Raw genomic sequence first — 57,471 nt, forward strand, 5'->3', positions numbered from 1 at the left:
GCGACCTGATGGACCTGCCCCTCAAGGTGCTCTGCGAGCTCGGAGGCTGGAAGGCGGCCAAGACGGTGCTGCGCTGTTACCAGCAGCCCGACGAGGCCCAACTCAGGCAGGCGATCCGGAGCCGCCGGAGGGCGCGGGGCTGAAATCGACTCGGCGGGAACCGAACGGCGGGAAACCGCCCGCAGAATCCCGTAAGTTCAACAACCACAACAGTTCCGAATGGGATCACGAATGCTGGTCCAGCACCTTGTAGGCGTGAAGTTCCTGCCCCGCCACCCCGGGCCGGATATCGATGTCGCTTCCGTTGCCGAGGCCGAAGACGCTCCGCCGGTACTTCGGCTCGTAGTCCTCCGGATGGAAGCGGAAGCCGATCTCGAGGTGGGCGCGCGTGTCGCGGCCGTTGGAATGGAGGTGGACGGAGTTCGACACCACCGAGGAGCCCGCCCGGAGCAGGCGGCCCGCGTCTTCGTCGAAGAGGTCGGGCTCGCGGCCGACTTCGTGCACCGGCCAGCCCGTGTCCGTAGAGGCGCGGCGCGAGCCGGGACCCGTCTCCTGGCCCTCGAGCACGCGTGTGCTCCAGATCATGTGGTGCACGACGAAGCGGCCGCCGACCGTGTGGCGACCGCCGTGCTCCCCGTCCCTGCGCTGGGGCACGTCGTTCACCTCGCGGATCTCGACGGACTTCACGTAGCGGTCCTCGGTGAGACCCGTGGGCACGCTCTCGATGTCCCCCCACCAGTCGGGCGCGTCGCCCTTCACGACGACCTCGGGGAGCTTGACGATCAGGTCCGGCTCGCCCGCGGCCCACACGACGTCGTCGTCGAACTCGAGCGGCGGCGGCAGGTCGGCGGGATCGCCCTCGGGCGTGCCGGCGCGGCGCCAGGCGTCGAGCGCCTCGATCTCCCGCTCGTCGAGCGACATGTCGTCCTTGAAGTGCTGGATGCCGATGTCCTTCTCGACGTACCAGGGGGGCATGGCGCCGGCCCGGTCCCGGATCTGGGTCCGCCGCGCAATCATGCTCGCGTAGGGCTGGACGTCCTCATAGGTGACGAGCGGCATCGGGGCGACGCCGTTGTCGCGGTGGCAGCGGACGCAGGCCCGCTGCAGGATCGGCGCGATGTCGCGGCTGAAGGTCACGTCGTCCGCCTCGACGCCCGACGCCCCTGTCGCAGCGTGGCGCGCCGTCGCGGCGGGCCCGCCGTCCTGCGCCGCCATTCCGGTGGCGCAGAGCAACATGAGGACCGGCAGAACGGAAGATCTCCGGGCGAAAGACACGATCCGCGTCGCGTGCGGCATCACATCGCTCCTTGCGGGAGGACTCTTTGGCAAAAGGGTACGCAACGGGCGAAGACCGGGTCAAACGCCACGCTAACGATCCCCGCCCGCGGCGCCCGAAGCCGGCGACCCCAACTCCAGGGGGATGGTCGGCGGCAGCCGCTTCAGGATGATCGTCGGGACGTCGAATTCGTCCGTCTCCACGAAGGCGACGACGCCGCCGGGCCCGAACGCGTCGGGCATGGGCGTCTCCTCCAGCGACAGGGTGCCCATGTACCCGCCCTCCGGCGAGAAGACATCGATCCAGCCGGCCGGCGCCTCCTCCCCCTCGGAGCCTCCGCCCGAGGGTGCGACCTGCGCATCGATCTGCGCCAGTGGGTCGCTCCCCCAGCGCTGAACCCAGACCCCCCCCTCCCAGGTCGTTCGCAGATCCCGCACGATGGGCACCTCCGGCATGAAGCCCGCGTTCGCCACCGCGTCGCGCATTCCGTCCACCATCTCCTCCACCATGGCCGCCACCTGGGCGCGAAGCTCCGGCGGAAGATCGTCCAACGACTGGCCGTTGACCTGTCCCGTAGCCGAGGCTTCCAGAGCTTCCATCATTCGGGTCCGGGCGCGCTCCCTAAGGGACTCGGTGACGGGTTCGGGGTGGAGGGGGCGGCCGACGACACGGAGGGGAGCCCCGGGGGCCGGCTGGATCTTGATCGCGTAGGCGGAGGAATCCGAATACGCCACGCCACCACCCGGGAGGACATCGAACACGAGGTCCGGCACGAACCCCATGAACGCGTCGCCGAAAGCGTCGAACATGTCCGACGGGTCCGCCGCCTCCATCGTGATGTCTTGCTCCGGCTGCGCCTCCCACCCTTCCGCGAACGGCACCGCGGCGGCCTCTTCCGCATCGGCCTCTCCCGCCTCGGCGAGTGACATGCGGTAGATGGTGCGGTCGCCGGCCTGGACGGACATTTGCCCGTTGCTGATGCGCGCGTCCGAGCTTCGGGTCAGGAACAGCGTTTCCCCCTCCCGGGCGGCGCGCACGGCCTCCGCCGAAGCGGTCTCGGAGGCGCCCTCGATCGCGAAGCGTATCGCATGCTCGAACGACCCGTCCGGGCCGAACAGGAGATAGGCGCGGTGACCGTTGTCGACGATCACGACCCCTCCCCCGGGCCGGGCCACCATGTGCCCCACGTCGCGAAGCTCGCCCGGCCCGTCGCCCCGGCGCCCGAACTCCGCCACTAGGCCTCCGGCTCCGTCCACGACCACGATGCGTGTGGAAGACGCGGCTTCGTCGCGGATGTAGAGCCGGCCGGCCGCATCGAAGTCCAGGTCCGCGATCTCCGTGAACGCGTCCCACCCCTCCGCCGCGATCCCTCCGATCCGGTACACGTCCTCGAAATCGGCCGCCAGCGGCCGGTCTTCGTCGGGAGGCGGAGCGGCCGACCCCCCGGTCTCGCCCCCACAACCCGCCAGCAACGCGATCAATGCCGCACAGCAGAATCTCATCTCGTCTCCTCCGACGACGCGCCGGTTCAAATCAATTGCCGAGGTTCGTCAGCCTCAGGTTGCGCCAGCGGACCTTGATGCCCCCGCCGTCGTGGATCTGGAGCGCGATAGAACCCTCGGCCTCTCCGATCTGCTCGTCCTCCAGGTCCACCATCTTCATGCCGTTCAACCACGTCTCAACACGGTCGCCGTCGGCCCGGATTCGCATCGTGTTCCAGTCCCCCATGCGGAGCGCGGCGTCGAGTTCCGGGTCGGGCTGCACGAGCCAGCCGCGGCCGTACGACTCGTAGATGCCGCCGGTGAAGAGGCCCGGGGGCGCGACTTCGGCCTGCCAGCCGCTCACGGTCGTCCCCTCCACGCTGGAGCGCAGGAAGACGCCGCTGTTGCCGTCCGCCTCCTGCTTGAACTCGACGGTGAGGTCGAAGTCGCGGTACGTCGCCTCGGTCACGAGGTAGCCGTACTCGGCGTCCGGGCCGCTCTCGCACACGATTTCCCCGCCCTGCTCTCCGTCCGCCACGTACCAGCGTTCGGTCCCGTGCACGCGCCAGCCGTCGAGGTTCTCGCCGTTGAACAGGGAGACGGGTTCGAGGGGACGGATACGGATGTTGCGGTACCAGACGTGGCGCCCGTGGTCCTGGAGGCCGAGCGGCCCCGACGCGGCACGCCCGTAGCGGGGATACGGCGCGAACTTGCTCGCGGCGACGAGCGCCTCCCACTCGGGGGAGCCCAGTTCGTATTCGACCGTCTTCGTCCCGTTCAGCCAGTGCTCGACGAGGTCGTTCTGGATGCGGATCCGGCCCTCGTTCCACTCACCCGGCCCGCGGAGCGTCTTCTCGCCGGAGGCGTGCAGGTCGTAGTTGTCGCCGGTCAGGTGCGTGTGCATGTCCATCGTGCCCATCTCGATGTACGCCGGGTCGTCGAGCACCTGGTATTCGGGCGCGTTGAACCAGATCGCCGCGCCCTCCTCCTCGATCACGCGGTAGAGGACGCCGCTGTTCGCGACCTCCGACAGCATGAACTCGAACTTCAGATCGAAGTCGGAGAACGATTCAGTGGTGACGATGTCGCCGCCGATCGCCACGTCGGGGTCGGTCGCGGTCGCGCCCACGACGAGCGCGCCGTCGATCACCGCCCACCCGGTGTCCGGGAAGGTCTCCAGGTTGTAGCCACGCCAGCCGGCTGTCGTCTCGCCATCGAAGAGGAGGCGCCAGCCGGCCTCGCGTTCGGCCGCGGTCAGCGTGTTCGGCGCCGACTCGGCCGCGTCGGTCTCCCCCGTGTCCGCGGGGGTCTCGGGGGGCTGCTCGCAGCCGAGCGCCAGCCCCGCCGCCAGCGCGGTGAGGAGGGGGGCGCGGGGTGCGAGCGGCGCGCGGACCCGTAGTCGCGCGCGGAGCCGACGGCGCGGCGCGGGCATCAGACGAGCCTCATGGCGTCGGGGTCCCAGTGCACGATGCGGTCCTCGAAATAGGAGAGGTTGCAGGCAAGCGCGGGGGCGGCCGCGCGCAGCCCGAAGGTCGCGTCCTCGCGCACGGCCGGGCCGCCGCGAACCGCCTCGAACCAGTTGAAGAAATGGTCGACGTGTGCGCCGCGATATCCTCGCTCCACCTCGTACCGGACTTCGGCCGGGGGAAGCATCCGGACCCGTGGCGGGAGCCCGTCCGCCGACGCCGCGGCCTCGGCCATCTTCTCCTGGGAGAAGGCGTCCATCGGGTCGACCGCGACATTCTTTCGGAGGATCACCTCGGTCCACGTCACGTCCATCGCCCCTTCGCTTCCCACCAATCGCAGGAAGGTGGTGCCCGAGGTCCCATCCACGAAGTTCACGCGCAGCGAGAGGTTGAAGCCCGGGTGCGTCTCGGTCTCCGGGTAGTCGAACACGCCCAGGAGCACGTCCGGCACCTCGCGCCCGTCCTTCCAGTAGCGGAGCCCCCCCGCGGCCTGGATCCGGGTCGGGCCACGCGAACTCACGACGAAGTGGAGGCTGGAGAAGAGGTGGACGAAGAGGTCGCCCGCCACGCCGGTCCCGTAGTCGCGGTAGTTGCGCCAGCGGAAGATCCGCAGCGGGTCGTACGGCAGGTCCGGCGCGGGTCCGAGGAAGCCCTTCCAGTCGACGGTCTGCTCGGAGGCCCCGGCCGGGATCGGGTACTGCCACGCCCCGATGGGGTCGTTGCGCGCCCAGAATCCCTCCGCGTAGTTGAGTTCGCCGATCGCCCCTTCCTCGTAGAGTTCCTTCGCCTTTTCGTTGCCGAGCGAACTCATCCCCTGGCTGCCCACCTGGAAGACCGACCCGGATTCCTGCTCGGCCGCGATCAGATCGTGCCCCTCCTCGATCCGGTGGACCATCGGCTTCTCGCAGTAGACGGCTTTGCCGGCGCGGAGCGCATCGACGGAGATCGGCTGGTGCCAGTGGTCGGGCGTGCCCACGATGACCGCATCCACGTCGTCACGGGCGAGCACCTCCCGGTAGTCGCGCGTCGTGAAGATGTCCCCGTGCCGCTCGCGCGCGGCTTCGAGCCGGCCGTCGAATACATCGCAGGCGGCCACAAGGCTCACGCCGGGAATACGCAACGCGGTGGAGACGTCCGCCATGCCCATCCCGCCGGCGCCGATCACGGCCAGGCCGATGTCGTCGGACGGCGGCACGCGACGGGTTTCCGGCTCCCGCGTGAGCGTGCGGCGGACGGCGGGTCCGCTCCGAGGGCCGGGCTCCGCTCCGGCCAGGAGCGACGGCGCGCCCGCGGCCAGCACGGTGCCGGCGGCCACGGATTTGACGAAGCTCCGGCGGTCTCTCTTTTCTTCGCTCATGTCGGATACACATTCATCCCGTGGGTTCGAGGGCGAGGTTCGCCCGGGGCTGGCTCGAAAACGTAAGGTTGTGTCGATCCCGTCAGCAAAAGGAGGGCAGGCGTGCGAACACGTTGGGCTCGATGGATGATTGTGGCCACCATCGTGGCGCTCAGTGCGGGAGTTGCGGGCGTCGCTTCCGTCCCGGCCGCGTCCGGGGACCCCGTCCTCGTCGCCGTCGAGACGGAGATGGGCGGCTTCGAACTCGAAGTGGACATCGACCGCGCGCCGGTCACCGGGGCCAACTTCCTCCGCTACGTCGACGGCGGGTTCTACGACGGCGGCACCTTCTTCCGGACCGTGCACGCGGACAACCAGCCCAACGACTCCATCCGGATCGCCGTCGTCCAGGGCGGGCGGAACCCGGAGATGGACGCCGAGTCCTTCCCGCCCATCCCGCTGGAACGCACCTCCGAGACCGGGCTCCGGCACGAGGACGGGACGGTCTCGATGGCGCGCGGCGGCCCCGACACCGCGACGCAGAGCTTCTTCATCTGCATCGGCGACCAGCCGTCGCTCGACTTCGGCGGTATGCGCAACCCCGACGGCCAGGGCTTCGCCGCCTTCGGACGCGTGGTGGCCGGCATGGACGTGGTGCGCGCAATCCACCAGGCCCCCTACGACGCGCAACAACTCACCCCACCCGTCCGAATCACGAGAGCATACCGGAAGGAGTGAGGATCTTCCGGGCAACCATTTGGGAAGGGAGGACCCCGATGCCGATCGCCCACCACACCGGGAATCGCCCCTTGGACCGTGTACGCCGGAGGCGGAGGGGCCGCCGGCTTCTCGCCGCCACGACGGTCGTAGCGGCCGCGACCGTCCTTGCCGCCGCCGGACCCGTCTCGGCGCAGAGCGAGCCGCCCGCGAAACCGCCGGCCGACTGGGAGGCGACGGCGATCGACTACAGCAACGTCCCCTATCCGCACCCGGTGTCGTACCTCGACGTCGAGGTCTATGGGAAGGACTATCGGCTCGCGTACATGGATGTGGCTCCGGCGGGCGCCCCGAACGGACAGACGGTCGTCCTCTTTCACGGGATGAACTTCTTCGCGGCCGGGTTCCGGCCCACGATCGAGGCGCTGCGGAACGCGGGGTTCCGGGTGATCGCGATCGACCGGCTGGGCTTCGGCCGCTCCTCGAAACCCATCATCCACTACAACCTCCACATCCCCGCGCGGAACGCGAAGCGGCTGCTCGACGCGCTCGGAGTCGAGCGCGCCGCGATCGTCGGACACTCGATGGGCGGAATGGTGGCGACGCGGTTCGCCTCGACGTATCCCGAGGCGACGACGCACGTCGCCATGGTGAACCAGATCGGCCTCACCGACTCCCGTCCCGGCCGGGGGTGGACCGACGCGGATGAGAACTACGCTTCGGTGCTCAACGGGACGACGTATCAGTCGGTCCTGCGCGGGCACATGCGGTACTACCCGAACGGCTGGCGCCCGGAGTACCTCGAGTGGGTGAAGGTCCAGTACGGCCTCACGCTGAGCGGAGACTGGCCGCGCATGGCGCGGGTGCGGGCGGCGCAGCGCGCGATTCTCTACGAGGATCCCGTCGTCTACGAGTGGCAGCACATCGCGACGAAAGCGCTCGTCATCGGCGGCGCCGATGACCGCCTCGTGGCCGACTACCCGGCGCTCGCCCGAAATGTCGCCGAGCAGTTGCAGAACGCCGAACTCGTGATCTTCCCCGAGGTCGGGCACTCGCCGCAGTTCGAGATTCCGGAGCGCTTCCACGCGGAGTTGGTCCGGTTCCTGCGCTCCGACCCGGACGAGCCCGCCGATCCGTCGTGGCGGGAAACGGACGTCGGGCGGCGGCGGGGTTCGTAGCGCGGGCGCCGACGGCGCGAATAGGTTCCTCCGCCATGGAGAACTCCAGGCTGCCTCCCTTCACGCTGCCGCTCCTCGCCCTCTCGGTCGCCGCCGGCTGTACCGGGGAGGCGCCGGAGCGCCCGGTCCCCGTCGCGGACATGCAGGAACTGATGGTCTCCGTAATGGAGCCGGCGGCGGAGGCCTACTGGGACGGCGTGGGCGAGGTCCTCACCGAAGCGGGCGTCCACCAGTTCCGGCCCCTGACCGAGGAGGACTGGACCTCGCTCCGCAACGCCGCGTTCGTCCTCGCCGAGTCGGGCAACCTGATGATGATGGACGGCCGCGCGCGCGACCGCGGCGACTGGATGGCCCACTCGCGGACGATGGTCGAGGCGGGCCGCCTGGCGCTGGACGCCGTGGACCGCCGCAACCCGGACGCCGTGTTCGACGCCGGCGCGGAGGTCTACTACGCCTGTCGCGACTGCCACGCCCGCTACGCGGCGGAAACGCTCAGGCCGAGCGATCCCCACAGCGCTCCGGGACCCGAAGGAGCTCCGGCGCGTGAAGAAGCTCCGGATCCCGATCCCGGCGCGCCCGCGACGCACGCGACGGACCGCGGGGACGGACGCTAGGCTCTCCGGCCCATGGAACGATTCCTCGAGTGGTTGGGGAACACCCCCTGGAGCGTGGCCCTGCTGGAATCCACCCTCGCGTGGCCGCTCATCGAATCCTCCCACGTCCTGGCCGTGGCCCTCTTCTTCGGCACCGTGATGATGAACGACCTCCGGCTCCTGGGCTGGACGATGCGGCGCGTGCCGGTGTCGGAGGTCACGGGCCGGCTGCTCCCGTGGACCCGGCTCGGATTCACGGTCATGGTGGTCACCGGGCTTCTCATCTTCTACTCGAACCCGGTCCGCTACTACCACAACATCTTCTTTCGACTGAAGGTGCTCCTGTTCGTGGTTGCGGGACTCAACGCCTTCGTCTTTCACCGGGGGATCCACCGCCGCGTGATGGAGTGGGAACGCCTGCCCGTTCTTCCGGGACGGGCGCGGGCGGCGGGCGCCATCTCGCTCGCGGCGTGGGCGCTCATCATCGTGGCGGGCCGTCTCATCGCCTACAACTGGTTCGACTGTGACATTCCGGGACAGCCGGGCTGGGTGAACTGGGCGGCGGGCTGCCCCGTGGCGGGGGACTGATGGGCGGGCGTCAGTTCGCGCCGGAAGCGTGGCTCCCCTTCTTCGAGCGGCTGGAGAACACGGCCATCGGGACGGCCGTGCGTGAATCGATCTGGGCCTTCCCCATCATCGAGGCCGTCCACCTGCTGGGGCTCGGGCTCCTGGGCGGGGCGGTGCTGCTCGCCGATCTCCGGCTCCTGGGGAAGGGGCTCACGCGGCAGCCGATCGCGAACGTCGTGCGGCACGCGCGCCCCTGGCTGCTCGCGGGGGTGGGACTGATGTTCCTGACCGGTATTCCGCTGTTCCTGTCGGAAGCCGTGAAGTGCTACTACAACACGTCCTTCTGGGTGAAGATGATCTCGCTCCCGTTCGCGCTCGCGTTCACCTTCGGAACCCGGAAGTGGGTGGTCGCCGCGGCCCCGGGTCGCGCGAACTGGCGCACGCGGCTCATCGCCGCGATCTCGCTGGGGTTGTGGTTCACGGTGGCCGCCGCGGGACGCTGGATCGGCTTCTCCGCCTGAAGCCCTTCCCCGGATCCCGCTCCGGATCCCGCGTGCGGACGCCGACCGGGAGCGCTAGTTGTGCTCCTCGAGGATGCTGTGGCTGGTGACCTCGACGATCTCGCCTTCCCAGCCGGGGGGCGGCTGGCAGGGGTTGGCGTCGTAGGCGGGATCGTTGGGTCGCGGCGCGCCGCCGGGAGGGGCGCCGGCGCCGGATGAACCCATGAAGAACTTGCTGCCGTCGGTGAAGGTGACGTCGCGGCCGTTGGCCCGCTTGAGCGAGTGGTCCTTGGCCTGGTAGCCGTCCACGATGAGTTCGGTGCCGGGCGCGAGACAGTCCCGCTGGAGGCCCCGGCGCAGGAGCGTGTTCGGCGTGCCGCCCTCGACCATCCAGACCTCGGATCCGGCATCGGTCTCGACCTCGAGGTGAATCCACGTGTGCGGGTTCACCCATTCGAGCCGCACGACGGCGCCCCGGAGGCGGATGGGGGCGTTCCGGTCGAACTCCGCCCCGAAGGCGTGGTGCGCGATCAGCGGCGCCGCGGCGGCCAGCGCGACCCCGCCCGCCAGGAGGTACAGAGGCAGCTTCCTCATCGATCTCACCCGTGTCTCAACCCACAATCCGGCGCCACGACGACGCTCTTGCATCCTCGCTCCAAAGTAACAGCCGCCGGGGAGTTCCCGCGACGGCTAGCGCTCCTGGGCGCGGGCGCCGCTGAGGACGTTGGAGAGGGCGTAGTTGCCCTCGTGGCAGGCGTACTCGTAGAGCTGGCCGTCGAGGCGCGTGAAGGGAACTTCCCCGCCCCAGCTCTCGACGAAGGTGTCCGGGTCCTCGACGGTGAACTCGTAGTGGATCGTGTGTTCGTCCGCGCGCGTGATGCGCTCCGTCACGGTCATCCGCTCCGAGCCGGGGCCGAACAGGTACACGTAGGCAGCCATCTGGTCCGGATTCAGGTTCGTCGTGCGGACGACGAGCGTGTCTCCCTCCCAGCGCCCCCACGATTCGCCGAACCACGGGCGCACGCCATCGCCGGTCGGCTTCGGCTCGCCCATGCGGACGATGCGCACGTCGTGCACCATCTCCGTCAGGATCATGATGTGATCGGACGTCTGCACGATGGTGTAGTTGTTGTTGTAGAAGTAGTTCGGCAGCATCGGCGGGCCGGCGTTGGAGCCGAAGGAGAGGATGCAGCGCTCGCCGACGGGGCGGTTCTCGGGATTGTCGAACGCGCCAGCCAGCCGCCCGTAGGCCTGGAGTCGCCGCCGCCGGCCTTCGGGAGTGAGAGCCGGGATGCGACCGTCCTCCGGGTACGTGAGGAGCGAGCTTCGGGGCTCGCCGTTGAACACCGCGACCCGGTCGCCCGCATCGATCCAGAAGTAGTTATAGCCGCCGACGCCGCCGGCCGCGCCCGTGGAACCGTCTCCTCCCACCGGCGGGGCCTCGCGGTCCGGGTCGCTGGGCGCGTTTCGGTCGTCGATGTACTCCTGGCGCCGCCCCTCGCGGACCGCGACCTCCTCCGCCGTGAGCACGAGTGCCTCGCCCTCCGGGCGCTGCAGCGGCGTCATCGTCCCGTTCGTCCAGTCACCCTGCAGATCGGGATGCCCGTCCGCGGTCCGCGGAACGACCCATCCATCCCCGCCTTCCCCCGGACGGCCGCCGGCCCCGTCGCACGCGGAGAACGCGGCGGCGCCGAGCAGGGCCGCGAGCGCCAGCACGCCGGGGCGTCCCCGCGGGCACGGTCGACGACTCGCGGACCTCATCGGCGCTGACGCGGGGCTTGCCACGGGCCGCCCGGCTACCGGATCGGGTTCTTTCGGAGGTGTCCGTACATCAACTCCTCCACGAAGGGGACGCACTTGAACTGCCCCAGCCTCGCGTCGGGATCCACGTTTCGGTACAGCGGCAGGCGGATCGTCCACGGCTCGGAGAACGTCTCGGGGTCCTCCATCGTGGCCTCGTACATCAGGTGGTCGGGCCCGAGCATCGTCCACCGTTCCGTGACCGTGAGCCGGTAGCTGTGGTGGTTCCCGGCCCGGTCGAACCAGGTCTGGCCGTTGAACCCGTTCACGGTGACGACGAAGGTGTCCTCCTCCCAGCGCCCCACCGACTGCCCCATCCAGGCATCCACCTGGGGGGGACCGGGATCCTCGAGATAGATGTCGCGGACCGCTCCGGCGTACTCGTAGGCGATGAAGAACTTCGACTCGCTCTGGAAGATCTGGAACGGGAGGTGCATGTAGTTCGCGCGCGGGACGCCGGGCAGGTAGCAGCGGATCTCGGGGTCGCGCTCGAGCCAGCGTTCGCGGTTTTCGTCGCGCCGCTCCAGGGCTTCCGGGAGGTAGGGGATGCTCCCGCCGACCACGATCCCCTGCCCGGACGGCACGGATCCCACAGCGCCGAGCGCCACGACCTCGTTGGCGGGGACGGGCACGACGGGGCCTTCCTGCATGGCGAGCGCGGGACGCGCCATGTGCGGCTCCACGTCCCAGTACGCATTTCCGAGCGCCGCCCAGATGCCGTTGAAGTCGGGATGTCCCGAGGCCGTTCGCGGGATGCCGTCGTCCGGCGTGCAGGCGGCGACCGTTCCGAGCCCCAGGACGAGGAGGGCGCACAGGACACGCCTCCCGCGACAGCGGTTTCGCTCCACGCGACGTAGCTCGCGCCTCCTCGGGAAGTTCGCCATCGGCACCGACCTCCGGTTTGACCGTTCCGCGTGCGTCGGGTCGAAACTGCGACCCGGCCCATTCTCTGGCCAGATCGGCGGGGCGGAGGCACATTTTGAGAGGCGGGTCGACGCAGGGCGGGGTACGGGTTGCGCAACACTGAACGACCGGGAGGAGACATGAAGAACCTGCGCGTAACCGGACTGGCACACTTGACCGCACTGGGGGCCGCGTTCCTCGGCATCGCGGCCTGCGGCGCGGAGGACGCGGCGGAGGATGAGATGATGGATCCGGCCGAGGAGGTCACGGATCCGGCGGCGGCGGGTCTCCCGAACCCCACGCCCAACGTGATCAAGGACTGGGCGCCGCTCCCGGATGGCCGGACGTGGGGCTCCACGGCGGGCATCGATATCGACCCCATCGACGGCCACATTTGGGCCTACGACCGTTGTGGCGGGATCGCGCTCTCCGGCGGGTGTGCGGAGAACATCGTCGACCCCGTGTTCAAGTTCCACCGCGAGACGGGCGAGGTCCTGGCCAGCTTCGGTGCTGGCCTCTTCGTGCTTCCGCACGGGCTCCACGTGGACGAGGACGGGAACGTTTGGGTTACGGACTCCCAGGGGACAGAAGACAAGGGGCATACCGTCGTGAAGTTCTCGCCGGAAGGCGAGGTGCTCATGATGCTCGGGGAGATGGGCGTTCGGAGCAGCGAGCCCGGCACCTTCTTCAACGAGCCGTGCGACGTGATCACGGCTCCGGACGGGTCGATCTTCGTCTCCGACGGCCACAGCGGACAGAACGCGAACCCTCCGGAGGGGTCCACCGGCCGTATCATCAAGTTCTCGCCCGAAGGCGAATACCTCATGGAGTGGGGCGTGATCGGCGACGCGCCGGGCGAGTTTCGGACCCCGCACGCGCTCGAGATGGACTCGCGGGGGCGCCTCTTCGTCGCGGACCGGGGCAACCACCGCATCCAGGTCTTCGACCAGGAAGGGAACCTGCTCGACATCTTTTACGAGTTCGGCCGCGTCAGCGGACTCTTCATCGACGACGCGGACAACGTCTATGCCATCGACTCGGAGTCGAACCCCAACCAGCACTCGGACTGGCTGACCGGCGTTCGGATCGGCCACGCCTCCCAGGACCGGGTCACGGCCTTCATCCCGCCGCACGAATCCGACGATCCGCAGGGCGAGGCCGGCGAGGGCGTCGCGGTCGATGCGGACGGGAACGTTTATGCTGCGGAAGGACCGAACTCGCGGGCCGCCGCCGAGGGCGGAGTCACGAAGTACACTGGCAACCGATGAGCAATCGACGCAGGGCTGCTGAAGGAGGGAAGAGAAGATGACGATGAGAAGATTCGCTTCGGGGATGGCGGTGGGTGCGTTGGCGCTCGCCTTCGCGGGATCCGCCGCCGTCGCCCAGGAACTCAGCGAAGTGTGTCCGGATTCGCCGGACATGACGGGCGCCATGTGGGGACTGGTCTCGGACGGGGACACGCAGATGGGTTTGCCCAGCGCCACCGTCGTCGCGAGCTGGGAAAGGGACGGCGAGTCGGGACAGATGGAAGGGCAGACCGCGCTGGACGGCGGCTATACGCTGTGCTACGTGCCGCTCGGCGTCGAGATCTCGGTTCAGCCGGTGTTCATGGGCACGGGAGGGGCCGCCATCACGGCCAGTCTCACGGAACAGATCACCCGCCTGGACCTCACGTTTTCCCTCTCCGCCGTCGGTAGCGGCGGCAACGACGACCGGATCTGGGCCTGCTTCGGTGGGGTTACGGACAACCAGGTCAACGTCCAGAATACGCGACTCATCCGGTGCGACCCGGGCTGGGCGGGGATCGACCGCTGTCCGAAGGAAGCGGAGTACGGTCAGGTGCAGGCGACGATGACGGGCGGCGGCCTGTCAGCGGACGATGAGGACCGCGTGGACGAAATAGCCGGAAGTTCGGACTTTCGCGAAGCCCTCGAGAAGCTGGTCGCCGACGCCGCGCGGCTCGGGGCGAACGCCATGATCAATGTCCGGATGAACCGGAATTCGCTCACCGCCGAGGCGGTCACGATCTCCGTCGATCCTACCAGCTGCCGCTGATGGGAAGGATCGCCGCGGGAGCGGCGGCGCTCGCTTTCGCGGGACCTGCGGCGGTTGCTCAGGAAGTCAACGAGGTATGCCCGGACTCGCCGGAGATGACGGGCGCGCTGTGGGGACTGGTCTCGGACGGAGCCACGCAGATGGGACTCCCCGGCGCGACCGTCATCGCCAGTTGGGTGCACGACGGCCAGGAGGGGCGGAGGGAGGGACAGACGGCGCTGGACGGCAGCTACACGCTGTGCTATGTGCCGCTCGGCGTCGAGATCTCGCTGCAACCGGCGCTCCTGGGGACTGGAGGCGCTGCCGTCGCCGTGAGTCTCACGGAGGAGATCACACGGCTGGACCTTGGCTTTTCTCTCACTGGCGTCGGCGCGGGCGACGACCGGATCTGGGCCTGTTTCGTCGGCACCACGGATAACCAGATCAACCTCCAGCATTCGCGGCTCATTCGGTGCGACCCGGGGTGGGGCGGGATCGACCGCTGTCCGAAGGAAGAGGAACACGGCCAGGTGCAGGCGACAGTTTCCATGTACTCCGTCACGTCGGATACGATGGCCGTGGAAGGAGGCAGGCGGGCCGGGAGCCTTGAACTCCGCGGAGCCCTCGAGAAAGTCATCGCCGACGCCAGACGGCTGGGGGCGAACGCGTTGATCAATTGGCGGATGAACCGAAACTCGGTGACCGCCGAAGCCGTCACCATCTCGGTCGATCCCGCCACCTGCCGTTGACGCTGGGCGCGCCGGCGCGGGCCCACGGTGAGTGGCCCGCGCCGGCGGCCTCGGTCAGGGTCGCCGCACGCGGATCGGGAAGGGCGGCCGTTCGGGTGTCGCCACCGGTGACGCCTCGAGTTGCTGCAGCACGACCTCGATCGCCTTCTCCAGCTGCGGGTCGACGCCCGCGATCACCTCGGCCGGCCACTGTTCCACTTCGATGTCCGGCGGCACACCCACGTTCTCGACGATGAACCCGTCCTCCGTCCATATCGCGAGGTTCGGCGCCGTGATCGACCCGCCGTCCATCAGAATCGGGAACCCCAGGACGCCGACGAGCCCGCCCCAGGTGCGGCGCCCGATGAGCGTGCCCATCTCGAGCTTGCGGAACATCCACGGCAGCATGTCCCCGCCGGAACCGGCGTTCTCGTCGATGAGCATCACCTTGGGGCCCGGGATCGCGCCCTGCGGCGTGACGAGGTCGGCCCCGTAGCGCATCGCCCAGTGCGACATGTAGGGCCGCCGGAGGATGTTGATGTAGTAGTCCGCGATCTGGCCGCCCCCATTGTGCCGCTCGTCGATGATCACGGCCTCCCGGTTCGTCTGCGGGAAGAAGTAGCGCTTGAAGTACTCGTGTCCCGCGCCGGCCGTGTTGGGCACGTATACGTATGCGACGCGCCCGCCGGTGGCTTCGTCGACCCGCGCGAGGTTGCCCTCCACCCAGTCGCGGTTCCGCAGCGCGCCCTCGTTCGCCACCGGCACGACGTCGACGGTGCGTGACCCCGTCCCGTCCGGCGACGGGCCGACGGTGATCGAAACGATCCGGCCGGCCGTGTTCTCGAACCGGCTGTAGAGGTTCTCCGGCGCGGAGAGCGCGACCCCTTCGACCGCCAGCAGGTATTCGCCCGCCTCGACCTCGACCCCCGGCTCCGTGAGCGGGGATCGGAGTCCGGGATTCCAGTTGAGACCGCCGTACACCTTCTCGAACCGGTACCGCCCCTCTTCGACGACGAAGTCCGCGCCCAGGAGGCCGCCCGGCACGTCGTCCGTCTCGTGCAGGAAGTCGCCGCCGCCGCCACGGTGGTGCCCCACCGCAATCTCGGAATGGAGCCACGTCATGAGCCGGTTGAGGTCGGCCCGCGAGGTGAGGTGGGGGAGGAAAGCGGCGTACTTCTCCTTCATGGCGGGCCAGTCCGCGCCGTGCATGTTCGGGTCGTAGAAGTAGTCGCGGTTGATCCGCCAGGCCTCATCGTAGATCTGACGCCATTCCGCGCGCGGGGCGATCCTCACCTGCACGTCGGCGACGCGGAGCCGGTCCGCGCCGGATCCGATGTCCGTCCCGCCGGCGTTGCCGATGAACCAGCCGCCGGACGTCGCGTACAGCACGCTCCTGCGGTCTGCGGACAGGTCGTAGAAGCGCGTGCCGCCGACCACCGTCGCCGCCTCGCGCTCGGCGAGCGAGAAGCGGTGGAGGCTGGGGCCGGCACCGGGGCTTCCGAACCCGCTGGCCGTCTCGCTTCGGACGTAGAAGAGCTGGCCCGGGTCGCCGGGTTGCAGGTTCGCGTAGCCGGCTTCGGGCAACGGCAGGGCGAGGATCCGCTGGTCGAGCCCGTCGAAGTCGATGCGGACGGTGACCTCGTCCGCATCGCCGGCTGCCTCCGCATCGCCGGCTCCCCCCGCCTCCGGTTCGGCCTCGTCCCCGGCCTCTTCGTCGCTTTCCCTCGCCAGCGGGGACGGCGTTCCCTTCTCGAGGACCGCGAGATAGATCGCGTTCGTCATGTCGAAGTCGTTGTTCGACTGGGCGAACCACTGGACGACGGGGCCCGCGTCCGTGGAGGACGTGAGATAGAGGTACTTGCCGCCGGCGTCGAAGACGGCTTCGGAGACGTCGCTGAGCCCGTCCGTGACGGCTCTCGTCTCTCCCGTTTCGAGGAGGTGCACGTAGGCGGTGCGGATGTTGGTCTCGTTGTTGCGCGTGTAGACGAGCCAGCGGGAGTCCGGCGACCAGGCGTGCGAGGGCGGGGGCAGCGGCCCGTACATCGCGTCGGCATCCACGCGGTGCGTGTCCCCGGAGGCGAGGTCGATCCAGTACACGGCCCGCGAGTTGTCCGTGTAGCTGATCTTCGTGCCGTCGGGCGACCACACCGCGTCCGCGTAGAACCCGGCGCCGTCGAGCGGGTAGGCGCGCGCTTCTCCCGCGCCCGATGCACCCGATTGCGGAGCCACGTACAGCCGGTATTCGCCCGAGGCGTCGGAGAACCAGGCGATCGACTCTCCGTCGGGCGACCAGGCGGGGCTCCGCTCATGGGCCGCGGTCGACTGCGTGAGGTTGCGGTCGTCCCCCTTGTCGCGCGGCAACGTGACGATCTCGCCCCGGAACTCGAAGGCGGCGCGGGCGCCGGAGGGCGAGAGGCTCGCGTTGCGGACGAAGTTCTCGCCGCCGGCGTAGCGGGGCCGCACCTCCAGGAGATCCGTCGCGACCCGCACCGGCACGGGGTCGCTCGCGCCCGAGCGGGGATCGAGCAGGTGCAACCGCCCCGCCTGCTCGTAGGCGATCCGGCCGCCGCCCGCCGACGCGTTCAGCACCGGGAAGTCCTCGTGCGCGGTGATCCGCGAGACGTGCCCCGTCCCCGTGTCATAGGCATGGACGTTGAACTCCCCGTCGCGGTCCGAGCGGAAGTAGACGCGGTCCCCGATCCACATGGGGTCCGTGTCGTTCGAGCGGCCTTCGGGCTGCGGAATCTGCACGACGGAATGGTCCGCCACGTCGTAGATCCAGATCCGCGTCGTCGTCCCGCCCCGGTAGTTCTTCCACTGCGTGAAGGCTTCGTACAGCGGCGTGTAGGCGATCTTCGCGCCGTCCGGCGAATAGGTCGCCTTGAACGCGTGCGGAATGGGCAGCTGTTCGGGGTGTCCGCCGCTCGTCGCGACCGTGAACAACTGGCGGTGGCGGCCCGTGTAGGCGTTGCGTCCCGACGAAAAGAGCACCGCCGACCCGTCGGGCGTGAAACTCTGGACGACATCGGCTCCCGGGTGCCAGGTGAGCCGGGCGGGCACGCCCCCTTCCGCGGGCACGAGAAAGACATCGGTGTTGCCGTCGTATTCGCCGCTGAACGCGATCCATTCGCCGTCCGGCGAGAAGCGCGGGTTGAACTCGAAACCCGCGTGCGAGGTCAGCCTGCGCGGCGAACTCCCATCGATGCCCGCGGTCCACAGGTCCCCGGCGTACGTGAACGCGATCCGGTCCGCGCTGACCGCGGGCTGCGCGAGCATGAGCGTGCCGGCGGCATCCTGTGCCCAGGCGGGACGGAACGAGGCCGCGAGGAGCATGGCCGGGAGGAGGAGTGAATGTGCCTTCGAACTTGCCTTCATTGGAGCCTTCGCAATCCGGGATGGTTTTCGAGTCGAGCCGTGAACGCCGCCTGATTGTACGTGCGGAGACGCCGAAACCGGTACCGGCGGCCAGCCGTATCGACTCCGTGTCGACACCGTATCGACCTTGGTCGCGTGGTTGCCCGCCCGCGTCGGGCCTCCTTACCGTCTCTCGCGCGAGTGTCGCTACCCGCTTCGAACCCGCCGCGGAGTTATCCATGAATATGCGTCTTGTTCGCCGTCCCCGTCGCCCGCTCGGCTCCGCCGCTTCCGCGCTCTGCGCCGGACTTCTCGCCCTTTTTTCGGCCGCCGAGCTCGCGGCCCAAAGCACGGCGCTCGAGGTCGGCCGGACGTTGCCGGGCACGCTCGCCGCGGGCGACACCGCGCGCTACACGATCGAGACGGATGAGAACGACTTCGTCCTCGGCGAGGTGGACCAGATCTCCGTCGACGTGACGGCGCGCGTCCTGGACCCCGGGGGGACGCAGGTCGGCCGCTTCGGCGGGCTGGGGGTCGGCGTCGAGCGCTTCGGCGGGCGAACGTCCGGCGCGGGCGTGCACACGCTGGAACTGTTCGTCGCGGGGGACGATGCCGAGGCCGGTGGGCGCTACGAGATCACGCTGCTGCGGCTCGAACCCGTCGCGACGGATCCGGAGGAGCTCGCCGACCAGATCATGTCCCGCTTCGATGGGCCGCATTCTCCGGGAGGCGCGGTGCGGGTGTGGCGCGACGGCCGCACGCTCTTTTCGAAGACCTACGGGATGGCAAACCTCGCCTACGACCTCCCATTCGAGGAAGACACCCGGACGAACATCGGCTCGACCTCGAAGCAGTTCACCGCCTTCGCGGTCATGCTTCAGGCGGAGCGCGGGCTCCTCTCCCTCGACGACGACATTCGAAAGCACATCGCCGAACTCCCGGAGTTCGATCAAACGATCCGGGTTAAGCACCTGATCACGCACACGTCGGGCCTGCGCGAATTCCTGAACCTGTTGCGGATGACGGGACGCCGCCTCGACCACGGAGACTGGATCGACCGCTCGGAACTCATCGACATCGTGCTGCGGCAGCCCGCGCTCCAGAACGAGCCAGGCGCCGAGTGGAACTACAACAACACGGCGTTCGGCCTCGCGGCCGTCATCGTCGAGCGCACCTCCGGGCAGGACTTCCACGTCTTCATGCAGGAAAACGTGTTCGGACCGCTGGGGATGACCGGGACCATGGTGCGCCCGTCCACGCGCCACATCGTCCCCAACATGTCCGAGGGCTACACGCCGGGGCCGGACGGATACCGCCAGATCGGAGACCTCGGCGGGGCGGTCGGCGCCGGGTCGATCTACAGCACGGTCCCGGACCTCCAGACGTGGGCCGAGAACTACGCGAACCCGCGCGTCGGCACGCGCGAGAGCATCGACGAGATGATGACCTCGTTCGTCCTCAACGACGGGGACGAGACGGGGTACGGGTACGGCCTTTCGGTCGGCGAGCAGGGCGGACTCAAGCGGATCAGCCACGGGGGCGCGGATGTCGCCCACCGCTCGATGTTCGTCTACTTCCCCGAGATCAACGCCGGCCTCACGACCCAGAGCAACCACGCGCAGTTCGACAGCGGCGTCGCGTACGAGCTGGCCGCGGCGTTCTTCAAGGACGCGATGGAGGAGGAAGAAGAGGATGATGCGGCGGATGCGGGCGAGTTCGATCCCGCCGACTACGACCCCGAAGCGTTCGACGAGTTCGCCGGCCGCTACTCGCTGGACGCGTCACCGAACTTCATCCTCACCTTCACGCGCGAGGACGACACGTTCTACGCGCAGGCGACGGGCCAGCAGCGACTCGAGATCGTCCCCACCTCAGACTCGACCTTCCGGCTGCTCGCGGTCGAGGCCTCGGTCACTTTCCTGCGGGATCCGGAGGGCGATGTCGAGGGGCTCACGCTGCACCAGAACGGGGACAACCACGCCACGCGCCTCGAGGGTGACGAGGCCGAGGAATGGGAACCGACGGCGGACGACCTCGCCGACTTCGCCGGCCGCTTCTTCAGCGAGGAACTGGAGACGTTCTACACCCTGTCCGTGGAGGATGGCACGCTCGTCCTGCAGCAGCGCCGGCTCGACCGGGCGGAACTCGAACCCGGCGAAGAGGATCAATTCTCGGGCGGAGGCCTGTCGTTCGCCTTCGAGCGCGACCGCAACGGACAGGTGATCGGTTTCTACCTTTCCAACGTCCGCACGCGCGACGTCCGCTTCGGCCGCGTGCGCTGACAGAATCCGGGGTTCCGCTTAGCTTGTGACAGAGGGATGCCGGCAGTTTCAACCGAAGGCGGGAGGCGTTCGCGATGACGGGATTCGGAGTTCGGTTCGGTCGTAATGCTGGGCGGGGAACCCTGCTTCTGGCGGCGGTCATCGCGTTCGGGGCTCTCCCCGGCGCCGCGTGGGCGCAGGGTCGAATCGCGGGCTCGGTCACGGATGACGCCACGGGCGCTCCCCTGGCGGCCGTGCTGGTTGAGGTCGTGGGCGCACAGGGCGCGGTGGCGGCGCAAGCCACCACGGGCCCGGGCGGCACCTATGCCATCGACGGTGTGTCCGCCGGCTCGTATTCGGTTCGGTTCACCGCGCCGGGCTGGGTGACCGTCGTCATGGAATCGCAGACTGTCGCGGCGGGCCAGTCGACGTCCGTATCGACGACGATGGAGGAGCGGGCCTACGAACTGAACCCGCTCACGGTGACGACCTCCCGCACGTACGAGAAGGCGCTGGAGGCGCCGGCGGCGGTGGAGGTCGTCTCGACCCGCGATCTCGAAGAACGCCAAGTGACGTCTCCGATCGAACACGTGGAGCACCAGCCCGGCGTGGACGTGGCCCGCACGGGGATCCGCGGCCGCACCGCCGTATTGCGCGGATTCAACAACGTCTTCTCCAGCCGCACGCTGTTCATGACGGACAACCGGATCGCGCGCGTGCCTTCGCTGCGGGTGAACATCTTCTACCTCAACCCGACGTCGGAACTGGACATGGAGCGGGTGGAGACCGTCCTCGGGCCCGGATCGGCGCTCTACGGACCGAACGCGGCGGGCGGCGTCGTCCACTACATGACGAAATCCCCGATTCGCTCGCCGGGAGCCAGCTTCTCCGTGGGCGGCGGCCTCCGTCAGCAGGGCAACGATGCGGGGCTTGGCAGCGGCCCCATCCAGGGCGAAGACGCCGGGCTGTTCCAGTTCGATGGGCGCATCGCGGTGGCCCCGAGCGACAAGTTCGGGTTCAAGATCTCGGGCCAGTACTTCGACGCCACCGAATACGTCTTCAACGACCTCGTCGAGGCGCAGGTGCAGGGCGCGGGCCAGGCCTGTATCGCAGCCGGCTTCGACCTCACCTCGCCGGCCTGCCAGCCGTTCGCGTCGGGACTCGACCTGACGAATCCGGCGGATCAGGGCGTCGTGGCGCAGTCGGCCCGGAACGTGGCGATGGGGCGTGACGACGGGCACAGGAACTGGGGCGTGGACGCGCGCATGGACTTCGAGCCGTCTCCGGGGACGTCGCTCATTCTCGCCGCGGGGCGCAACGTCGCCGCGCAGGCGACGGAACTCACGGGTCTGGGCGCGTCCAACGTCACCAACTGGGGCGTCACCTACGGGCAGGCCCGTCTCCGGCACAGGGATCTCTTCGCGCAGCTCTTCTACAACTACAACACGAACGACGAAGCCTTCCTCCTCCGCTCCGGCCGTCCGATCTACGACAACTCGTCCCTGCTCGTGGGACAGCTCCAGTACCAGTCCCGGATCGGATCGGCGCACCGGCTCATCTACGGGGTCGACTACCTGGGGACGAACCCGGCCAGCGAGGGGACGATCAACGGAAAGTTCGAGGACGACGACCAGACGACGGAGGTCGGCGGCTACCTCCAGTGGGAGTGGGCGCTGAGCCCGAAGGTCGATCTCACGGGCGCCTTCCGGTACGACTACAACAGCAACCTTGCGGATCCCGTCTTCTCGCCGCGCGCCGCGCTGGTCTTCAAGCCGGATGCTTCGAACTCGTTCCGCCTGACGTTCAACCGGGCGTTCTCGACGCCCACGTCCACAAACCAGTTCCTGGACATCTCGGGAGGAACGATCCCCATCACGGGCACGCCATTCTTCTACGATCTGCGCGCGACCGGCTCCGCCGGCAACGGACACATGTACATGAGGGATTCGAACGGCATCCCGATGCACATGTCGCCCTTCAGCGTACTGGCGGGCGGGAGCCCGCGGCAGTTCATGCCCTCCACCACGGCGCAACTGTGGAGCACGGCGGTGAATCTTCTCGGCGTCGCCTATCCGCAACTGGCTCCGCTGGCGCCCCTGATCCCCGTTCCGTCGGCGGATCAGGTGGGCGTGCTCGCGCTGCTGCTCGATACGGAGGTCGCGGGGGGTGGAGCGCCGCCGCCGGGCTGCGTGGCACCCCCGTTCTGCGAGGCCGTCGACCTCGCCGCTCTCCAGGACATCGAGGCGCTGGGGCCGACCGTGCGCAACACGTTCGAGTTCGGGTACAAGGGGGTGTTCGGAGATAACGTGTCCGTCGGAGCCAACGCCTGGTTCACCCGCTTCGACAGCTACATCGCGCCCCTCCGGATCATCTCCCCGCACGTCTTCCTCAACGGCCCACAGTTGGGGACGTACCTGGCGGGCGTGTTCCGACAGTGGGTCGGCGTGGCGTTCCCGGACGAGGCCACAGCCTTGGGGACGGCGCAGCTTATTGCGACCGAGGCAGCGAAGATTCCCTTGGGGGCCGTGACTCCCACCAGCGCCGGTGGCACCGCCGCGGCGGTGGCGCTCGGATACCAGGATGCCGGCGGGTTCGACGTGATGGGGGGCGAGTTGGGCGCCGGCTTCCTCCTGAGCGACCAGTTGGAGATGGCTACATCCCTGTCCTTCATCAGTCGAAACACCTTCGAGACCGCGGGCGAACTCCTGAGCGAGGTGTCCCTTAACTCGCCGACGGTGCGCGGGACGGCGTCGCTCACCTACCGGAACGACGAGTCGGGGGTCAACGGCGGCCTGCGCTTCCGGGCGCAGAACGGCTATCCGTTCAACTCAGGGCCGTGGGTGGGCGATCTCGAGGCGGTCACCACGCTGGACGCGAATTTCGGCTTCCGTATTCCGGGGTACGACGACCTCTGGTTCCAGGTGGACGTGTCGAACGTCTTCGACCAGGCGTACCAGAGCATGGTGGGGGCGCCCGCCATCGGCCGCGTCCTGCTTGCCCGGATGCGCTGGGACTTCAACCCGTTCTAGCCGACCCGTGATCCGGCTGGCCAGTCGCGATCCGGCTGGTCGGCCGCAGACCGGGGTGAGGGAGCGCGATCGACCCCCTCACTCCGGTTCGGGAGAATGCCGGGGGTGGGGCTCGAACCCACACGGGGATGGACCCCTTCGGATTTTAAGTCCGATGCGTCTGCCAATTCCGCCACCCCGGCGCGCGCGGCGGGCCTGAAGCTAGCGTCGTCTCGTCTTGCGAACCACGCGGCGGCGGGCCCAGCATGGGTCAGGGACTTCCAGGGACTTCGCCGGGAGGCCAAGATGATCCGATTCCCGAAGCGGCGCGCCGGTTCAGCCGCCGTCGCGCTACCGATCCTGCTCTTCACCGCCGGCGCCGCGTTCGCGCAGGCGCACCCGAACCCGGCCACGCCCGACTCGCTGCGCCAGATCCAGACGATGGAGCCACGCATCGGGCCGCCGGGCACCGAGGTCAGCCTCTACACCGAGAACATCCCGCTCCAGGCGCGGGTGGTCGTCGGCCTGGGAGCCATCGGCACGGGCTTCGAGGAACTCGGGACCGGCGATCAGGGCGAGTTCGGCGAGATCGGAGCCACCGTGAGCGTGCCGGAGACCGCGACGTGGGACCGCGCGGTCGTCTTCATCATCTTCAACGGGAACTTCGCGCCCACGGGGCTCTCCGACCCGTTCCACGTGACGGATGAGGCGGGCCGGATTCAGCGCACCGGCTCGATCGCCGGGCAGGAGAACGGTTGTGTGACGTTCGAGGATCGGGACGGGTACTTCTACACGCTGGCCGGCGACGTCGGAGATGCCGCGGCCGGGGACTACCTCATCGTCGAGGGGTCCGCGTCGCGTTCGGTCGCCTGCCCGCACGCAGACACGATCGAGGTCGACCGCATGGAGGAAACGGAACCGTTCGAGCGCCCCCGCGCCGAGCCGTTCCGCTAGCTGCCAGCTGGTGTCGCGGTAGCTTCCTCGCCGGCGCCGGGCGCTTCAGCGCCTGGACGATCCGGTGACTTCGACGAGGAAGATGACGACGAGCGTGATCAGGACGGGGATGGCGAGGAGCCATTCCTGCAGTTCGGGCATCGCGTCTTCTCCTTATCGTTTTCCGGTGCTGCCGAGCCCGCCGGCGCGGTCCGTCGAGATCGCCACCGGCCCCTCCTCCCAGCGCGCGACCCGGTATCTGTGCAGGACGACCTGGGCGATCCGTTCGCCGTGTTCGATCCGAATGGGGTGCGGCGCCGAGTTGAGGACGAGGACGAACCACTCGTCCGGATAGTCGGCGTCCACGGTACCGGGCGCATTGGGCACCGTGAGCCCGCGCTTCCACGCGAGCGAGGACCGCATGCGGATCTGCGCCTCGTAGCCGTCGGGCAGACGGGCGCGAAAGCCGGTGGGCACGAGCGCCCGGTCGCCGGGTTCGAGGACGATCGAAGGCGTGCCGTTCCCGGTGGAGGTCGCGGTCTCGGAGATGGTCTCGCGGCTGGCTCCCCGATGAACCCGGACCGGCCCACACGTGAGATGCGCCCGGATGTCGTAACCGGCCGACTGCTCCGTGGCTCGCGTCGGAACGCGAACATCATCCGCCAGCTTCTCGAAGATGACGCACGCACCGTCGGCGTCGGACAAGACCCCTCCTCCACCTGTCTGATCGTTCAGCGGAACCGACGTGCCCATTCTGCGGCGGCGGACATGAATCTGTCGAGATGTTTCCCGGTCGCTTCGTCCGCCAACTCGAGATCGTCGTCGAACACGCCGCCCGCCCCCGAGAGCAGGACCCGCGGCTGCGGCATCACGTGGGCGTTCAGCCCCGCGAGCGACTCGCGCAGGGAACGCTGGGCCAGCGCCGTCCCGAGGCGGCCCGGCGTCGCCCCCATGATCGCGACGGGCTTCCCGTCCCACGCCTGCGGACGCGGGGGCCGCGACCCCCAGTCCACAGCGTTCTTGAGCACGGCCGGCAGGCCTCCGTTGTACTCCGGCGTCACGAGCAGCACCAGGTCCGCTGAGTGAACGGCGGCCTTGAATTCCGCGACCTCGTCCGGATCGCCCGCAGCCTCCACGTCTCCGTCGTAGAACGGCAGCCGCGAAGGATCGAAATCCCGGGTCTCGACGTCTTGCGGCGCCCGCGAGATGGCGGCCCGCAGAAGCGCCCGATTGAACGACCGCCGCCGGCAACTGCCCGCGATGGCGAGCATGGAGACATGATTCATGGGACGGCAGAGTGCATGGCAGCGGCACGCCGCGCAAACGGGTGGGACGGCAGGCCACCGACGTTCCCGCGGGAACGCGGCGGGACTCCCGACCCGCGCCGTTACTCCCGGATGGCCCCCGACACCCGTCTCACGACGACGGTCGGCACGTCAAAGGCGTCCAGTTCCACGTAGGCGGCGAGCCCCCCCGGCCCGAAGGCAGCCGGCATCCGAGCTTCCGCAAGGGTCCCGATATACCGCCCCTCGGCGGTGATCAGATCGACCGGACCGGGGCGAGTCGGCGGCAGCGTATTCGGTCGCCCCCCGACGGCGGACTGAAAGGCCCCCACGATATCCAGGTCGGGAAACCCGTCTGCCGGTGTACGGAGCACCCATATCCTGCCTTCCCAATCCGCATCGAGGGCATCGATGATCTCGACTTCGCCGGGAAGGTCCAGGTCGTTCAGGCGTGCTACAAACGCTTCGACTCCCCCGAACAAACCAAGCATCTCGGCCCTGTCTCGGCTCTCGGCAGACTCCTGCTCCAGGCGAGTCCGCAGGGAGTTGGCGAAGGCCCTCCGATTGCGCTCGTCCCAGGGTCGTGCCGGAAACGGGCGGGTGAGAATCCGACCGACGTTGCCGGCGGGCTCGACGATCCGAACTGCATATGCGGTGGAATCCGAAAACGCTACGCGTCCGTTCGGAAGTGGGGCGAAATGGAACTTCACCCGGTCGTCCGGACTGCCGGAGGCCCGGATGAGGGGCACCTCGCGGGCCTCCTCTCCCTCAAACTCCACTCGGGCCACCTCCCGGGGTCCGGGTTCGATGGAGACCCGGCCCTCCGTCGTATTGTCTTGCCGCTGCACGTCCCACACGAAAGTGACGCGCGAGAGGAGGGTTCCTTCTCGGTCCGCCTTGCGGACTCGGGGGTTCGCCGCTGGCGTCAGGCCGGCCGGCAGATCGTGGCGCGGGCCCACGCCGGGGAAGCGGACCATGCGTTCGAACTCCCCATCCGGACCGAAGACGTGGTACGCAAAATGTCCCTTGTCCGGGACGACCGTACGTCCGTCGGCGAGAGCGAAGGCCTGATTCGCCTCGCGGAACTCGCCTGGGCCGTCACCCCTGCGCCCGAACGCCGCGACGAGGCTTCCGGAGGGGTCGACGACCACGACGCGAAGCTCGTCACCGACCAGATCCGAGATGTGCAGGTTGCCGCGCGCGTCAAAGCTCACCGCGGAGACGTAAGAAAAAAGCTCCCACTCCCTGTCTCCGTTTCCGACGCGGTAGACCTCCGTGAAATCGGCGGTCAGGAGGCGATCTTCGAGCGGCAACTCGACGACCGGCTGCGCTGTGGCGTTCCCGGCGCCGCTCGCGAATCCGGCCCAAAGGCAGACCGCAGCAGCCATCGCGGAGGTCCGGCGGCGGGCGCGGGGTCTTTCGTGCCTTGATGTATGCCGTGTATGCATCGATGCAGAACTGTCCGTTTCCGGTCCGGTACAGCCAGCCACCACGAGGTCACGAGGAGGCCGACCGATGAACGAGCGTCCTATCCTGCTACACGCCGCTCGCGGGGTCTACTCCCTGCCCCTCTGTCTCGGGCTCATGCTCGCCACGGCGGGCGGGGCCGTCTCTCAGAGGTGGTGGGATGACGAACCGGAGGGCCTCCCCGGCGTGACGGCCCGCTGAGACGAAGGCGGCTCGGTGCGGAGCGGCTACGACTTCGCGATCGCGGGCGGGGGCGTCATCGGCGCCTCCATCGCCTTCCACCTGGCGGAGCTGTCGGGCGCCTCCGTGGCCCTCTTCGACCGGGGAGAGATCTGCAGCGGGGGCACCCGCCGGTCGTGCGCGATCATCCGCAGCCACTACTCGGTAGCGAGCAACACCGCACTCACGCTCCGGAGTCTCGACGTGTTCCGCGGTTTCCGGGAGGCGCTCGGCGAAGACGACGTGGCGTGCGGCTTCGTGAACTCGGGCTATCTCATCCTCGCGGGGCCCGGGGCGTTCGCCGACCGGCTGGCCGACAATCTGGCCCGCCAGCGGAAGCTGGGCGCGGACACGTGGCCCATCGACCGGGCGGAGGCGCGCGAGCTGCACCCGCGGCTCGAAGTGGAGGACGTGGCAGCGATCGGCTGGGAACCCGCGTCCGGCTACGCGGATCCGGTCGCCACAACCCGCGGGTATGTCACGGCCGCCCGGCGGCGCGGGGTCGCGGTGTTCGAGCACACGCCGGTGGAGCGGCTGCGCGTCGCGCCGGAGGGCGGCCATCCCGCGGCCGGTCGCGTGACGGGCGTGGCCACGCCCGACGGGACGGTGGAGGCCGGGTGTGTCGTGAGTGCGGTGGGGCCCTGGACTCGCGGTCTCTACAGTGACTCCGGTCTATCGGACGATGCCGTCGAAGCCCTCCGATTAGAGGTGTCGCGACACGTCGTGCTGACGTTCGGCGGCCCGTCGTCGTATGGTCCTGAAATTCCTGTTGTAAAGGATCTTACCGTCGATAACAAGATGTATTTTCGACCCTCCGATGGCGGTGTCGTGCTCGTGGGGACCGGAGATTTCGGAGACCCGCTGGGAGATCCCGACCGCATGCCCCCCGCCGCTCCGCGCGACCTCGTCTCCCTGCAGCGGGCGCAGATCGGAGCCCGCATGCCGGCCTTCGAGGGGGCGCGTCTCACGGATTCGTGGGTGGGGCCCTACGACATTACGCCGGACTGGAATCCCGTGTTGGGTCCCGCGCCCGGCCTGCCCGGTCTGTACCTCGCGTACGGCTTCTCGGGGCACGGGTTCAAGCTAGCCCCGGCCATCGGGCGCTGCGTGGCGCAATCCCTGTTGGGGCAGACGCCCGACGTCGACCTCGCCCCGTACCGCCCGGAACGCTTCAGCGAAGAAGCGCTGCTCCTCGGGGCCTACGGCAGCGGATCCATCTCGTAGCGGCTTGGCGGTCCGTGCCAAGAGCCTCGCTGCGTTCGAGCGGCGCGAGGAACGCTAGCGATGCTCTCGGTGTTCGCGGTATCGGTACGGCACCGGCAAGTGTTCAGGCGCGTACCGCTCGCCTTCATGGCCCCGCACTCCCTCGTGTTCCCGCGGTTGCAGGTGCTCGGAAGCGCGCCCGTCTTCGTGGGGAAGGTCTCCGGAGGGAGCCACGGCGGGAGCGAGCAGGGGGGCAAGCGCAAGGAGGCCGACGACGCTCATGCCTCGCCAGCCGCCCGCGGGCGGCTGCGGCGAACCGCGTTCGTTCAGCAGGCGCCGAACACGCCGTTCCAGTTGTGAGCGGCGCCGACCGATGCAGGGTACGGGGATGCTCCGATCGCGCGGGACGACCCACCCGGCCACTTCGGTCAGGCAACTCGCCATGGCGAAACGGTCTTCGAGCTGGCTCGCCGCCCAGTCGTCACACTGCTCCTCGGTGGCGAGGCGTACCTCACGCACCGCAAGCCGGATGAGAGGCTGAAAGAAGAAGATCGCCTGCACGACGTTCAGGATCCCCAGCCGGACCGTGTCGTGGCGCCGGTGGTGCGCGACCTCGTGGCCCAGAAGCGCAGTGAGTTCGCCATCGTCCAGTTCGTGAAAGGCGCGAACCGGCACACAGATTTCGCGACGGGGTCCCACGCCGAGCGCCAGCGGCGAACCGAGCGCGTGGCACTCCGTCAGGCGCGGCGGCGAGTCCAACGCCGCTCTGCGGCTGAGCGACGCCAGCGCACGGGAAGCCCGCGTATCCGCCACCGGCTCGCGATGGAGGAGGCGGCGCCGGAGCATCGCCAGCCGAAGGAGGTAGAGGGCGAGCAGGCCGCTCGCGAGAATGAGCCACGCGGCGCCGGCGGGCCGGGACCAGCCCGGGCTGATCGCGGCATCGCTGTGGGCCGGCTCGCGGTCGCCGTGGGCCGCTTCGCCTGAGCCGCGGAACTCAACGCCCGCGCGCAGGGGGATCGGCGCGACGACCGCACCACCGCCGTGCTCACCCTGTTCGCCCTCAGCGTCGGGTCGCTCCGCGCCGCTGACGAAGGCAGGCGCCGGAAGCCGCCAGATCGCCGCCTCCGGCGAGACGAACGCCCGGGTCGTCGGCGTGATGAGACTCGCGGCGAGCGCCGTGCACCAGATCGTTTCCTTCAGACGCGGATGCGTCCGGGGGAAGAGGCGCAGACCGAGCCAGGCGGCGCCGCACCACAGCGTGCTATGCACGAGGAACGCGAGCAGCCACGCCATCACGCCGTTCATCGCGCTCCACCCTTCCGTTTCGCGGCGACGAGGGCCCTGAGATCATCGAGATCCTCGACGTCGACCTCGCCGGATTCGATCAGGTGGTTGACCAGCGCCGCGCTGTCGCCGGAGAACAGGCGCTGCACGAGATCACCGACCATCCCGTCGCGAACATCCGTCTCGGCGATCGCGGGCCGGTAGATGAACTGCCGGCCGTTCAGTCGGTGACTCACGCACCCGTACTCCTCGAGCTTGCGCAGCATCGTCTTGATCGTCGTGACGGCAAGACCGCGCTCCTCGAAGAGAGCCCTGTGGACCTCGATCGCCGGCGCTTCACCGCGCTCCCACAGTACGCGCATGATCGCGAGCTGCAGGTCTCCGAGTCGACGTTTCCGTTTCATGGCTGGCCCTTCCGCATTGGGACCTGGCGGCGGTTACCGAGATAGTCATATCCATCGACCCCGGATCCCGACAAGGGTTCCCGGGGTCGATGGATCGCGAGGCAACCGCCTGCGGTCTCAGCTTCCCGGTCCGATCTCGATGTGGACGCTGAACGCCGTGAAGCTCTGACCCCGGGCGTCGAGTTCGACCGGATTCGTTTCACCCGCCCCGATCACGATCCGGGGCGTCGGGCCCAGTTCGACCCCGTTCGACAGGTGGATTTCGATCCGCACGTCCGCCACGGCCGCGCCGGTCGTGTTCGTGAGCGTACCGGTGAAGGTCTCGTTCGGCTGGTCGTAGCGAAGGACGAGATCGACGCCCGCGCGGCTCTCCCTCGCGGTATCCGACAGTTGGTATTGCGTGCCGCTCTCGCCCGGCTCCGTTGAGCTGTTGCCGCATCCGGCGGCGGCGAGAGTGGCGGCCATGACCACGGCCATCGTCAGGATTCTCTGCAGCTTCATTTTGATCCTCGTCTGTTCGATGTTCGATCCCACAAAGGGTGCTTCTTCGCCGTGCCCGGTTTGACGCGCCAACCATGACGCGGGTCACTCGGCGGACCCGGCGGAGACGGATGCGAGGCTACCGCGACCTCGCCTTCAACTCGGCTTCCAACGCGTGCAGCTCGCCGCGCAGGATCCGGAGCTGGTTGTACAGCGGACGGTAGGCAGCGTCCTGCGGACGGGCTCCATCGCCGCGAGCTTCGCCACCGCTTTCACGGCTCCCGTGCTCGCCGCCGCCCTCCCGACCGCCGTGCTCGCCGCCGCCCTCGCGGCCGCCGTGCCCTTCGCCACCCTCTTCACCTCCAGTGCCGTGGCCTTGCTCGACACCGGCTTCGGGATGGCTGACCCAGGAACTGAATTCTTCGCCGAACGTCCCGAGCTCGACGGGAACCGTCTGACCCGGTCTCACGTCGATGCGCTTCGTCGGACCGAGTTCCGTGCCGTTGTCCAGGTGGATCTCGACGCGCACCTGCGACAGGGTCGTGGCCGTCGTGTTCGTCACCGAACCCGCGAAGACCTGCGTGTTGGGGTTGAACTGAAGGACGAGGCGAGCACCGTTCGCGAAGACCTCGTCCTGCCCCGTCACCTTCGCGAGGTAGGCGCCGCCTTCCTCGCCCCCTTCGCCGCCCTCTCGCCCTGCGTGCTCGCCACCACCTTCCCCGCCTGCGTGCTCGCCACGACCTTCGCGGCCACCGTGCTCGCCGCGGCCCTCGCGACCTTCCCGGCCCTCGCGGCCTTCCCGGTTTGCCGGCGAACCGGCCTGTGGGCCGGCCGGATGGGGGCTGAGCCCCGCGAGCACGCGCGTCTCGCGGAGCGCGGCGCGAGCCTGTTTCACCATGCCATAGAGCGCATCCGCGTCCGCGCTGTTCCCGATGGCCTGCCGTGTCTGCCCTTCCTGCCCCTCCTGCACAGGGGGCGCCTCGTCCCCCCCGCCACTCAACAGCGCGGGCACTCCTGCTCCCGCGGCGCCGAGCAGCATCAGCGATACGATCGCGATCTTCATCACCAGATTCCCTTTCCGCGTTTCCCGGTTCGTGCGGGACTGGTTCGCCCGCTTGATTGACTACCACAATAGTCAACTACTCCGGTAGTCTAGATGAGTTCCATGTGGCGCACAAGGCTCTCGGATGCAGGCAGCCCGGGAACGCCTTCGGCCCAGGCCTCGATGCGGGTGGGATGTGTTGGGTGTCGCTGCGAAGGGGTTAAGCCAATCGAACATCGGATTTTGAATTGGCTTGAGCCGGCAGAGGGGGCGCCAACCCCTTTCCATGGTTGTCTGGAGTTAGCCCTCCGGCGAGAGGACGAGCCGGACCGCGCCGCGCGGGCGGTCGGCCGTATAGAGGGCGAGTTCGAACCGCCCCGCGAGCAGATCGTCCATGTCGGCGGCGCTCAGGGTCAGGGTGCCCTCGGCCGACGTGTGGCCCGGGCCGGAGAGACGTCGCACGACCGCGTTCGGCCGCGTCCCGCTGCCCCGGCGCTGGAGCACGATCGCGTGGGCGTCCGCCGACCCGAGGCCGGACGTGGAGATGACGTAGCGCAGCGTGCCGCGCGGCAGGTCGAGGCTGAAGCTGCCGTGGAGCCGAGGGGCGGCGGGCCGCCCGGCCCATCCGCCGTCTCCGGCGACGCTGAAGCGGAGCGGTTCCGGCGCGCGGCCGTCCACGAGCGGGGGCGTGCGGCGGGGCGCGCGGCGCGGCTCGATCGCCCGTTCGAGCGCGTACGCGAACGAGACCAGGCGCGCATCGTCGAACGGGCGGCCGATCAGCTCGACGCCGGTCGGCATCCCGGTCCGCGTGAAGCCCGCGGGCGCGCTGACCGCCGGGAGCCCGCTGTGCGCGGCCAGCTGGCACGTTCCTCCGACCGGCGGTGAGCCGATCCGCGCGGGGTCGCGCCGCAGCGTCGGGTAGGCGATCGCGTCGAGCCGCTCCGCGTCCATGAACGCCACGATCGCTTCCCGCAGCGCGGCCTGCCGCTCCAGCGTCTCGGCATAGGCCGCCTCGTCGCGCGGGCCCGCCTCGCTGCGCCGCCGGAAGGTGCCGTCGAGCTGCTCGTGGTGCAGTCCGAGTTCCACGATCTCCCCGAGCGACGCCACCGGTGCGCCACCGGGCGCCGCCAGGTATTCGGCGAGATCCACCGCGAATTCGTGCCCGATCACGCCCGTATTCGCGAGCAGCGAATCCTGCTCGGGGATCTCGACGTCGACGATCTCCGCCCCCGCCGCGGCCATCGCGTCGAGGGCGGCGCGAACGGTCGCCGTGACCGGAGCTTCCGCGCCCGAATCCGACAGCCACTCCGTCAGGGCCCCGATGCGCGCCCCCGCCAGCGACCCCGCGTCGAGCGCGACTCGGAAACCGATGGGCTCTCGGCCGCGCATCGCCTCCGTGGCCGGATCCGCCGCGTCCGCGCCGACCGTCGCGTCGAGGGCGATCGCGAGGTCCATGACGGAGCGCGCCAGCGGCCCGCCCGTATCCTGCGTATGCGACAGGGGGATGAGCCCGTCAATGCTCGACAGCCCCTTCGTCGGCCGCAGCCCGACGAGGTTGTGGACCGACGACGGGATGCGGATCGATCCGCACGTGTCCGACCCCCATCCCACGGCGCCGAAGCTCGCCGCCACCGCGGCGCCCGTTCCGCCGGAGGAGCCGCCGGGGTTCCTCGCCGGATCGTACGGGTTCCGCGTCTGCCCGCCGAGCGAACTGATGCTCGTGATCCCCGCCGCCAGCTCGTGCATGTTCGTCTTGGCGAGGATGATCGCCCCCGCCTCGCGCAGCTTACGCACCTGGAAGGCGTCGTCCGCCGGCGTCCACCCCGCGAGCGCCACCGTCGACCCGGCCGTGGGCATGTCGAAGGTGTCGTAGTTGTCCTTGAGGAGGATGGGAATCCCATGCAAAGGCCCTCTCACCCGCCCCGCTGCGCGCTCTGCGTCGAGCCGCCGCGCCTGTTCCCTCGCCGTGGGATGGAGGCGGATGATCGCGTTGAGCGTCGGCCCCGCCCGGTCGTACGCCGCGATCCGGGCGAAGTAGGCGTCCACCAGGCCGACCGAGCTCGCCCGGCCCGACTCGAGCGCCGCCTGGAGCTCGGGGATCGAAGCCTCCCATACCTCGAACGGCGCCGACCCGGCGGCGTCCGCCGTCTGGGCGGAGAGTCGTGCCGCGGACGGGACTCCCGCCGCCAACACGAGACCCCACGCGAGGCGGCGGGTGATGAGGCGGCGGGTGATGAGGCGGCGGACAGCGAGGCCGGGGACGATGCGGCCCCGGGCGACGAGGTTAGCGGGTTCCATGTGCCAGATGTCCTTCCCCGATGGCCACGAACGTCCCTGAGCAGGTGGCCGTACACTCGCCCCCAGACAGCAGTTCGGCTTCGACCACGACCTTGCGCTCGCCCGCCTCGGCGATCCGCGCCCGGAGTTGCACCGGAGCGTCGGAGGGCGTCGGCTTCCGGAGCCGGACCGTGTATTCGGCCGTCACGGTGACGGGCGGATGGTCCAGGCCGCGCGTGCGCATGAAGTAGTGCGCGGCGCACCAGTTGCACTGGCAGTCGAGCAGCGTCCCGATGATGCCTCCGTTGAGGATGCCCGGGAACGACCGGTGATTCGGCCCGGGCGTCCATTCGGCCACCACCTCGTGACCGTCGTCCCCGGCGGGGAAGCTGCGTAGCCGGAGCCCGTCCGGATTCGCCGGGCCGCAGCCGAAACAGATCGACTCGGGCACATACCTGTCCTGCAGCGCCTCGCTCACCGCGCCGCGGCCCGCTCGCGCTCCACGAGGAACCTCCGGAGGATCTTGCCCGATGCTGATTTCGGGATCTCTTCGAGGAACTCCACGGCGCGGATCTTCTTCTGCGGCGCCACGCGCTCCGCCACGTACCGCATGATTTCCTCGCCGCTCACGTCTCCCGCCCGCACGACGCACGCCTTCGGGATCTCCCCCGCCTCCTCATCCGCCACCGGAATGACGGCGACATCGGCCACGGCCGGATGCGAGAGGAGGAGGTCCTCGAGTTCGGCCGGAGCCACCTGGTATCCCTTGTACTTGATGAGCTCCTTGGCCCGGTCGACGATCGTCACATACCCGTCTTCGTCCGCGCGCCCCACGTCACCCGTATGGAGCCAGCCCTCGGCGTCCAGCGTGCTCGCCGTGGCCTCCGGATTGTTGAGATAGCCCTTCATCACCTGGGGACCGCGGATCCACACCTCCCCTTCCCCGCCGGGTCCCCGCGCCTCCCCCGACTCGAGATCGACGATCATCATCTCGGTGCTCGGGATCGTCGGCCCGATCGTCCCGATCTTCTCCGCATCGACGCTCTCCCCGAAACAGACGTGCGTCACCGGACTCGCCTCGGTGAGGCCGTAACCCTGGAACACGCGACACCCGATCCGTTCCTGGCAGGCGAGGGCGATCTCCTCTCCCAACGGGGCCGCCCCGGACATGATCCAGTTCACGGACGAGAGGTCGTAGCCGTCGACCGCGGGGTGCTTGGCGAGGCCGAGCACGATCGGCGGCACGAGGTAGAGACACGTCGCCCGGTAATGCTGAATCGCGCCCAGGAACTCCTCGAGATCGAAGCGGGGCATCGTGACGACGGTCGCGCCCGCCTTCAGGGCGCCGCTCATGACGACGACCATCCCGTAGATGTGGAAGAAGGGGAGGACGGCGAGCACGACGTCGTCGGCGTCCACAAGGCCGATGGCGCTGAACTGCTCGATGTTCGCGACGAGGTTCCGGTGCGTGAGCATCACGCCCTTCGAAACGCCCGTCGTCCCGCTCGAATACGGGAGCGTGAGAAGGTCCTCGGCGGGATTGAGGATGCCCGCCGGTTCCAGATCGGTCGGAATCCCATCCTTCAGCCCGTCTGCGATGAGGTCGGCGAAGGCGGTCGCGCCCTCCGCCTCGCCGAACACGAAGATCTCTTCGATGCCCGTCCGTGCCGCGACCGCTCGCGCCCTCTCCAGAAGCGGGGGGACGGTGATGAACCAGCGGGCGCCGGAATCGTTCAGCTGGGAGACGAGTTCGTCATCCGTGCTGAGAGGGTTGAGCGTCGTGCTGCAGCCGCCGGCCATGCCGGCCGCGAGGAAGGCCGTCGCGTACTCGGGCAGGTTCGGGCTGCAGATGGCGACCACGCCTCCCCGCCCCAGTCCGCGGGCCGCGAGGCCCCGCGCCGCGGCGCGCGCCTGATCCCGGAGTTGACCGTAGGTCACCGCCCGGCCGCTCGGTCCTTCGATGAACGCGGGTTTGTCCCGGCGATCCTCAAGGGAACCCAGAAGATAGTCGGAGAAGGACTGCTCCGGGACGGCGATCGGGGGGTGGGGGCTCTGGAAGATCATCGCGGGAAGATCGGCGTATCGGCGGCGGTGCGGCAAGGCGGCCGCGAACCCGCGTAACGGCTGCGTTCGCCACCCCGACGGGATAGACTCGTGTGCCGTGACCATCAACCGAAGGATCCTGCTGTGCGCCGTGGCCCTCGCCCTGGGGGCGCTCTTCATCCGCCTCGGCTTCTGGCAACTCGACCGGCATGGCGAACGGAGCGCCGGGGTGCGCACGCGCGCCGAGCGCGCCGACGCCCCGCGGCTCGAGTGGCTCGGCCCCGGCGACGTGCCTCCCGACACGGCAGGCCTCATCGGCCGCCGCGCGCGGCTCGCCGGCCGGTGGGACCGGGCCGGCGAGATCATCCTCCGGAGCCGCACCCTAGACGGGCGGGCGGGCGCGGAGGTGCTGACCCCCTTCCGGGTCGGCGGCGACGCCGAGCAGGTCGTGATGGTCCTGCGCGGCTGGCTGCCCGCGCCCGACGGCCTCCGCCCCGACCTCGCGTCCGGGTGGACGGATTCGCCGGAAGGCGCCTCGGGCCCTCGCGGGGAAGCCCAACCCTCCGCCACGGTCGAGGGGGTCTTCGTGTCGTCGCGGGACGGACGCGGCGGGCAGCCGCTCCAGCCCGAGATCGCCGGGACGCCCCACCTCGCCATCGCCGGGCTTGACCTCGCCTTGATCCGCGAAGAGACGGCCCTCGATCCCACGCCTCACGTCCTGCGGGCGAACGATCCTTCCCCGGGCGGCGTCCTGCGTCCCGCCCGCGCGCTCGAGACCGACGCCGGCCCGCACCTGTCCTACGCGATCCAGTGGTTCGCGTTCGCCGTCATCGGGCTGGGCGGAACCGCGATCCTGCTCCGCTCCTCAGGCGGCCGGAAATCCCCATCCGAAAGGATGCGATCGTGAGCCATCGAAAGTTTTCCGACCGCCGGGGAAAGCGCTGGGAGGTGCGCGTCGCCTCGCGATCCGAATGGCGGTTCGAGCCGCTGCCGGGAAACCCGGGCACGCCGCACCGCGTACGTCCTCCGCTATACGCCGGGGACGACCCGTTCGAACTCAGCGAGCAGGAACTCCAGTCCATACTCGGCACCGCGACGCCGGAGGCGAGGACCGACCGCGGCGTTCCGCGCGCTTCGCCCTTCGGGGAGGCCTACGAGCCGCGCAGAAAGAAATCACCCTTCCTCGACGACGATGACTGACCCACAGGAGGCACGCGATGTCTGAAACGCCGCTCGGCCGCTTCTGCTGGTACGAGCTTCTCACGACGGACCTCGAAGGCGCGCAGGATTTCTACCGGCGGATCGTCGGCTGGGAGACCGGCGCCTGGCAGGGCGAAGGCCCGGAGTACATCACCTGGAACAACAACGGCGCCCCGATCGGCGGCGTGATGCAGCTGCCGGCCGAGGCCCTCGCCGACGAAGCCCCGGCCCACTGGATGCCCTACCTGTCGACGCCGGACGTGGACGCGACGGTGGCGCAGGCGGAGCGGCTGGGAGGCGGCACGATCCACCGCATGGAGATCCCCGAAGTCGGCCACATCGCGGTCCTCAGGGATCCCGGCGGCGCGGTGTTCACGGCCTACCAGCCTTCCGGCGACACACCAGGACACGACGGAGAGCCCGCCATGGGAGAGTTCTCCTGGCACGAGCTGATCGCCGGCGACCTCGATGCGGCGTGGTCCTTCTACGCCGACTTGTTCGGGTGGGAGAAGACGACGCAGATGGACATGGGCGAAGCCGGCATCTACCAGATGTACGGCCGCGACGGCAAGGAACTGGGCGGCATGATGAACCGGAGCGACGACATGCCCCCGCCGTGCTGGGGGCTCTACATCCTCGTGTCCGACGTGCACGCCGCGGCGGAACTCGTGAAGGAGCTGGGCGGGTCGGTCGTCGTGGGACCGATGGAAGTCCCCGGCGGCGAGTTCATCCTGCAGGGCATCGACCCGCAGGGAGCCGCCTTCGCCCTGCACAGCAGGTAAGCCGAGCGGGCTTCGGCGCTACCGGTTCAAGCGTTCCGGTCGTCGGACAGACCCGGCGGCCGGCCCAGGATTTCGGAGAGGATCACGGCGCGAGCGAGCGAGGGGTAGCGCTCGAGGCGTTCCAGCGGGCCGCCCTCTCCGGTCGAGGCACGCCGGCTTGCCGTGACGGCCCCTCGCGGTTCACCGAGCGGTCTCGCCGCCGCGAGCCCGGGCGGCGGTCGCCGCGGGCTTTCGCGCACCGAAGGCGCCGGTGCGCTAGCCGCGGGCCGCGGAGCGGGTGCCGGAGCCGGCCGGATGAACGGAGGAGGCTCGGGGGCCTCCTCCGGGTCTCGGTGACCCACCATGCTGCCTGGCCGGCCCTCCTCCGCGGCCTGCTGCATCTGCCGCTCGAGCTGGCGGCCCATGTCCTGCAGTTGCTCGCGCAACGTCGGACGCCGCGCCGGAGGCGGCGCCTCTCCTCCGGCGGGCTCGGCAGCCTGAACGCTCGACGCCTCGGCTTCGAACTCCGGGGTCATCCCCGCCTGCTCGAGCGCCTGTTCCTGCCGCTGCCGATTCTTCTTCATCGCGGCGCCGATGCTGCGCACCCAGAGGAAGATCATCAGCAGGATGAGGGGCAGCGCCCCTTCGAGATCGGGCATCAGCCGTCCTTGTCGCTCTCCGGCGGCTTCGCGATGGACCTCCGCATCTGCGTATCGCTCTGGATGTTGCGGTACTTCATGTAGTCCATGATCCCGAGGTTGCCCTCACGGAACGCCTCGGCCATCGCGAGGGGCACCTCCGCCTCCGCCTTCACGACTTCGGCCTGCATCTGCTCGACGAGCGCCCGGTTCTCCTGCTCCGACGCGACGGCCATCGCCCGGCGCTCCTCGGCCTTCGCCTGCGCGATCCGCTTGTCCGCTTCCGCCTGATCCGTCTGCAGTTCCGCGCCGATGTTCTTCCCCACGTCGACGTCGGCGATGTCGATCGAGAGAATCTCGAACGCGGTCCCCGAGTCGAGTCCCTTGGCGAGTACCGTCTTCGAGATGTTGTCCGGGTTCTCGAGCACGGCCTTGTGCGACGACGCCGACCCGATCGTGGACACGATGCCTTCACCGACGCGGGCCAGGATCGTCTCCTCACCGGCCCCACCGACCAGGCGGTTGATGTTGGCCCGCACCGTCACCCGCGCCGTCGCGATGAGCTGGATCCCGTCCTTCGCCATCGCGGCGACCTTCGGCGTCTGGATGACCCGCGGGTTGACGGAAACCTGCACCGCGTCGAGCACGTCCCGCCCCGCAAGGTCGATCGCGGCCGCCTGCCGGAACGGCAGTTCGATTTGCGCCTTGTCCGCCGAGATGAGCGCGTTCACCACCCTCTCGACGTCGCCTCCCGCCAGGAAATGCGACTCCAGTTCGTTCGTATGGAGCGGCAGGCCCGCCTTGTAGGAACTGATGAGAGGATAGACGATCCGCGGCGGAGGGATCTTCCGCAGGCGCATCCCCACCAGGCTTCCGAGGCCCACCCGGACCCCCGACGCGATCGCCGTGACCCAGAGCCGGATCGGCACGATCCAGGACAGAATGAGTACGCCGAGCGCGATGGCGATGAGGATGATGATGCTGGTGCCCGCCAGTGGTTCCATATCAGGCCTCGTTCCTGTGTTCGGATTCGGGAGATTGCTTGGCGCGGCGCACGAGCACTCGCCCGCTCGCCACCTCCAGTACGCGTATCGGGGTCCCGGCCTCGAGCCAGGGACCCTCGGTCACGACATGGATGCGCTCATCGTTGATGATCGCGACCCCCGTGGGCCGCAGGTCGGTCGACGTGACGCCGAGCCCGCCGACGAGGTCCTCGCGCGGAGGCACCGAGAGGTAGCCCGTCTCGCGGCTCGTCGAGTCGCGGAGGAAGAGCCCGGAGAATCGGTTGCTGCGGGGCAGGTGCCGCACCAGCGCCCACCCGGCGACCCCCACCAGGATGATCGACAGGGCGACGAGTCCCGCCGCGTTGAACACCTGGTCGAAGGTCGGCACCTGGCCGACCATGCCCATGACGGCCGCTCCGAGTACCGCGACCGACCCCAGGATCCCGGCGATCCCGAAGCCGGGGATGACGAGCACTTCGAGCGCGATCAGCACGACGCCCGCGCCGAAGAGGAGGATCTCCTCGATGCCGGCGAGATGGACGAGGTGGTGCGCGCCGAAGAAAGCGGCCAGCGAGGCGAGTCCCACCGCGCCCGCCACGCCGAAGCTCGGCGTCCGCACCTCCACGATGAGTCCGAGGAAGCCGAGGCTCAGGAGGAGAGGCGCGACCGCCGGGTTCGTCAGGAAGCGGACGATCGCCTCCGCCCAGTTCGGCTGGATTTCCCGCACCGGGGCCGCCGGCAGCCGCATGACTTCCAGAAGTTCGATGAGATCCCGCACCTCGGCGTCCGCAACTCCGATCGCCGTGGCCTCGTCCGTCGTGAGGGTGAGCAGCCGGCCGGCTTCGCTCACGCCGGGGACCTCGATGCTCTCGTCGACCATCGCCTCCGCGACCAGCGGATCGAGCCCGCGTTCCTCGGCCAGCGCCCGGAACTCCGAGCGCATCGCGCTCACCATCTTCTCCGGGGCCTTCTCGCCCTCGCCGGTGACCGGGGTGGCCGCGCCGATCGTGGAGCCCGGCCGCATGTAGATCCGGTCCGTCGCGAGCGCGATCATCGCACCCGCCGAGAGGGCGCGGCGGTTCACGTAGGCGTAGGTCGGGACCTCCGCGTCGCGCAGATCGTCGATGATCTTCCACGCCGCGTCGACCCGGCCGCCGGGCGTGTCGAGTTCGATGATCACGGCGGGCGCCCCGGATTCCGCGGCTTCCGCGAGCGCGCGAGCCACGAAGGGGGCCACGCCGAGTTCGATCGTGCCGGAGATCGGCACCCGGACGACCGACGCCGCGGACTGCGCGGGCGGGGCGACCGGCGTGGATCGCGCGAAGGCGGCGCCGAGTCCCGGCGGCGCGGGCGCGCCCGACGCGGACGCCGCCACAACCGCCAGCCCGAGGGCGAGCACCGGCGCCGGCAGCCCCGTCATGGGTGATTTCATTCCCGGTCCGTTCATTCGTCGCATGGGCCGCAATCTATCGGTGCCCGGAGTCGCCCGCCCGTCAGCCGCCCGGCCGGTCGGGCAGCGCGACCGGCTCACCGGCGGACGGCCGTACGCCTTCCGCGTACAACTGCGCGTTCAGCGCCGGCACGCGGGTCTCGATGAGGACGTTGAGCCGGTCCAGCAACTCCGGCATCACGTTCCACACCTCGTCGACCTGCCACAGGTGATCCGCGGTCGGCACCGTCGACGACCCCTGGATGGCGTTGGCAACGCCGGCGTTCCGGCGCGCGTCCCCCAACTCATCCCGGATCTCCTCGATCTCCGCCTCGATCGCCTCAAGCTCCTCGTCCAGTCCTTCCGGCGCCTCGTCCGCGCCCTCGATGAGGTCCTCCGCCGCCGACAACTGCTCCTCGAGCGCGTCCAGGGCCTGCCCCGCCTCGTAGATCGGGCCCGCCATGGCGTGGAGGCTCATGAGCGCCTCCTGCCGCGTCATTCGGTCCACCCGGCTCATCGGCCGGCGGGGCTCCGCGACGACTTCGACCGTGGCGGAGAACGTCTCGCCCCCCGCCTCCATGCTCACCGTGTACCAGCCCGGCAGGACGATCGGGCCCTGCGGCGCGCCGCCGAAGAAGAAGCCGCCTCCGCCACCCGGACCGCCGCCCCCCTCACGCTCGTACGGCGCGTCGTGACGCCAGTCCCAGATCACCTCGTTGACGCCGACCTCCGCGGGCGCCTCCAGCGTACGTACGTGTACCCCCGAGGCGTCGCTGATCTTCAATGAGAAGGAGTCCGCGCCGTCGTCCGCGCTATCGTCCGCGCCGTCGCCCGCGTCCCCATCGTCCGAACCATCGCCGTCGTCGTCGCCGTCATCTCCGTCGTCGCCGCCGTCTTCATCCTCACCGTCGGCGTCCTCTCCCTCGTCGTCGTCCGCAGTCATGTCCACGGCCGGAGCGTCCCGCAGGTAGTAGCGGATCCGGGCGCCGCGCGGCGGGTTCGGCGCGCTGTACGTGGCGCCATAGAAGGGCCAGTCCCCCTTCTCCGTCCACATGATCGAACGGTCGCCGAACACGCGTCCCGCCTCCGCCAGCATCCCCTCGGAGAGGGCTTCGAGCGGCGCCACGTCGGCCAGGATCCAGGCGCTGCGCCCGTGCGTGCCGACGATGAGGTCGTTCTCGCGCGGGTGCACGAGGAGGTCGTCCACCGGGACCGTGGGCAGGTTGTTCTTGAGCTGAACCCAGCTTTCGCCGCGGTCCACGGAGACGAACACGCCGACCTCGTTCCCGATGAAGAGGAGATTCGGCGCCCGGTGGTGCTCGACGATCACGTTCACCGACCACAGGTCCGGCAGCCCGTTCGCGATCGCCCGCCAGCTCTGCCCGTAGTCCTCGCTCACGTAGGCGTAGGGCGCGTAGTCGCCGTTGCGGTGCCCGTCGAAGGTGGCGTAGACGCGCCCCTCCACGTGGTGCGACGGCTCCACCCGGCTCACATAGGTCCGCTCCGGGAGGCCCGGGATGCGGTCGACGACGTTCTCCCACGTCTCCCCGTCGTCTCTCGACACCTGCAGGTTGCCGTCGTCCGTCCCCGCGTAGATGAGCCCCCGCGCCAGCGGCGACTCCTCCACCGAGGTCAGGTTCCCGTAATTGGCGATCCCGTCGTTGAGCGACATCTGCGGCTCGGAGCCGGGGACGCCCATGATCGCCAGCTCCTCGCGGTCGATCTGCTTCGTGAGATCGAGCCCCCCGACCTCCTCCCACGACATCCCGTAGTCCCGCGAGCGCAGCAGGTAGTTCGCGCCGAGGTAGACGGTGGCCGGATCGTGCGGCGAGAGCAGGAGCGGTGAGTTCCAGTTGTAGCGGTAGGCTTTCGTCGTGTCCCCATCCGCCCGCGGCCCGACGATGGGGCGCATCGGGATCTTCTCGCCCGTCGTCAGGTCGTAGCGGTTCATGTTCCCGCCCTGCGACTCCGAGTAGACGATCGTCGAGTCCGTCGGGTCCACGATCGTGAAGAACCCGTCCCCGTAGGCCGTCTCGTACCAGTCCTGGTGGCGGATGCCGTGGAACGAGCGCGTGTTCGAGGGCCCGCACCACGCGTCGTTGTCCTGCAGCCCGCCGCACACCGCGTAGGGCGTCCGCATGTCGTACCCGATCGTGTAGAACTGGCCGAGCGCGATGTTGTCGAACATGCGCCAGTGCGCGGCCCCATCCCACGAGGCCGCGACCCCGCCGTCGCTGCCCAGGATCAGGTGGTCCGGGTCCTCCGGGTTGATCCATAACTGGTGGTGGTCGACGTGGATCTGCACGGCGCCGTCGTTGCGGAACGTCCGTCCGCCGTCATCCGAAATGGAGAGCTGCGTGCCGAGCACGTAGATGCGGTCGGGGTTGCTCGGGTCGATGCGGACCTGGGAGTAGTACATGGGACGCGGGTTCGTGTCGGACACCTTCTCCCACGTCTCGCCGCGGTCCGTGGAGCGGAAGAGCCCGCCCTGGCGCGGACCGCCGCCTCCGCCCCCGAAGCCCTGGCCGGGCCGCCGCGGATCCGCCTCCACGAGCGCGTAGACGAGGTTGCCGTCCTGCCGGTAGATGTCGATTCCGATGCGGCCCTTGTCGCCCTCCGGCAGCCCTTCGGTCAACTCCGTCCAGTTGTCGCCGCCGTCGACCGTCCGGTAGAGGCCGCTCCCCGGACCGCCTCCGTTGAACCCCCAGCCCGTCCGCTGCCGCTGGTACATGGCCGCGAAGATCGTGTTCGGGTCGGCGGGATCCATGGCCAGGTCAATGGCCCCCGTGCGGTCGTCGACGTACAGCACCTTCTCCCACGACTCCCCGCCATCGGTCGTGCGGAAGACGCCGCGCTCGGGGTTCGAACCCCAGAGATCCCCCATCGCGGCCACGTGGACGACATCGGGGTTGCGCGGATGGATGAGGATGCGGGCGATGTGCTTCGTCGCCTCGAGGCCCATGTGCATCCAGGTGTTCCCGCCGTCCGTCGACTTGTAGACGCCGTTCCCCCATGGGGAGGACTGACGGTTCTGCGGCTCGCCCGTCCCCACCCACACGAGGTTCGGGTTCGCCTGGTGAAGGGTCACGTCCCCGATCGAACTCGTCGGCTGGTCGTCGAACAGCGGGGTCCACGACGTGCCGTGGTTCTCCGTCTTCCACAGCCCTCCGCTCGCGGTGCCGAGGTAGAAGATCTGTGGCTTGGCTTCGACGACGTCGAGGTCGGCGATGCGGCCCCCCATGAGGGCCGGGCCGATCTCCCGGTATTCGAGGTGGGAGATCGCCGTCTCGAGCGCGGACTGGGCGGCGGCGGCCGTGGCACCGGCCGTGGCGCCGTGGAGGAGACCGGCCGCGGAGAGCGCAAGAACTCGGGCTGCTTTCATCGTACTGCCTCGGAAACGGGGAGATGACGGGGCTTCCGCCCGCAAACTGCACCGCAGAAATGCCCGCGCAATACGCCGCCGGTCCGCGCGGGCGGCGCGATGCGGGGCCGGATCAGAACGAGGCGCGTCCGCCCGCGAGCGGCAGGACTTCCTCCACCAGGGCCAGGAGCAGCCGGCCCGGCTCCTCGAACATGATCATGTGGGAGCTGCGCTCGAAGGTCACGAACCGCTTGCGGGGCGCCTCGATGCGGTCGAAGTAGTCTCTGGCGCTCCGATAGGGCGTGTGCAGATCGAACCGTCCGTGGAGGATGACGACCGGCACCTCAAAGCGCTCCACGAGGCGCGTCGGGCGGGGCTCCGGGGCGCGGTCGATGAGGTGGCGTTCGGCCCACGCCATGGCCGGCCGCACGTTCGCCACGTCGGCCGCCGTGTACTCCGGCCCCCATTCGGGAAGCGCGAAGTAGAGGTCGAAGGTCGGCTTGCCGTACCACCCGCCGTCGTACTCCCGGGCCCATCTCCGGGCAGCGAGCAGCTTCTCGACCGCCCCGGGACCCGCGGCGGGGGGATAGGGCCGGAGCGCTTCCAGTTCGCGGATCGCGGTCGTGTCGTTCGCTGCGCGGACGCGCTCCATGAGTGTCGCGTACAACTGGCGTTCGGCGTCGGGCCCCGCCGTCTGACCGAGGCCGACGTAGGCGTGGAAGCGCTCGGGATGCCGTTCGACGAGCCGGGGGCCGATCCGTGTCCCGTAGGAGTATCCGAGGACGAAGAGCTTCTCGTGGCCGAGTCTCGCGAGCAGGTGCTCGACGACCGCTGCCGCGTCGTCCACGAGTTGCTCGAGGGTCATCGTCGGCCCCAGCCTGGCGGAATCCGCCGCAGAGAAGCTCTTGCCCACGCCGCGCCGGTCCCAGTTCACGACCGTGAAGAAGTCCTCCCACGGCTTCTGGTACGCCCAGCTCGCCCCCATCACCGGGCTGCCGGGACCCCCGTGGAGCACGAGAAGGATCGGGTTGGCCCGGTTCAGGCCTCGGATCGACAGCCACTGGGTCGACCCGTTGACCTCGATGGGTTCGAGGACTTCGATCCCTTCGGGCGTGTGGATGCGGCGAAGGTCGGCCAGGCGACCCGTGATCGAGTCCCTGGGGATGGCGTCGGCGGCGCTTCGGGCGGCGGCGCTCTGGGCGGTGGCGCTCCCCGGCACGCCGAGGAAGGCGATGGCCATGATGACGCTGGTGACCATGATGGCCGCCGTCGCCTGAGATTGCGTTTCCGTTTTCGTTGAAAACATCTTTCTTCGGACCTTGAGAATATGTCTCTGTAAACGCCGAAAATATGTCTCTATTCGGCATCCCGGTATGCGAGCCGCGCTCGAAGGGGCGCTCGATCTTTGGTTGGCGATTGCCGTGCGCTCGGGCGCAAAGGAGAAGCGGAATGAGAGAAGGAGTCGTGAGACGTTTTTCGGCGGTGAGCACCCTGGGGCTCGTTGCGCTCCTTACAGGCATCCCACCCCTCCCCGTCTCCGGGCAGTCGATCACCGTCGTGTCCTGGGGCGGCTCCTACGGTCGCGCCGTCAACGAGGGCGCCAACATTCCCTTCACCGAGGCGACGGGCATCGGTGTCCGCATGGAGGACTACAACGGCGGCCTGGCCCAGATACGGGCCCAGGTGGACATCGGCAACATCCATTGGGACGTGGTCGACCTGGAGATCGCCGATGCCGTGCGCGGTTGCGACGAGGGGCTGCTCGAGCCGATAGACATCGACGATCTGCCTCCCGGACCCGACGGCACTCCCGCAGCCGACGACTTTGCGGCCGAGACCCGGACCGAGTGCGGAGTGGGCAATCTGTACTGGTCGACCGTGTACGCCTATAACGACGAGAACTTCCCGGGCGAAAAGCCCTCAACCATGGCCGACTTCTTCGACCTGGAGAGGTTCCCGGGCCGCCGAGGGATGCGGCGTGTCCCGCAGGTGAACCTGGAGTTCGCCCTGATCGCCGATGGCGTGCCGCTCGACGAAGTGTACGCCACGCTGCAGACGCCGGAGGGTCTGGACCGGGCCTTCGCCAAACTCGAAACGATCAGGGACGAAGTGGTCTGGTGGGAGGCGGGCGCCCAGCCGCCGCAGCTGTTGGCCGACGGGGAAGTGGTCATGAGCACGGCGTACAACGGTCGCATCTTCAATGCCCGGGTCATGGAAAACCAGCTGCTGGTGATCGTGTGGGATGGGCAGTTGCTGGACGTGGGCCAGATTGGGATCGTCGCGGGCACACCGAGGCTGGAAGAGGCGCTGAGATACGTAGCTTTCAAGACCAGCGCCGAGTCCCTGGCGCGGATCGGCCGCCGCATTTCCTATTCCCCGGCGCGCAAGTCCGGCATGCCACTGGTGACGACCCACGTAGTCACAGGCGTCGACATGGCGCCCCACATGCCGGCCAGCCCGGGCAACGTGGATCGTGCGCTCCACTTCGACTGGGCTTTCTGGGTCGACTACCAGGACGAGCTGAACGAGCGCTTCAGCGCCTGGCTGGCGCGCTAGCGCGTCAGAACACGACCCGATAGGTGACGTTCAGACTCCGCCCGGCCTCCGGCATGATCTCCTTGACCCGGGAGAGGTGGTTGCGGTACTCGGTGTTCGCGGCGTTGGCGAGGCTCATCGTCAAGACGTTCAGACGCCCGCCGAACGTGAATCGCACGCCCGCCGCAGCGTTGAAGACCGTGTACCCCCGGGTCGGCGTCTCGAATTCGCCCACCCGGTCCTGCTCGTCCGCCATCTCGGCCTCCGCCCGGACATACCACGATGGCCTCTCATACTTCAGGGCCACATGTCCCTTGAGCGGAGGGACGAGAGGCAAAGGCCGGCCGGTCTCCTTGAGACTGCCTTTCACGGATGAGGCCACTCCCTCCAGCGCCATTCCCCGCCCGGCGTCGATGTCCACGCCGACCTCGAAACCGCTGAACACGGCGTCGTTGCCCTGGAACTGATAGACGGGGAGGCGCACGCGGCTCAGGCGGCCCGTGTCCTCTCCGTAGATGTGGTTCCTGATGTCGTTGTGGAAGCCAGTCACCTCGGCCCTCAACCGGTCGGACTCGAAGCGCAGGAAGGCGTCCAGCCCGTGCCCGACCTCGCCCTCCAGAGACGGGTTTCCGACTTCGAAGACGAAGGCCGCCAGATGCGGCCCCTCCGAATAGAGTTCGGCGACGTCGGGCGTGCGAAACGCCCGGGCCACGCTGGTCCCGAGCACCAGCCCGGAGGCGGATTTGTAGAGGATACCGAACGACCCCGACAGGGAATGGAACCTGCGTTCGCGAATCTCACCGATATCCGACACCCGATCTTCCCCCGGATCGAGCCGGGTCCAGTCGTAGCGCAGCCCGGACTCGATCTGGATGGAGCCCAGTTGGACCTCCTCCAGCACGTACAGGGCCGCCTTGAACCGACGCGTGTCCGGCGTAAAAAGGGATCCCCCGTATGCGAAATCCTCCCGGGACGCACGGCCGCCCATCGCGCCCGCCGTAAACGGTCCCCACCTGTCGTGCCGACCCAGGACGTCCGCGCTCGTGCTCTGTTGATCGAAGAGCGTGCCCAGAATACCCCCTGCTTCGATCTCGCGGTGGGTGTACCAGGTGTGCGTCGCGTCGAAGCGGAGGTTGTGGAAGGGCCCGACCCGTCGTTCGTCGACCACGGTGCGGAACTTCGATGCGACCCGTTCCATTTCGATGCGCACCCCCTCCTGGTGCCCGCCCACGAAACCGCCCGGAATGCCGTAGTAGTTGCGGTAGCCGCGTAAGGACGCCCCGAGGCGGCCCCAATCGGCCACCCAGGCCGTCCCCACACCCCCGCTCAGCAGTTCGCCGTCGGTGTTGAGAAGCGTGCCGACGGGGGTTTTCAGGTCTCCCGCCGTCCGTGCGGCCGCCTCCACGCGCAGCGGCACGCTCTCCGCGATGGGAAACACGGTCGTTGCGCTGCCCGCCAGTGAGCCGGTCGCGGTCTGCGTCTGCAGCGTCGCCGAGCCGGTCAGGCGGTGCGGCATGGCCGACGGAATCTCGTCGCGGATGACGTTGATGACCCCGCCCAGCGCGTTGCCCCCGTAGAGCAGCGCACCCGGACCCCGCACAACCTCGATCCGCCGGGCGGAAGATGGATCGAGCGCGGTGGTGTGGTCCGCGCCCGAGTTGGAAGCATCCCCAACAGGAGTCCCGTCCTCGAGCATCAGCACTCGATCTCCGCTCAATCCGCGGATCACGGGTTGCGCAACTGCTGGACCCATCCTGGTGGCGGCCAGCCCCGGCATTGACGCCAACGTCCCCGCTACGGTGGCCGTCATCTGGCGCTGCAGGTCATCGCCCGTCATGACGCTGACCGGCCGTAGCGCCTCGGCTGCAGCGCGCTCGCTGATCGTGGCCGTCACCACCAACTCGCCCAGCGCGATGGGAGACGGTGACAACTCGATCACGACCTCTCCCGACTCCGCCACCGCTCGGCGCGCGCGCTGGGTCCCCACAGTGACTTCCACCGTGGCGCCCCGGTACCCCAGGCGCTCGGCTCGAAGCGTGTGCAGGCCCGCGGCCATCCCGGTCAGGTGAAAGGTGCCGTCGGCGCGGGTCACCGCCCTCGTTTCCCTCCCGACCACCGATACGCGCGCTCCCGCCAGGGGGAAACCGGTGCCTGCGTCGCGCACGCTGCCCTCGAAGACGTACCGTTGCTCCGGCTCCTGCGCGTCGACTCGCGGAACGACGAACGCGGGGGCCGCCGCCAGAATCAGGACAAGGGCTTTCCGCATGCGTTCCCTCCGGCTGATGGCGATTCAACTCTTGGCCGGTCCGGCCCACCTCCGCAAGCTGATTGGCAAGCCCACGCAGGCGGAGCAAGCCGCCGCGTGGAGCTTCCGAAGCCGAACCGAGGGGAGGAGCCCCATGAGTCGCACACCCCGTCGCAGGATCTCACCTCGCCTCGCGGGACTGGGTGTCTGCGTCGCGCTGGCCTGCGGGACGCCGCCGGATGGGGGTCGGGGGGGCGTGGCCGCCGCGGAGCCGTCGCTGGCTCCGGAGGCGACGGCGGCGCTCGTCGAGGCTTTCCAGGCGGAACTCGACGCGGCGTGGGCGCAGGCCCAGGAGACGGACGAGAACTTCCCGGGGGCGACGGCCGCGTTCATCCTCCCGGACGGGCGCGTGTTCGGCTTCGCCACGGGTCTGTCGGACGTGGACGACGAGATCCCGATGACGCCGGACCTGCGCATGGGCTCCGGCAGTATCGGCAAGACCTACGTCGCGGCCGTCGCCCTGCAGCTGGCCATGAACGGAGAGCTGGACCTCGACGCGGCGGTCGCGACCTGGCTCGGCGACGAGGAGTGGTTCTCCCGGGTCCCGAATCACGCGGACCTCACGGTGCGCAACCTCCTGAACCACACGGCCGGCATGATCCAGCCGTACTTCGAGGACCCCGACTTCGCCGTGCGGCTGGGCGAAGTGTTCCGCGATCCCGACGCCTACATGACCCCGGAAGAATTCATCGCCGAGACGGTGCTGGACGCCGAGCCGCTCTTCCCCGCCGGCGGGGGCTACCACTACAGCGACGTGCACTACACGCTGGCGGGTTTGGCCATCGAGGAGGCGACGGGCCGCGCCTACTACGACCTTCTCGACGAGTTTTTCCTCGACCCGCTCGGCCTCGACCTCACGCTGGCGGCCGACCGGCGCGACCTGCCCGGACTCGCGCAGGGCTACGCGCACGCGAGCTCACGGCTCTACGGTACGCCGCTCGAGGTGGTGGTGGATGGACAGTTCATCCTCCATCCACTGCAGGAGTGGACGGGGGGCGGCCTCGTGAACAACCCGCAGGCGATGGTGCGCTGGGCGAAGCTCCTGTACGAGGGCGAGGCGATCTCGGGGGACGACCTTCCGCAGTTGCTCGAAGTCGGGTTCCCGGCCGACAGCACCAGGCCGCACCTGGGGTACGGACTGGCGGTCTCCGTCGCCGAGAGCGAGCACGGGCTGACGTACGGCCACGGGGGCTTCTGGCCCGGATACAACTCCCTCCTCGCGTACTACCCGGACCACGGCGTGGCCGTCTCGATCCAGGTCAACTCCGACGATTCGCGGATGCGCGACCACATGCCGAAGCTGGCCGGCGTCGTGCTGGAAGCGCTGGGGAACGGCGCGCGTTAACGGCCTCCGGGGGTCAGTCGGCGCGAGGGCCGGAGAGTCGCGCTCCCGCGGCAAGCACGAGGATCGAGGCCAGGACGAGGGCGGTCGCCGCCGGAAAGCCGGCCCGCGTCGCGCCTTCCTCCAGTGCGGCCGGCTCGAAAACGGGCACCCCGTCCCAGTCGACCGCATTGATCGGCGTGGCCGCGAAGAAGTGCGGGTAGAAGTAGGTCTTCAACCGCTCATGGTGCTGGCGGACGGCGTCCTGGTACGCGAGTTGCGCGCCCAGATCGGTGGCCGCGAGGCGGTCGAGGGCGAGTTGGGCCGCGAGCGGGGGCACGAGGAGGGACCACCGCCGCGCCCACCCTTCCCGCTCCCGCAGCACGTCCCGGTAGGCGCCCGACGCCTCGCGCGCGGCCCGGTCGCCCCGATGGTTCATGGCGTAGTACCAGGCCCACGTGAACACGTCCTCCGGGACCGTCCGGTCGCTCCACTCCGGGTAGTCCTCAAAGAAGCCCTGCATCGTCTCGTCCTTGGTCATGTCCCAAGCCTCGTGATATCCCTGCCGCTGGCGCACGGTGAGTTCCAGCGCCTCCGGGACGGGATGGAGGATCGCGTTCGCGAGGCTGAGCGCGGCGGGCGCCAGGAGGGTGAGCGCGACCCACGTCCCGACGAGGATCATGGCGTTGGCGGTGGAGGACCGGCGCCCGGACGCGACGCCGAGGCAGAGCGCGAACCAGAACCCGGTGTGCAGCACGATGAGGGCGACCGCCCAACCGGCCCGGCCGTCGAGGGAGAAGCCCGCCAGCGACGCCGCGACCGCGACCGGGACCGCGACCACCGCGCCGACGAGACAGACGCGCGACGCGAGCTTGAGGGCGAGCAGCCGCCGCGGCCGGGCGAAGAGGCGGACGAGGTTCCAGGTGCCCCCCTCCCGCTCGCTGGAGACGAGGTCGTAGGTGAGGGCGATGATGAAGAGGGGAAGGAGCGCGATGAGCAGGAAGGCGAGGTCGAGGTCACCCGCCGCGGCGAGGCGCGGGTTCACCGTCTCGTGTTCGTAGAGTTGCCCCTCGAGTGCCAGCAGCCGGATTCGCAGGCTGGCCGTCTCGACCTCCGTCCGGCCCCGGGCGAGCCCCGCCAGAGGCAGGGACGGCTGCGGGGCCGGGAAGGCCAGGTAGTAGAGCACCTCCCCTGCTTCCGTCGCGCGGGGATAGGTGGAGAGGAGGTAGGCCAGCTGGTCGCCGTAGGCGGTCTCCGCGGCGACCGCGGAGGATTCCGCCGCTTCGATGTTGCGGCCGCCGCGCCACGCCGCGTAGACCCCGATCGCCAGGAGCAGGACGACGGCGATGGCGACGCCGGTGGAGCGCGTCAGCCGGAGCATGTCCAGTCTGAGCAGCCGGAGCCGCGCTCTCACGATGCGGCCCGCTCCACCCCCACGCGCGCCAGCCGCGCCCGTGCCAGGCCGAGGCCCAGGAGCGGAAGGAGGATCCACAGGCCGAGCGCGGCCAGCGAGAGCGCGCGACCGGCGAGCGCCCCTCCGAGCGGGGGCGGCCGCGTCCCGAAGGTCGGGAATTCCGCCCAATGCTCGCGCGGTAGCCGCTGGGCGCGGTCGTTCTCGTAGTGGATCTCGCTGATGTGAAGATCGTTGAGGCGCTGTATGAGGTCGTACCGGTGGGTTTCGGCCTGCGCCCGGAACGCCTCCACCGCCTCCGGCCCGGTCCCGGATACCGCCATGGAGAGGTCCCTCGTCGCGAGATAGGGGGAGAGCAGCCCCGCCAAGGAAAGGACGCGGTCCTGACGGCGCTGGCCTTCGACGAGATCCCGCTGCTGCTCCTCGTGGATCCGGCTGGTGACGGCCTCCCCTTCGCGGCTCACCACGCCGCCCCAGTTCACGGGAAGTTCCTCGACCGACGCCACCTCGTAGCGGGCCAGGTACTCGTCCCGCAGCGAGCGGAAGAAGGGATCTTCCGGATTGTGGCTGTCGCCCACCTCGTTCAACGCGCGTTCCACCTGGGCGGTGAACTCGGCGCGGGAGGGCAGCGGGTGCAGCGCTCCGGCCACGGAGGCCCCGAGGCGCGGCACGGCGACGCAGAGGACGACCCACACCGCGATCAATTGCGCGAGGGCGCTCCGCGAGGAGGCCCGGAAGGAGGAGGCGAGGACGGTGACCAGCACCCAGCCCGCGAGGTAGGCCGCGTAGATGCCCGCCAACCCGGCCAGGCGCCCGGCCGAGACCGGACCCACGGCCCCGGACCCGGCGATGACCAGAGTGGCAACACCGATGGGAAGGGCGGCGAGGGCCGCCACCGCCCCCGTGCCCAGCACCTTGCCCGCGAGGATCTGGGCCGGCGTCGCCCCCTGGGCGAGGAGAAGTCGAAGCGTGCCCCTCTCTCGCTCGGCGCTCACGGAGGCGAAGCCCGCGACGACGACGAACAGCGGCAGGAGGAGCGCCAGGACGCTCGCCGGCGTGAGGCGGCCGAAGCGCAGCATCCCGGTCGCGTGGCGGGCATCGCCGAAGTTGGCCGTGTTCTGCCGATGCCCTTCCAGGAAGAGCGAGGTCCCCGCCCAGGTCCCGACCCCCGGATCGAAGAACGCGAGCGGCGCCTCACCCCGAAAGACGAGGAACCCGTAGTGGATGACCCGGTGCGGATGACGGTCCGGCTGCTCCAGCCACTGGCGTTCGACCATCGCCTGGTAGCGGGCGCGCTGTTCCGCCTCGCTCGCCGCGTGATGACGGGCTCCGAGGACCGCGACCACGCCGAGGGCGATGACGAGCCCCAGCAGGAAGACCATGTACCGATCCTCACGGACCGCTCCCACCTGACGGCGGGCGACGAGCAGCGCGTTGCGAAGACCCATTCGCTAGTCGGCTCCCCGTACGCGGCCGAGTCCGACCCCCGCGCCCGCCCCCACCAGGATGAGGAGCGTACCCAGAACGCCGAGGGGAACGGCGGCCCGACGCGTGACTTCGCCGGACACCTCCTCGGCGAGGTGGAACTGCGGTACGCTTGAAATGGCGCTGGCATCCATCTGCTCGCCGGCAACGATCGCGGGCACGAAGAAGTCCCGCCATCGCTCGGCGAAGGCGCGTACCTGCGCCTGGAAGCCGGAGAACCGCGCGTCCCCCGTCCCCGCCGCGTCGAGGAGCACCTCCTGGGCCATGAGCGCCGGCGACAGGAAGCGGTAGCGGCGCACCAGCGCGATCTGCTCCGCGCGGCTGGCGTCGTGTTCGGCCGTCACCTCCTCCAGACGACGGTTGACGGCATCGGTGGCGGCCCACGCCAGCGCCCCCAGGCCGGGTTCATCGGCCACCACGCCCTCAGCCATCTCGGGATGGTCCTCCAGGTACCGGGCGAGGAGTTCGCTGCGGCGGTTCACGGCATCGTTCGACGCCTCGCGCTGGGCGGTGATCATCTGTACCCGCGACGGCAGCGGGTGCAGGAGGCCGGCCGCGATGTTGATCCCGGCCGGGAGCACGACGACCAGCACCAGCCACGCGCCCACCAGCACCGTGGCGTTCCACGCGGAAGACCGGCGCAGGCTGTTCACCCACGCCGCGAGCACGAACCAGAAGAGCGCGTACGCGACGACGGCGGCGCACCAGAGGAGGATCCGGCCCGGGGCGCCGAAGCCCCCCGTCACGAGGAGCCCGACGAGCGAGACCGCCAGCACCATGCCCACCGCCACGAGGGCGCGGAAGGCCAGCTTCGCCGCCACGACGCCCCGCGCCGACACGGGCTGCGACAGGGTCAGCGCCAGCGTCCCCTGCTCGCGCTCCTCCGAGAGGACGTTGAAGCTCAGGGCCAGCACGAGCAGCGGCAGCAGGTAGATGACCACGAAGGCCAGGTCGAAGCGCCCGACCATCAGGTTCAGGGGACTCTCGACCTCACCGTTCTGCTGGAACGACGACTCGTTCGTGTAGATGTTGACGTCGTAGTAATACGGCAGCAGGTCGCTCTGTCCGACCGTGAGCGCCGTCAGGGGGCCCGGCGTCAGGACCGCCGTGTGCCGGCCCCGCGCCCCGCCCATCACGTTCGGCAGTCGCGGATCCGAGAAGCGCGAAGCGGGTTCCGCACCGGCTTCGATGTCGGCCAGCTCCTGCGCGAGAGCTTGCGTTCGCTCGACGTTGCCGGCCTGCGCGGCCTCCACGGTGCGCTCCTGAAAGCGCGTCCAGACCACGCCGTTGGCCAGCGCGTATACGAGCAGGAGCGCGAAGAGCCCGAGCGCGATTCGGAGCGGCCGGTCCGCCATGAGCAGACGCCATTCGTTCCGGAGCACGGTGCGCGCGGTCATCCTACGCCACCTCCGCGCGCCGTACGCGCGCCGCGGCCATCAGGACCGCTCCCACGAGCCATCCCCCGAGAACGACGAGCGACAGAATCCGGTTGCCGAGCACCCAGCCCAGCGTCGGGGCATCGTACCGCAGCGGCGGCGTGGACTCCCAGAGTTCGGCCCCGGCCTGGTAGGAGAAATCGCCCGATAGGGAGTTCTCCGTGAGGTCGCCGTTCATCCGCCGCATCAGGTCCCGGCGGTACGTCTCCGCGGCGCTCGCGAAGTGCCGGTGCTGCTCGACGTCGGTTCCGGCCAGTCCCATGGAGAGCGCGCGCACCGCGAGCAGCGGCGCCGCCACCGCGACCAGCTCGTGGACGGCCCCCTGGCGCTCGAACGTGTCCCAGAGCGCGCCGTAGTTGCGGTCGAAGATCCGGTCGCCGAACTCCTCGCTCGCCTGGAGCAGGACGCCCGACTGGTTGATCGGCAGGTCTTCGACCCGCTCGACGCCGTACTCCGTCAGCAGGTCCTCGGTCAGCGCGTCGTTGTCCGGACGGGGGATGTCCTCCGTGCCACTGGCCATCTCCCGTTCAACCGTCTGAGCAAACTCAAGGGCGGAGGGCGTCGGGTGCATCCACTTGGACAGATCCACCGCCACGCGCGGCGCGACGAGCCCGTTCACGACCCACACGCCCAGCAGGATCACGAGCGCGGTGCGCGTCGAGCGGGCCCAGGCGGAGACGGCCAGGGAGAGGGCGAGGAAGGCGGCGAAATAGACCAGGTAGACGACGGACAGGACCGCGGCCCGGGCCACCGGCGATGCCGCCGGACCGGGGCTTCCGACGACGAGGGCCGCCGCCCCCACCGCCGCCGCGGGCACGAGCAGCAGCGCCAGCGCGCCGGCGATGCCGAGCGCCTTGCCCAGCGCCAGATCGCGCCGCCCGACCCCGGTCGCAAGCAGTTGGCGAAGCGTGCCCCGTTCCCGCTCGCCGGCGAGCGCCCCGAAGGTGAGCAGGATGATCAGCAGGGGCACGAGGTGTTGCAGCACCTGCGCCGCCGTGAGCGCCCCGACCCGCTGGGCCGCCGTCGCGTCCTGGGCCGGTCGCAGCAGGAAGTCGTTCTGCCGGTGCGCCTCGAGCCACACGGAGGTCCCGGTGTACGGGTCCACGCCCTCGTCCACGAAGGACAGCGCGAGGCGGGGCTTGAACGCATAGATGCCGTAGTGGGCCGCGGAATGGGGATTCTTCTCGCCCTGCGACTCCCAGTGGTCGCGGGCCGTCGCCTGCGCGGCCGCGTGCTCGCGCTGAGCCTCCCGCGCCTGGACCCATCCGTGGCCCAGGGAGACGAGCAGCAGCGCTCCCACGAGGATGGAGCACCAGCGGAAACGGCCGTCCCGAAGCACGTCGCTGAATTCCTTGCGGATAATGTGCCTGATCATCGCCGACTCCTAGTCATGCATGTGTTCCAGGTAGACGCGTTCGAGATCCGCGTGGCCGATCTCGTCCGTGCCCAGCTCCGTGACGAGGCTTCCGTAGCGCATGATGCCCACGCGCGTCCCCGTCTCCTTGGCGCGAAACAGGTCGTGGGTGGCCATGAGCACCGCGACGCCGCCGTGCCTGAGCCGCTCGATCAGCGCCGAGAACTCGTTGGAGGCCTTGGGGTCGAGACCGGACGTCGGCTCATCGAGCAGGAGGGCATCGGCCTCCTTGGCCATCGCGATCGCGATGCCGACCTTCTGCCGCATGCCCTTGGAGTACTCGGACACGCGGCGGTCGACCGCGTCGCCCTCCAGACCGGCTTCGACGAGGATGTCCGCGAGCCGTTCGCGCCCCAGCGACCCCTTCCCGCCCAGGGCGGCGAAGTACTCGAGGTTCTCAAGACCGCTGAGGTTGCGGTACAGCATCACCTGTTCCGGGATGTAGGCGAGCCTGTGCTTCGTCTCCCGGTCGTGGGTGGACACGTCCATCCCGGACACCAGGGCCTGGCCCCCGGACGGCGGCACGAAGCCGAGGAAAAGGTTGATCGTCGTGGTCTTCCCCGCCCCGTTGGGGCCGAGGAGGCAGTAGACCTCTCCCGGCTCGATGGCCAGGTCGAGGGAATCGAGGGCCTGCGTGGCGCCGTAGCGCTTGCTGAGCCCGCGAGCCTCGAGGAGGGGCGGTCGCCCCGCACCCGATTCGGCGGTCTGCATGGATCTCCATCTCTCGCGTTTGCCGCGCCGGTCACCGGCGCAACGGTCGACACGTCTCCCGCCGGTCTCCGGACCGGCAGGGCGGCTCTTCGTTACAGCTTTCGCTACAGAGAGATGGGAAGCGGAGGAGCGCGGCTACGGTGAGGGGAGAGATGGACGGCCCGGACATTCAGCCGGCCTTCGCGCAGGGCGGGAGCCCGCACGAGACTGGGGCCGCCGACGCTCAGCGTGGCCGAGGAGACTACGGGCCCCACCTTGTGCACCAGCTCGCATACGAGACACGCCGCCGGGGAATCGTCCCCGTCGTCATGGGTATGCGAACCTTCCGCGAGACCGACGACGACGAGCGAAAGGCCCACCAGGACTCCGGACAGCAAGCGCATGCGGCGCCTGGATCGTCCGGCATCGACCTGGTTTGCCATGGCTCCCCTTCCGTCCCGCGGATCGGCGCGCCGCCCCGCCCGGGAACGGCCGCGGCGGCGGCACCTTAGAGAACGCACCGCACCCGGTCAACGTTGAGCCGCCCTCGAACGCAGGTGTCGTGCTCAAGACCCTTGCGGAGGCCGGGCAAGAACGAAACGATTTCAGTCGATTCTCGTGACGTTCCCTTCCATCCGCGCCTT

At 69.3% G+C, this 57,471-nt stretch carries 47 protein-coding genes and 1 tRNA gene; 18 read left to right on the forward strand and 30 right to left on the reverse strand.

Annotated features, from left to right (window positions below; genetic code table 11):
* Positions 1 to 225: 225 nt before the first annotated feature.
* From OXN85_14790 to OXN85_14805, 4 genes are all read right to left on the reverse strand, one after another.
* On the reverse strand, positions 226 to 1,296 hold the full coding sequence (locus OXN85_14790) for a hypothetical protein (GenBank protein MCY3601231.1): 1,071 nt from the start codon (positions 1,294 to 1,296) through the stop codon (positions 226 to 228).
* A gap of 72 nt (positions 1,297 to 1,368) precedes the next feature.
* The gene (locus OXN85_14795) at positions 1,369 to 2,778 is read right to left on the reverse strand and encodes a hypothetical protein (GenBank protein MCY3601232.1); all 1,410 of its coding nucleotides are present in this window, start codon (positions 2,776 to 2,778) and stop codon (positions 1,369 to 1,371) included.
* A gap of 31 nt (positions 2,779 to 2,809) precedes the next feature.
* The gene (locus tag OXN85_14800) at positions 2,810 to 4,189 is read right to left on the reverse strand and encodes a DUF1080 domain-containing protein (GenBank protein MCY3601233.1); all 1,380 of its coding nucleotides are present in this window, start codon (positions 4,187 to 4,189) and stop codon (positions 2,810 to 2,812) included.
* Positions 4,189 to 5,580, reverse strand: coding sequence for a Gfo/Idh/MocA family oxidoreductase (locus tag OXN85_14805; protein MCY3601234.1), 1,392 nt, complete (start codon positions 5,578 to 5,580; stop codon positions 4,189 to 4,191). The genes OXN85_14800 and OXN85_14805 overlap by 1 nt, the downstream gene beginning before the upstream one ends.
* Positions 5,581 to 5,706: 126 nt before the next feature.
* Between OXN85_14805 and OXN85_14810 the strand changes: the two genes are divergently transcribed.
* The 5 genes from OXN85_14810 (at position 5,707) to OXN85_14830 (ending at position 9,135) form a co-directional block, all read left to right on the forward strand.
* Positions 5,707 to 6,297 (forward strand): peptidylprolyl isomerase, encoded by a 591-nt coding sequence (locus OXN85_14810; GenBank protein ID MCY3601235.1) that lies wholly within the window; start codon positions 5,707 to 5,709, stop codon positions 6,295 to 6,297.
* 71 nt (positions 6,298 to 6,368) lie between these two features.
* Positions 6,369 to 7,454 (forward strand): alpha/beta hydrolase, encoded by a 1,086-nt coding sequence (locus OXN85_14815; protein MCY3601236.1) that lies wholly within the window; start codon positions 6,369 to 6,371, stop codon positions 7,452 to 7,454.
* A gap of 35 nt (positions 7,455 to 7,489) precedes the next feature.
* A complete protein-coding gene (locus tag OXN85_14820) occupies positions 7,490 to 8,068 on the forward strand; it encodes a hypothetical protein (GenBank protein ID MCY3601237.1) in 579 nt (192 codons plus the stop codon).
* Positions 8,069 to 8,080: 12 nt separating this feature from the next.
* On the forward strand, positions 8,081 to 8,635 hold the full coding sequence (locus OXN85_14825) for a hypothetical protein (protein ID MCY3601238.1): 555 nt from the start codon (positions 8,081 to 8,083) through the stop codon (positions 8,633 to 8,635).
* A complete protein-coding gene (locus OXN85_14830) occupies positions 8,635 to 9,135 on the forward strand; it encodes a hypothetical protein (protein ID MCY3601239.1) in 501 nt (166 codons plus the stop codon). Before OXN85_14825 ends, OXN85_14830 begins: the two co-directional genes overlap by 1 nt.
* A gap of 54 nt (positions 9,136 to 9,189) precedes the next feature.
* Here the strand turns inward: OXN85_14830 and OXN85_14835 are convergent, their stop codons facing one another.
* From OXN85_14835 to OXN85_14845, 3 genes are all read right to left on the reverse strand, one after another.
* Positions 9,190 to 9,708: a DUF6152 family protein gene (locus OXN85_14835; GenBank protein ID MCY3601240.1), complete on the reverse strand. Its 519-nt coding sequence runs from the start codon at positions 9,706 to 9,708 to the stop codon at positions 9,190 to 9,192.
* 96 nt (positions 9,709 to 9,804) lie between these two features.
* Complete coding sequence (locus OXN85_14840; protein ID MCY3601241.1) at positions 9,805 to 10,830, reverse strand: hypothetical protein; 1,026 nt, start codon at positions 10,828 to 10,830, stop codon at positions 9,805 to 9,807.
* An 80-nt stretch (positions 10,831 to 10,910) separates the two neighbouring features.
* A complete protein-coding gene (locus OXN85_14845; protein ID MCY3601242.1) occupies positions 10,911 to 11,762 on the reverse strand; it encodes a hypothetical protein in 852 nt (283 codons plus the stop codon).
* Between the two features lie 195 nt (positions 11,763 to 11,957).
* Here OXN85_14845 and OXN85_14850 point away from each other — a divergent pair, with 195 nt between their 5' ends.
* From OXN85_14850 to OXN85_14860, 3 genes are all read left to right on the forward strand, one after another.
* Positions 11,958 to 13,085, forward strand: coding sequence for a peptidyl-alpha-hydroxyglycine alpha-amidating lyase family protein (locus tag OXN85_14850; GenBank protein MCY3601243.1), 1,128 nt, complete (start codon positions 11,958 to 11,960; stop codon positions 13,083 to 13,085).
* A gap of 37 nt (positions 13,086 to 13,122) precedes the next feature.
* Complete coding sequence (locus tag OXN85_14855; protein MCY3601244.1) at positions 13,123 to 13,872, forward strand: heavy metal-binding domain-containing protein; 750 nt, start codon at positions 13,123 to 13,125, stop codon at positions 13,870 to 13,872.
* A 95-nt stretch (positions 13,873 to 13,967) separates the two neighbouring features.
* Entirely contained in the window at positions 13,968 to 14,600 is a 633-nt protein-coding gene (locus OXN85_14860; protein MCY3601245.1) for a hypothetical protein, read from the forward strand.
* A gap of 54 nt (positions 14,601 to 14,654) precedes the next feature.
* Here the strand turns inward: OXN85_14860 and OXN85_14865 are convergent, their stop codons facing one another.
* Positions 14,655 to 17,954 (reverse strand): PDZ domain-containing protein, encoded by a 3,300-nt coding sequence (locus tag OXN85_14865; protein MCY3601246.1) that lies wholly within the window; start codon positions 17,952 to 17,954, stop codon positions 14,655 to 14,657.
* 218 nt (positions 17,955 to 18,172) lie between these two features.
* Between OXN85_14865 and OXN85_14870 the strand changes: the two genes are divergently transcribed.
* Together OXN85_14870 and OXN85_14875 are read left to right on the forward strand one after the other, a co-directional pair.
* Positions 18,173 to 20,215, forward strand: a complete 2,043-nt coding sequence (locus OXN85_14870) for a serine hydrolase (GenBank protein MCY3601247.1) — start codon at positions 18,173 to 18,175, stop codon at positions 20,213 to 20,215.
* A gap of 74 nt (positions 20,216 to 20,289) precedes the next feature.
* Positions 20,290 to 23,223: a TonB-dependent receptor gene (locus tag OXN85_14875; protein MCY3601248.1), complete on the forward strand. Its 2,934-nt coding sequence runs from the start codon at positions 20,290 to 20,292 to the stop codon at positions 23,221 to 23,223.
* A 97-nt stretch (positions 23,224 to 23,320) separates the two neighbouring features.
* Here the strand turns inward: OXN85_14875 and OXN85_14880 are convergent.
* A tRNA-Leu gene (locus tag OXN85_14880) sits at positions 23,321 to 23,405 on the reverse strand.
* 103 nt (positions 23,406 to 23,508) lie between these two features.
* Here OXN85_14880 and OXN85_14885 point away from each other — a divergent pair.
* A complete protein-coding gene (locus OXN85_14885; GenBank protein MCY3601249.1) occupies positions 23,509 to 24,156 on the forward strand; it encodes a hypothetical protein in 648 nt (215 codons plus the stop codon).
* Positions 24,157 to 24,309: 153 nt separating this feature from the next.
* On the opposite strand, the gene dut is transcribed toward OXN85_14885, so the two are convergent.
* The 3 genes from dut to OXN85_14900 form a co-directional block, all read right to left on the reverse strand.
* On the reverse strand, positions 24,310 to 24,840 hold the full coding sequence (gene dut, locus OXN85_14890; GenBank protein ID MCY3601250.1) for a dUTP diphosphatase: 531 nt from the start codon (positions 24,838 to 24,840) through the stop codon (positions 24,310 to 24,312).
* A gap of 26 nt (positions 24,841 to 24,866) precedes the next feature.
* The gene (locus OXN85_14895) at positions 24,867 to 25,421 is read right to left on the reverse strand and encodes an NAD(P)H-dependent oxidoreductase (GenBank protein ID MCY3601251.1); all 555 of its coding nucleotides are present in this window, start codon (positions 25,419 to 25,421) and stop codon (positions 24,867 to 24,869) included.
* A 101-nt stretch (positions 25,422 to 25,522) separates the two neighbouring features.
* Positions 25,523 to 26,806, reverse strand: coding sequence for a hypothetical protein (locus OXN85_14900; GenBank protein MCY3601252.1), 1,284 nt, complete (start codon positions 26,804 to 26,806; stop codon positions 25,523 to 25,525).
* 127 nt (positions 26,807 to 26,933) lie between these two features.
* Between OXN85_14900 and OXN85_14905 the strand changes: the two genes are divergently transcribed.
* Positions 26,934 to 27,086, forward strand: coding sequence for a hypothetical protein (locus tag OXN85_14905; GenBank protein MCY3601253.1), 153 nt, complete (start codon positions 26,934 to 26,936; stop codon positions 27,084 to 27,086).
* A 15-nt stretch (positions 27,087 to 27,101) separates the two neighbouring features.
* Entirely contained in the window at positions 27,102 to 28,328 is a 1,227-nt protein-coding gene (locus OXN85_14910) for an FAD-binding oxidoreductase (GenBank protein MCY3601254.1), read from the forward strand.
* Between the two features lie 54 nt (positions 28,329 to 28,382).
* Here OXN85_14910 and OXN85_14915 read toward each other — a convergent pair whose 3' ends face one another.
* The 7 genes from OXN85_14915 to OXN85_14945 form a co-directional block, all read right to left on the reverse strand.
* On the reverse strand, positions 28,383 to 29,612 hold the full coding sequence (locus OXN85_14915) for a M56 family metallopeptidase (GenBank protein MCY3601255.1): 1,230 nt from the start codon (positions 29,610 to 29,612) through the stop codon (positions 28,383 to 28,385).
* On the reverse strand, positions 29,609 to 29,995 hold the full coding sequence (locus tag OXN85_14920) for a BlaI/MecI/CopY family transcriptional regulator (protein MCY3601256.1): 387 nt from the start codon (positions 29,993 to 29,995) through the stop codon (positions 29,609 to 29,611). Before OXN85_14920 ends, OXN85_14915 begins: the two co-directional genes overlap by 4 nt.
* A gap of 117 nt (positions 29,996 to 30,112) precedes the next feature.
* Positions 30,113 to 30,496: a hypothetical protein gene (locus OXN85_14925; GenBank protein ID MCY3601257.1), complete on the reverse strand. Its 384-nt coding sequence runs from the start codon at positions 30,494 to 30,496 to the stop codon at positions 30,113 to 30,115.
* A 118-nt stretch (positions 30,497 to 30,614) separates the two neighbouring features.
* A complete protein-coding gene (locus tag OXN85_14930) occupies positions 30,615 to 31,541 on the reverse strand; it encodes a hypothetical protein (GenBank protein ID MCY3601258.1) in 927 nt (308 codons plus the stop codon).
* A gap of 276 nt (positions 31,542 to 31,817) precedes the next feature.
* Complete coding sequence (locus tag OXN85_14935) at positions 31,818 to 33,815, reverse strand: amidase family protein (GenBank protein MCY3601259.1); 1,998 nt, start codon at positions 33,813 to 33,815, stop codon at positions 31,818 to 31,820.
* The gene (locus OXN85_14940) at positions 33,802 to 34,272 is read right to left on the reverse strand and encodes a PaaI family thioesterase (protein MCY3601260.1); all 471 of its coding nucleotides are present in this window, start codon (positions 34,270 to 34,272) and stop codon (positions 33,802 to 33,804) included. The genes OXN85_14935 and OXN85_14940 overlap by 14 nt, the downstream gene beginning before the upstream one ends.
* On the reverse strand, positions 34,269 to 35,858 hold the full coding sequence (locus OXN85_14945) for an AMP-binding protein (GenBank protein ID MCY3601261.1): 1,590 nt from the start codon (positions 35,856 to 35,858) through the stop codon (positions 34,269 to 34,271). Before OXN85_14945 ends, OXN85_14940 begins: the two co-directional genes overlap by 4 nt.
* A gap of 97 nt (positions 35,859 to 35,955) precedes the next feature.
* On the opposite strand from OXN85_14945, the gene OXN85_14950 reads away from it, so the two are divergent.
* From OXN85_14950 to OXN85_14960, 3 genes are read left to right on the forward strand one after another with little or no spacing between them, the layout of a single operon-like run.
* Entirely contained in the window at positions 35,956 to 36,744 is a 789-nt protein-coding gene (locus OXN85_14950; protein ID MCY3601262.1) for an SURF1 family protein, read from the forward strand.
* Positions 36,741 to 37,037, forward strand: a complete 297-nt coding sequence (locus tag OXN85_14955) for a hypothetical protein (GenBank protein ID MCY3601263.1) — start codon at positions 36,741 to 36,743, stop codon at positions 37,035 to 37,037. Before OXN85_14950 ends, OXN85_14955 begins: the two co-directional genes overlap by 4 nt.
* 17 nt (positions 37,038 to 37,054) lie before the next feature.
* Positions 37,055 to 37,819, forward strand: coding sequence for a VOC family protein (locus OXN85_14960; protein ID MCY3601264.1), 765 nt, complete (start codon positions 37,055 to 37,057; stop codon positions 37,817 to 37,819).
* Between the two features lie 26 nt (positions 37,820 to 37,845).
* On the opposite strand, the gene OXN85_14965 is transcribed toward OXN85_14960, so the two are convergent.
* The 5 genes from OXN85_14965 to OXN85_14985 form a co-directional block, all read right to left on the reverse strand.
* Positions 37,846 to 38,457: a hypothetical protein gene (locus tag OXN85_14965; protein ID MCY3601265.1), complete on the reverse strand. Its 612-nt coding sequence runs from the start codon at positions 38,455 to 38,457 to the stop codon at positions 37,846 to 37,848.
* A complete protein-coding gene (gene floA / locus OXN85_14970; protein ID MCY3601266.1) occupies positions 38,457 to 39,440 on the reverse strand; it encodes a flotillin-like protein FloA in 984 nt (327 codons plus the stop codon). The genes OXN85_14965 and floA overlap by 1 nt, the downstream gene beginning before the upstream one ends.
* A gap of 1 nt (position 39,441) precedes the next feature.
* A complete protein-coding gene (locus OXN85_14975; GenBank protein ID MCY3601267.1) occupies positions 39,442 to 40,860 on the reverse strand; it encodes a nodulation protein NfeD in 1,419 nt (472 codons plus the stop codon).
* 73 nt (positions 40,861 to 40,933) lie between these two features.
* On the reverse strand, positions 40,934 to 44,251 hold the full coding sequence (locus OXN85_14980; GenBank protein MCY3601268.1) for a glycosyl hydrolase: 3,318 nt from the start codon (positions 44,249 to 44,251) through the stop codon (positions 40,934 to 40,936).
* Positions 44,252 to 44,363: 112 nt separating this feature from the next.
* Positions 44,364 to 45,536 carry an alpha/beta hydrolase gene (locus OXN85_14985; GenBank protein MCY3601269.1) on the reverse strand — a complete coding sequence of 391 codons (1,173 nt, stop codon included), beginning with the start codon at positions 45,534 to 45,536 and terminating at the stop codon, positions 44,364 to 44,366.
* A gap of 158 nt (positions 45,537 to 45,694) precedes the next feature.
* On the opposite strand from OXN85_14985, the gene OXN85_14990 reads away from it, so the two are divergent.
* On the forward strand, positions 45,695 to 46,786 hold the full coding sequence (locus tag OXN85_14990; protein ID MCY3601270.1) for an ABC transporter substrate-binding protein: 1,092 nt from the start codon (positions 45,695 to 45,697) through the stop codon (positions 46,784 to 46,786).
* A 4-nt stretch (positions 46,787 to 46,790) separates the two neighbouring features.
* Here the strand turns inward: OXN85_14990 and OXN85_14995 are convergent, their stop codons facing one another.
* Entirely contained in the window at positions 46,791 to 49,031 is a 2,241-nt protein-coding gene (locus OXN85_14995; GenBank protein ID MCY3601271.1) for a TonB-dependent receptor, read from the reverse strand.
* Positions 49,032 to 49,164: 133 nt separating this feature from the next.
* On the opposite strand from OXN85_14995, the gene OXN85_15000 reads away from it, so the two are divergent.
* Positions 49,165 to 50,415 carry a serine hydrolase gene (locus tag OXN85_15000; protein MCY3601272.1) on the forward strand — a complete coding sequence of 417 codons (1,251 nt, stop codon included), beginning with the start codon at positions 49,165 to 49,167 and terminating at the stop codon, positions 50,413 to 50,415.
* 13 nt (positions 50,416 to 50,428) lie between these two features.
* Here the strand turns inward: OXN85_15000 and OXN85_15005 are convergent, their stop codons facing one another.
* Genes OXN85_15005 through OXN85_15025 form a run of 5 tightly spaced genes read right to left on the reverse strand, consistent with a single transcriptional unit; the run spans position 50,429 to position 56,848 of the window.
* Complete coding sequence (locus OXN85_15005) at positions 50,429 to 51,805, reverse strand: DUF3526 domain-containing protein (GenBank protein ID MCY3601273.1); 1,377 nt, start codon at positions 51,803 to 51,805, stop codon at positions 50,429 to 50,431.
* Positions 51,802 to 53,250, reverse strand: a complete 1,449-nt coding sequence (locus OXN85_15010) for a DUF3526 domain-containing protein (protein ID MCY3601274.1) — start codon at positions 53,248 to 53,250, stop codon at positions 51,802 to 51,804. The genes OXN85_15005 and OXN85_15010 overlap by 4 nt, the downstream gene beginning before the upstream one ends.
* Positions 53,251 to 53,253: 3 nt before the next feature.
* Positions 53,254 to 54,684 (reverse strand): DUF3526 domain-containing protein, encoded by a 1,431-nt coding sequence (locus OXN85_15015; protein ID MCY3601275.1) that lies wholly within the window; start codon positions 54,682 to 54,684, stop codon positions 53,254 to 53,256.
* Position 54,685: 1 nt separating this feature from the next.
* Positions 54,686 to 56,098, reverse strand: coding sequence for a DUF3526 domain-containing protein (locus tag OXN85_15020; protein MCY3601276.1), 1,413 nt, complete (start codon positions 56,096 to 56,098; stop codon positions 54,686 to 54,688).
* A 9-nt stretch (positions 56,099 to 56,107) separates the two neighbouring features.
* Positions 56,108 to 56,848, reverse strand: coding sequence for an ABC transporter ATP-binding protein (locus OXN85_15025; protein ID MCY3601277.1), 741 nt, complete (start codon positions 56,846 to 56,848; stop codon positions 56,108 to 56,110).
* Positions 56,849 to 57,471: the final 623 nt, after the last annotated feature.

The sequence above is a fragment of the Candidatus Palauibacter australiensis genome (genome assembly GCA_026705295.1).
In the GTDB taxonomy this organism is placed as follows: Bacteria; Gemmatimonadota; Gemmatimonadetes; order Palauibacterales; family Palauibacteraceae; genus Palauibacter; species Palauibacter australiensis.

Bases quoted from the DNA above. Each gene is read 5' to 3' on its own strand.
- OXN85_14790 (MCY3601231.1), bottom strand. From the start codon at position 1,296: ATGCCGCACGCGACGCGGATCGTGTCTTTCGCCCGGAGATCTTCCGTT.
- OXN85_14795 (MCY3601232.1), bottom strand. From the start codon at position 2,778: ATGAGATTCTGCTGTGCGGCATTGATCGCGTTGCTGGCGGGTTGTGGG.
- OXN85_14800 (MCY3601233.1), bottom strand. From the start codon at position 4,189: ATGCCCGCGCCGCGCCGTCGGCTCCGCGCGCGACTACGGGTCCGCGCG.
- OXN85_14805 (MCY3601234.1), bottom strand. From the start codon at position 5,580: ATGAGCGAAGAAAAGAGAGACCGCCGGAGCTTCGTCAAATCCGTGGCC.
- OXN85_14810 (MCY3601235.1), top strand. From the start codon at position 5,707: ATGATTGTGGCCACCATCGTGGCGCTCAGTGCGGGAGTTGCGGGCGTC.
- OXN85_14820 (MCY3601237.1), top strand. From the start codon at position 7,490: ATGGAGAACTCCAGGCTGCCTCCCTTCACGCTGCCGCTCCTCGCCCTC.
- OXN85_14825 (MCY3601238.1), top strand. From the start codon at position 8,081: ATGGAACGATTCCTCGAGTGGTTGGGGAACACCCCCTGGAGCGTGGCC.
- OXN85_14830 (MCY3601239.1), top strand. From the start codon at position 8,635: ATGGGCGGGCGTCAGTTCGCGCCGGAAGCGTGGCTCCCCTTCTTCGAG.
- OXN85_14835 (MCY3601240.1), bottom strand. From the start codon at position 9,708: ATGAGGAAGCTGCCTCTGTACCTCCTGGCGGGCGGGGTCGCGCTGGCC.
- OXN85_14850 (MCY3601243.1), top strand. From the start codon at position 11,958: ATGAAGAACCTGCGCGTAACCGGACTGGCACACTTGACCGCACTGGGG.
- OXN85_14855 (MCY3601244.1), top strand. From the start codon at position 13,123: ATGACGATGAGAAGATTCGCTTCGGGGATGGCGGTGGGTGCGTTGGCG.
- OXN85_14860 (MCY3601245.1), top strand. From the start codon at position 13,968: ATGACGGGCGCGCTGTGGGGACTGGTCTCGGACGGAGCCACGCAGATG.
- OXN85_14865 (MCY3601246.1), bottom strand. From the start codon at position 17,954: ATGAAGGCAAGTTCGAAGGCACATTCACTCCTCCTCCCGGCCATGCTC.
- OXN85_14870 (MCY3601247.1), top strand. From the start codon at position 18,173: ATGAATATGCGTCTTGTTCGCCGTCCCCGTCGCCCGCTCGGCTCCGCC.
- OXN85_14875 (MCY3601248.1), top strand. From the start codon at position 20,290: ATGACGGGATTCGGAGTTCGGTTCGGTCGTAATGCTGGGCGGGGAACC.
- OXN85_14885 (MCY3601249.1), top strand. From the start codon at position 23,509: ATGATCCGATTCCCGAAGCGGCGCGCCGGTTCAGCCGCCGTCGCGCTA.
- OXN85_14895 (MCY3601251.1), bottom strand. From the start codon at position 25,421: ATGAATCATGTCTCCATGCTCGCCATCGCGGGCAGTTGCCGGCGGCGG.
- OXN85_14900 (MCY3601252.1), bottom strand. From the start codon at position 26,806: ATGGCTGCTGCGGTCTGCCTTTGGGCCGGATTCGCGAGCGGCGCCGGG.
- OXN85_14905 (MCY3601253.1), top strand. From the start codon at position 26,934: ATGAACGAGCGTCCTATCCTGCTACACGCCGCTCGCGGGGTCTACTCC.
- OXN85_14915 (MCY3601255.1), bottom strand. From the start codon at position 29,612: ATGAACGGCGTGATGGCGTGGCTGCTCGCGTTCCTCGTGCATAGCACG.
- OXN85_14920 (MCY3601256.1), bottom strand. From the start codon at position 29,995: ATGAAACGGAAACGTCGACTCGGAGACCTGCAGCTCGCGATCATGCGC.
- OXN85_14925 (MCY3601257.1), bottom strand. From the start codon at position 30,496: ATGAAGCTGCAGAGAATCCTGACGATGGCCGTGGTCATGGCCGCCACT.
- OXN85_14935 (MCY3601259.1), bottom strand. From the start codon at position 33,815: ATGGAACCCGCTAACCTCGTCGCCCGGGGCCGCATCGTCCCCGGCCTC.
- OXN85_14945 (MCY3601261.1), bottom strand. From the start codon at position 35,858: ATGATCTTCCAGAGCCCCCACCCCCCGATCGCCGTCCCGGAGCAGTCC.
- OXN85_14960 (MCY3601264.1), top strand. From the start codon at position 37,055: ATGTCTGAAACGCCGCTCGGCCGCTTCTGCTGGTACGAGCTTCTCACG.
- OXN85_14965 (MCY3601265.1), bottom strand. From the start codon at position 38,457: ATGCCCGATCTCGAAGGGGCGCTGCCCCTCATCCTGCTGATGATCTTC.
- floA (MCY3601266.1), bottom strand. From the start codon at position 39,440: ATGGAACCACTGGCGGGCACCAGCATCATCATCCTCATCGCCATCGCG.
- OXN85_14975 (MCY3601267.1), bottom strand. From the start codon at position 40,860: ATGACGGGGCTGCCGGCGCCGGTGCTCGCCCTCGGGCTGGCGGTTGTG.
- OXN85_14980 (MCY3601268.1), bottom strand. From the start codon at position 44,251: ATGAAAGCAGCCCGAGTTCTTGCGCTCTCCGCGGCCGGTCTCCTCCAC.
- OXN85_14985 (MCY3601269.1), bottom strand. From the start codon at position 45,536: ATGTTTTCAACGAAAACGGAAACGCAATCTCAGGCGACGGCGGCCATC.
- OXN85_14995 (MCY3601271.1), bottom strand. From the start codon at position 49,031: ATGCGGAAAGCCCTTGTCCTGATTCTGGCGGCGGCCCCCGCGTTCGTC.
- OXN85_15000 (MCY3601272.1), top strand. From the start codon at position 49,165: ATGAGTCGCACACCCCGTCGCAGGATCTCACCTCGCCTCGCGGGACTG.
- OXN85_15010 (MCY3601274.1), bottom strand. From the start codon at position 53,250: ATGGGTCTTCGCAACGCGCTGCTCGTCGCCCGCCGTCAGGTGGGAGCG.
- OXN85_15015 (MCY3601275.1), bottom strand. From the start codon at position 54,684: ATGACCGCGCGCACCGTGCTCCGGAACGAATGGCGTCTGCTCATGGCG.
- OXN85_15020 (MCY3601276.1), bottom strand. From the start codon at position 56,098: ATGATCAGGCACATTATCCGCAAGGAATTCAGCGACGTGCTTCGGGAC.
- OXN85_15025 (MCY3601277.1), bottom strand. From the start codon at position 56,848: ATGCAGACCGCCGAATCGGGTGCGGGGCGACCGCCCCTCCTCGAGGCT.